This is a genomic window from Micromonospora sp. LZ34 (assembly GCF_052981855.1).
This window is the reverse complement of sequence record NZ_JBRIQN010000023.1, coordinates 1-55,381: the sequence shown is the minus strand read 5'-3', so window position 1 is coordinate 55,381 and position 55,381 is coordinate 1. Positions and strand designations below refer to the sequence as shown.

At 74.6% G+C, this 55,381-nt stretch carries 54 protein-coding genes and 2 pseudogenes (1 of these 56 cut by a window edge); 21 read left to right on the top strand and 35 right to left on the bottom strand.

Annotated features, from left to right (window positions below):
* Positions 1–714, bottom strand: partial view of a LysR family transcriptional regulator gene (locus ACVCAH_RS23120; RefSeq protein WP_447138280.1) — the 5' portion only. 189 nt of this gene lie to the left of the window's left edge; only the first 714 of its 903 coding nucleotides appear in the window; its start codon is at positions 712–714; its stop codon lies off the left edge, out of view.
* Positions 715–795: 81 nt separating this feature from the next.
* Between ACVCAH_RS23120 and ACVCAH_RS23115 the strand changes: the two genes are divergently transcribed.
* The 4 genes from ACVCAH_RS23115 to ACVCAH_RS23100 all read left to right on the top strand — a co-directional run bounded on the left by ACVCAH_RS23115 (position 796) and on the right by ACVCAH_RS23100 (position 3,641).
* Positions 796–1,803, top strand: coding sequence for a DMT family transporter (locus ACVCAH_RS23115; protein ID WP_447138279.1), 1,008 nt, complete (start codon positions 796–798; stop codon positions 1,801–1,803).
* A 214-nt stretch (positions 1,804–2,017) separates the two neighbouring features.
* Positions 2,018–2,446: a hypothetical protein gene (locus ACVCAH_RS23110; protein ID WP_447138278.1), complete on the top strand. Its 429-nt coding sequence runs from the start codon at positions 2,018–2,020 to the stop codon at positions 2,444–2,446.
* Complete coding sequence (locus ACVCAH_RS23105; RefSeq protein WP_447138277.1) at positions 2,440–2,667, top strand: helix-turn-helix transcriptional regulator; 228 nt, start codon at positions 2,440–2,442, stop codon at positions 2,665–2,667. The genes ACVCAH_RS23110 and ACVCAH_RS23105 overlap by 7 nt, the downstream gene beginning before the upstream one ends.
* Positions 2,664–3,641, top strand: a complete 978-nt coding sequence (locus ACVCAH_RS23100; RefSeq protein ID WP_447138276.1) for an NAD(P)-dependent alcohol dehydrogenase — start codon at positions 2,664–2,666, stop codon at positions 3,639–3,641. Before ACVCAH_RS23105 ends, ACVCAH_RS23100 begins: the two co-directional genes overlap by 4 nt.
* 168 nt (positions 3,642–3,809) lie before the next feature.
* On the opposite strand, the gene ACVCAH_RS23095 is transcribed toward ACVCAH_RS23100, so the two are convergent.
* Positions 3,810–3,956 (bottom strand): DUF6210 family protein, encoded by a 147-nt coding sequence (locus tag ACVCAH_RS23095; RefSeq protein WP_447138275.1) that lies wholly within the window; start codon positions 3,954–3,956, stop codon positions 3,810–3,812.
* A pseudogene (locus ACVCAH_RS23090) lies at positions 3,934–4,017 on the bottom strand (hypothetical protein); the annotation flags it as partial. The pseudogene ACVCAH_RS23090 and the gene ACVCAH_RS23095, both read right to left, overlap by 23 nt.
* A 106-nt stretch (positions 4,018–4,123) precedes the next feature.
* Between ACVCAH_RS23090 and ACVCAH_RS23085 the strand changes: the two are divergent.
* Positions 4,124–4,663: a GNAT family N-acetyltransferase gene (locus tag ACVCAH_RS23085; RefSeq protein ID WP_447138274.1), complete on the top strand. Its 540-nt coding sequence runs from the start codon at positions 4,124–4,126 to the stop codon at positions 4,661–4,663.
* 318 nt (positions 4,664–4,981) lie between these two features.
* Here ACVCAH_RS23085 and treZ read toward each other — a convergent pair whose 3' ends face one another.
* From treZ to glgX, 3 genes are read right to left on the bottom strand one after another with little or no spacing between them, the layout of a single operon-like run.
* Positions 4,982–6,715, bottom strand: coding sequence for a malto-oligosyltrehalose trehalohydrolase (gene treZ, locus ACVCAH_RS23080; protein WP_447138273.1), 1,734 nt, complete (start codon positions 6,713–6,715; stop codon positions 4,982–4,984).
* Entirely contained in the window at positions 6,712–9,015 is a 2,304-nt protein-coding gene (gene treY, locus ACVCAH_RS23075; protein WP_447138272.1) for a malto-oligosyltrehalose synthase, read from the bottom strand. The genes treZ and treY overlap by 4 nt, the downstream gene beginning before the upstream one ends.
* 1 nt (position 9,016) lies before the next feature.
* Positions 9,017–11,134: a glycogen debranching protein GlgX gene (gene glgX, locus ACVCAH_RS23070; protein ID WP_447138271.1), complete on the bottom strand. Its 2,118-nt coding sequence runs from the start codon at positions 11,132–11,134 to the stop codon at positions 9,017–9,019.
* Between the two features lie 334 nt (positions 11,135–11,468).
* Here glgX and ACVCAH_RS23065 point away from each other — a divergent pair, with 334 nt between their 5' ends.
* Positions 11,469–12,872 carry a glycosyltransferase family 4 protein gene (locus ACVCAH_RS23065; RefSeq protein ID WP_447138270.1) on the top strand — a complete coding sequence of 468 codons (1,404 nt, stop codon included), beginning with the start codon at positions 11,469–11,471 and terminating at the stop codon, positions 12,870–12,872.
* A gap of 217 nt (positions 12,873–13,089) precedes the next feature.
* Here ACVCAH_RS23065 and ACVCAH_RS23060 read toward each other — a convergent pair whose 3' ends face one another.
* The 4 genes from ACVCAH_RS23060 to ACVCAH_RS23045 all read right to left on the bottom strand — a co-directional run bounded on the left by ACVCAH_RS23060 (position 13,090) and on the right by ACVCAH_RS23045 (position 18,338).
* A complete protein-coding gene (locus ACVCAH_RS23060; RefSeq protein WP_447138269.1) occupies positions 13,090–14,373 on the bottom strand; it encodes a citrate synthase in 1,284 nt (427 codons plus the stop codon).
* A gap of 306 nt (positions 14,374–14,679) precedes the next feature.
* Entirely contained in the window at positions 14,680–16,761 is a 2,082-nt protein-coding gene (locus tag ACVCAH_RS23055) for a sulfatase-like hydrolase/transferase (protein ID WP_447138268.1), read from the bottom strand.
* A complete protein-coding gene (locus ACVCAH_RS23050; RefSeq protein WP_447138267.1) occupies positions 16,754–18,178 on the bottom strand; it encodes a methyltransferase in 1,425 nt (474 codons plus the stop codon). Before ACVCAH_RS23050 ends, ACVCAH_RS23055 begins: the two co-directional genes overlap by 8 nt.
* 10 nt (positions 18,179–18,188) lie before the next feature.
* Positions 18,189–18,338 carry a hypothetical protein gene (locus tag ACVCAH_RS23045; protein WP_167183181.1) on the bottom strand — a complete coding sequence of 50 codons (150 nt, stop codon included), beginning with the start codon at positions 18,336–18,338 and terminating at the stop codon, positions 18,189–18,191.
* 173 nt (positions 18,339–18,511) lie between these two features.
* Between ACVCAH_RS23045 and ACVCAH_RS23040 the strand changes: the two genes are divergently transcribed.
* Positions 18,512–18,913: a VOC family protein gene (locus ACVCAH_RS23040; RefSeq protein WP_447138266.1), complete on the top strand. Its 402-nt coding sequence runs from the start codon at positions 18,512–18,514 to the stop codon at positions 18,911–18,913.
* A gap of 52 nt (positions 18,914–18,965) precedes the next feature.
* Here ACVCAH_RS23040 and ACVCAH_RS23035 read toward each other — a convergent pair whose 3' ends face one another.
* The gene (locus ACVCAH_RS23035) at positions 18,966–19,652 is read right to left on the bottom strand and encodes a helix-turn-helix domain-containing protein (RefSeq protein ID WP_447138265.1); all 687 of its coding nucleotides are present in this window, start codon (positions 19,650–19,652) and stop codon (positions 18,966–18,968) included.
* Between the two features lie 85 nt (positions 19,653–19,737).
* On the opposite strand from ACVCAH_RS23035, the gene ACVCAH_RS23030 reads away from it, so the two are divergent.
* On the top strand, positions 19,738–20,592 hold the full coding sequence (locus ACVCAH_RS23030; protein WP_447138264.1) for an arginase family protein: 855 nt from the start codon (positions 19,738–19,740) through the stop codon (positions 20,590–20,592).
* Positions 20,593–20,607: 15 nt separating this feature from the next.
* Here ACVCAH_RS23030 and ACVCAH_RS23025 read toward each other — a convergent pair whose 3' ends face one another.
* The 5 genes from ACVCAH_RS23025 to ACVCAH_RS23005 all read right to left on the bottom strand — a co-directional run bounded on the left by ACVCAH_RS23025 (position 20,608) and on the right by ACVCAH_RS23005 (position 26,496).
* Positions 20,608–21,837, bottom strand: a complete 1,230-nt coding sequence (locus tag ACVCAH_RS23025; protein ID WP_447138263.1) for a glycosyltransferase — start codon at positions 21,835–21,837, stop codon at positions 20,608–20,610.
* The gene (locus ACVCAH_RS23020; protein ID WP_447138262.1) at positions 21,834–23,945 is read right to left on the bottom strand and encodes an ArnT family glycosyltransferase; all 2,112 of its coding nucleotides are present in this window, start codon (positions 23,943–23,945) and stop codon (positions 21,834–21,836) included. The genes ACVCAH_RS23025 and ACVCAH_RS23020 overlap by 4 nt, the downstream gene beginning before the upstream one ends.
* A gap of 45 nt (positions 23,946–23,990) precedes the next feature.
* Positions 23,991–25,478 carry a sensor histidine kinase gene (locus ACVCAH_RS23015; RefSeq protein ID WP_447138261.1) on the bottom strand — a complete coding sequence of 496 codons (1,488 nt, stop codon included), beginning with the start codon at positions 25,476–25,478 and terminating at the stop codon, positions 23,991–23,993.
* Positions 25,456–26,193 (bottom strand): response regulator transcription factor, encoded by a 738-nt coding sequence (locus tag ACVCAH_RS23010; protein WP_447138260.1) that lies wholly within the window; start codon positions 26,191–26,193, stop codon positions 25,456–25,458. The genes ACVCAH_RS23015 and ACVCAH_RS23010 overlap by 23 nt, the downstream gene beginning before the upstream one ends.
* 69 nt (positions 26,194–26,262) lie before the next feature.
* Positions 26,263–26,496 carry a hypothetical protein gene (locus tag ACVCAH_RS23005; protein ID WP_447138259.1) on the bottom strand — a complete coding sequence of 78 codons (234 nt, stop codon included), beginning with the start codon at positions 26,494–26,496 and terminating at the stop codon, positions 26,263–26,265.
* A gap of 194 nt (positions 26,497–26,690) precedes the next feature.
* Between ACVCAH_RS23005 and ACVCAH_RS23000 the strand changes: the two genes are divergently transcribed.
* The 3 genes from ACVCAH_RS23000 to ACVCAH_RS22990 all read left to right on the top strand — a co-directional run bounded on the left by ACVCAH_RS23000 (position 26,691) and on the right by ACVCAH_RS22990 (position 29,289).
* Positions 26,691–27,623, top strand: a complete 933-nt coding sequence (locus tag ACVCAH_RS23000; protein ID WP_447138258.1) for a serine/threonine-protein kinase — start codon at positions 26,691–26,693, stop codon at positions 27,621–27,623.
* A gap of 100 nt (positions 27,624–27,723) precedes the next feature.
* Positions 27,724–28,152 carry an OsmC family protein gene (locus ACVCAH_RS22995; RefSeq protein WP_447138257.1) on the top strand — a complete coding sequence of 143 codons (429 nt, stop codon included), beginning with the start codon at positions 27,724–27,726 and terminating at the stop codon, positions 28,150–28,152.
* Positions 28,153–28,449: 297 nt separating this feature from the next.
* Entirely contained in the window at positions 28,450–29,289 is an 840-nt protein-coding gene (locus ACVCAH_RS22990; RefSeq protein WP_447138256.1) for a hypothetical protein, read from the top strand.
* 33 nt (positions 29,290–29,322) lie between these two features.
* Here ACVCAH_RS22990 and ACVCAH_RS22985 read toward each other — a convergent pair whose 3' ends face one another.
* From ACVCAH_RS22985 to ACVCAH_RS22965, 5 genes are all read right to left on the bottom strand, one after another.
* Complete coding sequence (locus ACVCAH_RS22985) at positions 29,323–29,850, bottom strand: ATPase (RefSeq protein WP_447138255.1); 528 nt, start codon at positions 29,848–29,850, stop codon at positions 29,323–29,325.
* 182 nt (positions 29,851–30,032) lie between these two features.
* Positions 30,033–30,479, bottom strand: coding sequence for a response regulator (locus ACVCAH_RS22980; RefSeq protein ID WP_447138254.1), 447 nt, complete (start codon positions 30,477–30,479; stop codon positions 30,033–30,035).
* Positions 30,480–30,549: 70 nt separating this feature from the next.
* Complete coding sequence (locus ACVCAH_RS22975; protein ID WP_447138253.1) at positions 30,550–30,894, bottom strand: STAS domain-containing protein; 345 nt, start codon at positions 30,892–30,894, stop codon at positions 30,550–30,552.
* A 104-nt stretch (positions 30,895–30,998) separates the two neighbouring features.
* The gene (locus tag ACVCAH_RS22970) at positions 30,999–32,042 is read right to left on the bottom strand and encodes a cobalamin B12-binding domain-containing protein (RefSeq protein ID WP_447138252.1); all 1,044 of its coding nucleotides are present in this window, start codon (positions 32,040–32,042) and stop codon (positions 30,999–31,001) included.
* Complete coding sequence (locus tag ACVCAH_RS22965; protein WP_447138251.1) at positions 32,039–33,760, bottom strand: PP2C family protein-serine/threonine phosphatase; 1,722 nt, start codon at positions 33,758–33,760, stop codon at positions 32,039–32,041. The genes ACVCAH_RS22970 and ACVCAH_RS22965 overlap by 4 nt, the downstream gene beginning before the upstream one ends.
* 187 nt (positions 33,761–33,947) lie before the next feature.
* Between ACVCAH_RS22965 and ACVCAH_RS22960 the strand changes: the two genes are divergently transcribed.
* On the top strand, positions 33,948–34,292 hold the full coding sequence (locus tag ACVCAH_RS22960; RefSeq protein ID WP_447138250.1) for an STAS domain-containing protein: 345 nt from the start codon (positions 33,948–33,950) through the stop codon (positions 34,290–34,292).
* A 112-nt stretch (positions 34,293–34,404) separates the two neighbouring features.
* Here ACVCAH_RS22960 and ACVCAH_RS22955 read toward each other — a convergent pair whose 3' ends face one another.
* A complete protein-coding gene (locus ACVCAH_RS22955) occupies positions 34,405–34,719 on the bottom strand; it encodes a hypothetical protein (protein WP_447138249.1) in 315 nt (104 codons plus the stop codon).
* A gap of 214 nt (positions 34,720–34,933) precedes the next feature.
* Here ACVCAH_RS22955 and ACVCAH_RS22950 point away from each other — a divergent pair, with 214 nt between their 5' ends.
* Together ACVCAH_RS22950 and ACVCAH_RS22945 are read left to right on the top strand one after the other, a co-directional pair.
* Complete coding sequence (locus ACVCAH_RS22950; protein WP_447138248.1) at positions 34,934–35,914, top strand: DUF2267 domain-containing protein; 981 nt, start codon at positions 34,934–34,936, stop codon at positions 35,912–35,914.
* A gap of 78 nt (positions 35,915–35,992) precedes the next feature.
* Positions 35,993–36,784 (top strand): spermidine synthase, encoded by a 792-nt coding sequence (locus ACVCAH_RS22945; RefSeq protein WP_447138247.1) that lies wholly within the window; start codon positions 35,993–35,995, stop codon positions 36,782–36,784.
* 36 nt (positions 36,785–36,820) lie between these two features.
* Here ACVCAH_RS22945 and ACVCAH_RS22940 read toward each other — a convergent pair whose 3' ends face one another.
* Positions 36,821–38,122, bottom strand: coding sequence for an NAD(P)/FAD-dependent oxidoreductase (locus tag ACVCAH_RS22940; RefSeq protein WP_447138246.1), 1,302 nt, complete (start codon positions 38,120–38,122; stop codon positions 36,821–36,823).
* 319 nt (positions 38,123–38,441) lie between these two features.
* Between ACVCAH_RS22940 and ACVCAH_RS22935 the strand changes: the two genes are divergently transcribed.
* Complete coding sequence (locus tag ACVCAH_RS22935) at positions 38,442–39,887, top strand: M20/M25/M40 family metallo-hydrolase (RefSeq protein WP_447138245.1); 1,446 nt, start codon at positions 38,442–38,444, stop codon at positions 39,885–39,887.
* A gap of 98 nt (positions 39,888–39,985) precedes the next feature.
* Positions 39,986–40,141, top strand: coding sequence for a hypothetical protein (locus ACVCAH_RS22930; protein WP_447138244.1), 156 nt, complete (start codon positions 39,986–39,988; stop codon positions 40,139–40,141).
* 45 nt (positions 40,142–40,186) lie between these two features.
* Here ACVCAH_RS22930 and ACVCAH_RS22925 read toward each other — a convergent pair whose 3' ends face one another.
* From ACVCAH_RS22925 to ACVCAH_RS22890, 8 genes are all read right to left on the bottom strand, one after another.
* The gene (locus tag ACVCAH_RS22925; protein ID WP_447138243.1) at positions 40,187–40,714 is read right to left on the bottom strand and encodes a GNAT family N-acetyltransferase; all 528 of its coding nucleotides are present in this window, start codon (positions 40,712–40,714) and stop codon (positions 40,187–40,189) included.
* Positions 40,715–40,789: 75 nt separating this feature from the next.
* Complete coding sequence (locus tag ACVCAH_RS22920; protein WP_447138242.1) at positions 40,790–41,950, bottom strand: hypothetical protein; 1,161 nt, start codon at positions 41,948–41,950, stop codon at positions 40,790–40,792.
* 80 nt (positions 41,951–42,030) lie between these two features.
* Positions 42,031–42,324 (bottom strand): DUF6510 family protein, encoded by a 294-nt coding sequence (locus ACVCAH_RS22915; protein ID WP_447138241.1) that lies wholly within the window; start codon positions 42,322–42,324, stop codon positions 42,031–42,033.
* Between the two features lie 16 nt (positions 42,325–42,340).
* Entirely contained in the window at positions 42,341–43,087 is a 747-nt protein-coding gene (locus tag ACVCAH_RS22910) for a ferredoxin reductase (protein ID WP_447138240.1), read from the bottom strand.
* Complete coding sequence (locus ACVCAH_RS22905) at positions 43,084–43,674, bottom strand: sulfite oxidase-like oxidoreductase (RefSeq protein WP_447138239.1); 591 nt, start codon at positions 43,672–43,674, stop codon at positions 43,084–43,086. Before ACVCAH_RS22905 ends, ACVCAH_RS22910 begins: the two co-directional genes overlap by 4 nt.
* Before the next feature lie 90 nt (positions 43,675–43,764).
* On the bottom strand, positions 43,765–44,784 hold the full coding sequence (locus tag ACVCAH_RS22900) for a TerC family protein (protein WP_447138238.1): 1,020 nt from the start codon (positions 44,782–44,784) through the stop codon (positions 43,765–43,767).
* 183 nt (positions 44,785–44,967) lie between these two features.
* Positions 44,968–45,957: a glycosyltransferase family 9 protein gene (locus tag ACVCAH_RS22895; RefSeq protein ID WP_447138237.1), complete on the bottom strand. Its 990-nt coding sequence runs from the start codon at positions 45,955–45,957 to the stop codon at positions 44,968–44,970.
* Entirely contained in the window at positions 45,950–47,122 is a 1,173-nt protein-coding gene (locus ACVCAH_RS22890; RefSeq protein WP_447138236.1) for a glycosyltransferase family 4 protein, read from the bottom strand. The genes ACVCAH_RS22895 and ACVCAH_RS22890 overlap by 8 nt, the downstream gene beginning before the upstream one ends.
* A gap of 78 nt (positions 47,123–47,200) precedes the next feature.
* Here ACVCAH_RS22890 and ACVCAH_RS22885 point away from each other — a divergent pair, with 78 nt between their 5' ends.
* Positions 47,201–48,367 (top strand): CaiB/BaiF CoA transferase family protein, encoded by a 1,167-nt coding sequence (locus ACVCAH_RS22885; protein WP_447138235.1) that lies wholly within the window; start codon positions 47,201–47,203, stop codon positions 48,365–48,367.
* 18 nt (positions 48,368–48,385) lie between these two features.
* Here ACVCAH_RS22885 and ACVCAH_RS22880 read toward each other — a convergent pair whose 3' ends face one another.
* Positions 48,386–48,796 carry a DUF2267 domain-containing protein gene (locus ACVCAH_RS22880; RefSeq protein ID WP_447138234.1) on the bottom strand — a complete coding sequence of 137 codons (411 nt, stop codon included), beginning with the start codon at positions 48,794–48,796 and terminating at the stop codon, positions 48,386–48,388.
* Positions 48,797–48,947: 151 nt separating this feature from the next.
* Here ACVCAH_RS22880 and ACVCAH_RS22875 point away from each other — a divergent pair, with 151 nt between their 5' ends.
* On the top strand, positions 48,948–49,217 hold the full coding sequence (locus tag ACVCAH_RS22875) for a DUF2795 domain-containing protein (RefSeq protein ID WP_447138233.1): 270 nt from the start codon (positions 48,948–48,950) through the stop codon (positions 49,215–49,217).
* Positions 49,218–49,327: 110 nt separating this feature from the next.
* Positions 49,328–49,948 (top strand): DUF1345 domain-containing protein, encoded by a 621-nt coding sequence (locus ACVCAH_RS22870; RefSeq protein WP_447138232.1) that lies wholly within the window; start codon positions 49,328–49,330, stop codon positions 49,946–49,948.
* Between the two features lie 250 nt (positions 49,949–50,198).
* On the opposite strand, the gene ACVCAH_RS22865 is transcribed toward ACVCAH_RS22870, so the two are convergent.
* A complete protein-coding gene (locus ACVCAH_RS22865) occupies positions 50,199–50,864 on the bottom strand; it encodes a hypothetical protein (protein WP_447138231.1) in 666 nt (221 codons plus the stop codon).
* Between the two features lie 46 nt (positions 50,865–50,910).
* On the bottom strand, positions 50,911–51,882 hold the full coding sequence (locus ACVCAH_RS22860; RefSeq protein ID WP_447138230.1) for a pirin family protein: 972 nt from the start codon (positions 51,880–51,882) through the stop codon (positions 50,911–50,913).
* Between ACVCAH_RS22860 and ACVCAH_RS22855 the strand changes: the two are divergent.
* Positions 51,796–52,433: pseudogene (locus ACVCAH_RS22855) on the top strand (hypothetical protein). The gene ACVCAH_RS22860 and the pseudogene ACVCAH_RS22855 sit on opposite strands and share 87 nt — an antisense overlap.
* Positions 52,434–52,556: 123 nt before the next feature.
* Entirely contained in the window at positions 52,557–53,924 is a 1,368-nt protein-coding gene (locus ACVCAH_RS22850) for an alpha/beta hydrolase family protein (protein WP_447138229.1), read from the top strand.
* A 9-nt stretch (positions 53,925–53,933) separates the two neighbouring features.
* Here the strand turns inward: ACVCAH_RS22850 and ACVCAH_RS22845 are convergent, their stop codons facing one another.
* Positions 53,934–55,100, bottom strand: a complete 1,167-nt coding sequence (locus ACVCAH_RS22845; protein ID WP_447138228.1) for a CapA family protein — start codon at positions 55,098–55,100, stop codon at positions 53,934–53,936.
* Positions 55,101–55,381: the final 281 nt, after the last annotated feature.

Sequence of the window (55,381 nt, the reverse complement as noted above, 5' to 3'; positions counted from 1 at the left end):
GCCGATACCGGCCGCGACGAAGGCGAGTGCCGTCGGGTAGTCGTGCGCCTCGACCCGGAAGGCCGGGCTGAACCCGGCGGCGGTGCAGGCCTCGATGAGGTTGTCGCGGCACCAGCCGCGGGCGAAGTCGTTGTCGACCCAGCCCTCGTCGGCCAGGTCGGCCAGGTCCACCTCCTCCTGCCCGGCGAGACGGTGCCCGGCGGGCAGCACGGCCACGTAGGGGTCGTCGCGGAGGTGCTGGGCGGTGAAGCCGGAACCGGGGTCGACGCCGGGGCGGGCCACGACCACCTGGACGTCGGCGCGTTCCTCCCGGCTGTCCGGGATCTGTTCGCGCAGTTGCAGGTCGAGCCGGACACCGGGGAGTTCGGTGAGGATGCGCCGCACCACGAACGGCATCCACGCCGCCCCGACCGACGCGAAGTACGCGATGGACAGTGCGCCGGTGCGGCCGGCCCGCAGGTCGGCGATCAACGACTCGGCCGCGCCGAGCCGGGCGAGCACCCGCTCGGCCTCGGCGGCCAGGGCGTGCCCGGCTGCCGTGGGCCGCAGGCCCCGCCCGGCCCGGGCGAGGAGCGTGAGGCCCGTCTCCCGCTGGAGTGCGGTGAGGTGCTGACTGATGGCGGAGGGGGTGTAGCCGAGGTTGGCGGCGGCCGCCTGGACGGACCCGGACGCCACGACGGAACGGAAGACACGGAGACGGTGGACGTCGAGCACGGGACAACCCTAAAGCACGACTAAATCGTTGTGAAGAGAGATTCACTGGTGCTGCACAGTCAGCCGAATCAGAATCACCATATGACCCGTGCGCACAGCGCCAGCCTCGCCGCCCCGAGCAGCTCCGACGCCCAGCCCCCGGCGGTCGGGGACGCACTCACCCGCGCGCCGGCGTACCCACCGCTCGGGTCCTGGCCGATCGTCGCCGCGGCCGGGACCACGGTGTTCCTGTGGGCGTCGGCGTTCGTCGGCATCCGCTTCGCCGGACACGACTACTCCCCCGGCGCCATGGCGCTGGGCCGCATGGCGGCGGCGTCCGCCGCGCTGAGCGCGTTCGTGGCACTCACCGCCGGCGTCCGACGCAGGCGAGCGCCGCACGTCGCGTCGGGGCCGGGCCGCTGGGCCGCCCTTCCCCGGGGCGGAACCCTGGGGCTGATCGCGCTGTGGGGCGTGGCCTGGTTCGGCGGGTACAACGTGGCGCTCAACGCGGCCGAGCGGCTGGTCGACGCCGGCACGGCGGCGCTGCTGGTGGCGACCGCGCCCATCCTCGTCGCGGTGGCCGCGGTCGCCGTCCTGGGCGAGCGGCTCACCGGCCGGCTCGGCGTCGGGGTGGCGATCGCCTTCGCGGGGGTCGCTCTGATCGCGGCCGGTGGCTTCACCGGGCAGGCCGACAAGGTCGGCGTCGCGCTGGCGGTGCTCTCCGCCGTGCTGTACGCCTTCGGCGTACTGCTCCAGAAACGCCTGCTGGCGCGGGTGGACGCCGTGACGATGACCTGGCTCGGCGCGCTGGCCGGGACGGCGGCCCTGCTGCCGTTCGCGCCCGCGCTCCTCGCGGAGCTCGCCACTGCCCCGCCGTCGGCCACCCTGAGCATGCTCTACCTGGGCGTGTTCCCGACCGCGGTCGGCTTCCTCACCTGGGGTTACGTGCTGTCCCGCTGGACCGCCGGTCGCACCACCGCCGCGACCTACCTGGCGCCGCCGGTGACCGTGCTGCTGTCGTGGACGCTGCTGGGCGAGGTACCGGCGCCGCTCGCCCTGCTCGGCGGCGCGCTCTGCCTGGCCGGCGTGGTGCTCGCGACCCGCCGCTGACGCCCATCCCAAGGCGGCACTCCCCCTACAGCGACCCCCGCCGGCCCGCGGTCGACCTGCACCGCTGAGGCACCACCGCGACCCACCGGGCCGGCGGGGCCGCAAGGTGCGTGATCCGCCACCCGCCGCCCACCCGATGTAAAAGTTTCTAGACATGGTGTCAAGAACGCCTTACTCTGGCTGTGTCAAGAATTATTTACATCGGGAGGCGGTCATGACGCACGAGGAGAAACGCGCCTGGATCAGGCTGGTCGTCAGCGCGGTCGGATACGCCGTGTATGCCATCGTCGTCCTGAGCCGGGTCGACGGCGGGCCGTTGTCCGCCACCCCCTACGCCGGCGTTCTGCTGTGGACGATCGGCGGCGCCATCGTCGCGAGCATCGTGGCCGAGATCGGGATGGGCGTGGTGAACCCGCGGGCGTCCCGGGTCAAGGACGTGCGCGACCGGGAGATCGGGCGGCTCGGCGACCACGTCGGCCAGGCGTTCGTCATCATCGGCGCGGTGTCGGCGATGCTCATGGCGTTGGCCGAGTGGGACTGGTTCTGGATCGCCAACGTCATCTACCTGTGCTTCGTCCTGTCGGCGGTGGTCGGCTCCCTGGCGAAGGTGATCGTCTACCGCAGGGGTGTCCCGCAGTGGTGAAGCCGACCCGCGTCACGAACAACATCCGTGCGCTGCGCTTCGCGCACGACGAGATGACCCAGGCCGAGCTCGCCGAGCGGATCGGCGTGACCCGGCAGACCGTCATCGCCATCGAGCAGGGCCGCTACTCGCCCTCGCTGGAGATGGCGTTCCGGATCGCCCACGTGTTCGGCGCGCGGCTCGACGACGTGTTCCAGTACCCCGAGGAGGCGACACCGTGAAGGCCATCGTCCACGACACCTACGGCCCGGCGGACGTACTCCAGCTCCGTGACATCGACCAGCCCGCCATCGGCGACAAAGACGTCCTGGTCCAGGTCCGCGCGGCCGGCGTCGACCCCGGAGTGTGGATCTTCATGACCGGCCGCCCCTACCTGGCGCGGCTGGCGAGCGGGTTGCGCCGGCCCCGGATGCCGGTGCGCGGCCGGGACCTGGCCGGGGTGGTGGCCGCGGTGGGCGCCCGGGTGACCCGGTTCCGGCCGGGCGACGAGGTGTATGGCACCTGCCTGCGCGGCTCGTACGCCGAGTTCGCGAGCACGCCCGAGCGGCGGCTGGCCCGCAAGCCGGCCAACCTGTCGTTCGCGCAGGCCGCCGCGGTGCCGGTCTCCGGGATGACGGCGCTGCGGGCGGTACGCGACAGCGGCGAGGCCCGCGCCGGGCACCGGGTGCTGGTCATCGGCGCGTCCGGCGGGGTCGGGTCCCACGCCGTGCAGATCGCCAAGGCGTACGGGGCGACGGTCACCGCCGTCTGCGCCCCGGCCAGGGCCGATTTCGTCCGCTCCCTCGGCGCCGACGACGTCCTCGACTACACCAGCGAGGAGGTCGACCGCGACGGCCCGGTCTACGACGTGGTCATCGACACCGGCGGTGACCGGCCGTTCTCTCTCCTGCGCCGCGCCCTCACCCCGCGCGGGACGCTGGCGCTGGTCGGCGGCGCGTACACCAAGGGCCCGGTGCTCAGCGGCTACGACCGGCAGATGGTCCGCGCGCCGCTGCTGTCCCTGTTCGTCGGCCAACGGCTGCGCAGCGTCAGCGCCATGGAGCGAGCCGACGATCTGGACGAGCTGGGGACTCTCATCGAGTCTGCCGCGCTCACCCCGGCGGTGGACCGCACCTACCCCCTGGCCGAGGCGGCGGACGCGATCCGGCACCTCCGGGACGGGCACCCCGCCGGAAAGATCGTCGTCACCATCTGACCTGCTGGCCCTACCTGGCGTGTGCAGGGCCATCTGGCCGCCGGATGCCGGCCGCCCGGAACCAGATATCTCCTCGCAGGCGATATGACTGCCAGGCATGAATATTCCTGACAGTCATATCGCTCACCAGCGAATCCCTCCCGCCGGCCGGGATGCGTCCCCGCCTGATCAGTCCGAGTTGAACCACACCAGGACGCCGGACCCGTCAGGGGTGATCACGGGTACCCAGGCCTCGTCGACCTCGCGCATCCGGCTCTCGTCCAGCCGCAGCGGATGCACCTCCTCGCTGTGGCTAGTTCCAGGTACCCGCGCCACGGAAGTCCACCTCGAACAGGTGACGGAGCGCGTCCAGCGCATCGGTGCCGGCCACCGGGACAAGAAACCCTTCGACCTGGCCCTGCCGGCACGCCGTGCCGCCGTACTGCTGCTGGTAGAAAGATAACCCGGTCGATGACGACCGTGCCGGCTGTTAGCGTCGTTCCGTGTTCGCCACCGAACGGGTCCGACTGCGCCCACCCACGCCCGACGACGCGCCGAACCTGTTCCGCCTGAAGAGCGATCCCGAGCTGCACTTGATCACCGACGGGGAGCCGTTCCTGCCGCGCCACGTCGGCCAGCTCCGGGCCTGGCTGGAAAAGCAGGTCAACGAGCCGCCCGATGGCCAGAGCACGGTGTCGCTGCTGGCCGAGACCGTGGCCGACGGCACGTTCCTGGGCAGCGGCGTGCTGTGGGGGATCAACGCGTTCAACCGGTACGCCCACCTCGGCATCACGCTGGTCCCCGAGGCGCGCGGCCAGGGGTACGGGACCGAGGTGATCCGGCTGCTCTGCCGGTACGGCTTCCGCAACCGCAACCTGCGCCGGCTGGAACTGGAGACGCTGGCCAGCAACGTGGCCATGCGGCGGACCGCGGAGGCCTGCGGCTTCACGCACGAGGGCACCCAGCGGGAGCGCGAGTACGACGGCAACGGCTTCGGCGACTTTGTGCTCTACGGCCTGCTCCGGCGCGACTGGAAGCCGTAGCCGGGCGGTCCGCCAGCTTACCTGGCACCGCGACTCCATGATCGACCCGGAGAGGGCGGGTCAGCGGGTGAGGCCGACCAGGCGGCCAGGCGGGCCGCGCCGGCCGGGGCCGGGTGGCCCCGGGCGACCTCGGCGATCACCCGTACGCACCTGAGGCCAGCACCGGACCTCGGCCGGCGCGACGGCGTCGGCCTCGACCAGCGCGCGGGCCGCCCCGCGCAGGTCACCGGCCGCCAGGAGCCGATTTCATCCCGACATTTCAGCCGATCGCTCACTCGGAAGTGGTCCGCCCACGGCTCGACGCTCGATGACGGCAACTCATAGCGCCACGATCGCCGCCGTCTCCGCCGGCAGTTCGATCCGGTCCCGCATCACCGTGACGCCGTCCGCCGTGGCCAGCAGCACCCGCCGCGCCACCCCCGGCAGCGTGATCCCCTGCGGCCTACCGGCGAGGTTCGCAACCACCAGCGTCTCCCCCCGCCGCATCACCAGGAAGTGGTCGCCGTGGCGGACCTGCACCCGGTCCAGCCGCGGATCGGTCAGGTCGGTCCGGCTCTTGCGCAGCGCGATCAGCCGCCGGTAGAAGTCGTACATCTCGCGGTGTTCGGGCTTGTCCAGCTCGGCCCAGTCCAGCCGGGACCGGACGACGGTCTGCGGGTCCTGCGGATCCGGCACCTCCCCCGGCGGCCACCCGTGCGCGGCGAACTCCCGGCGCCGGCCGGTCGCCACCGCGGTCGCCAGCTCCGGCTCGGGGTGGCTGGTGAAGAACTGCCACGGCGTCGATGCCGCCCACTCCTCCCCCATGAACAGCATCGGCGTGAACGGCGCCGTCATCAGCAACGTCGCCCCCACCCGAAGCAGCGAAGGTGACAGCGACGCCGAGATCCGGTCCCCCGCCGCCCGGTTGCCGATCTGGTCGTGGTTCTGCAGGTACGCCACGAACCGGTGCCCCGGCGTGCGCTGCCGGTCGACGGGCCGGCCATGGCTGCGGTTGCGGAAGCTGGACCAGGTGCCGGCGTGGAAGAAGGCGCCGGTCAGCACCTCGCCCAGGCATTCGAGGGAGCCGAAGTCGCCGTAGTAGCCCTGCCGCTCGCCGGTGAGCAGGGTGTGCAGGGCGTGGTGCGCGTCGTCGTTCCACTGGGCGTGCAGGCCGTAGCCACCCGCCTCGCGCGGGATGATCAGCCGGGGGTCGTTCAGGTCGGACTCGGCGATCAGCGACAGCGGCCGGCCGAGGTGGGTGGAGAGCGACTCCACCTCGACCGCCAACTGCTCCAGCAGCGGGGTGGCCCGGGAATCGACCAGCGCGTGCACGGCGTCCAAGCGCAGCCCGTCGACGTGGTAGTCGCGCAGCCACATCAGCACGCTGTCGACGATGTAGCGGCGCACCTCGTCGGAGTGCGGACCGTCCAGATTGACCGCGCGCCCCCAGGGGTTGGTCTGCTCGGCCAGGTAGGGGCCGAACCGCGGCGCGTAGGCCCCGGAGGGCCCGAAATGGTTGTAGACGACGTCGAGGATCACCCCCAGGCCCTTGGCGTGGGCCGCGTCGACCAGCCGTTTCAGGCCGTCCGGCCCGCCGTAGGGCTGGTGCGGGGCATACCAGCAGACCCCGTCGTAGCCCCAGTTGTGCTCGCCGTTGAAGGCGTTCACCGGGAGCAGTTCGACCATGTCGACGCCGAGTTCGACCAGGTGGTCGAGGCGGCCGATCGCCGCGTCGAAGGTGCCCTCCGGGGTGAAGGTGCCGACGTGCAGCTCGTAGAGGATGCTGCCGGGCAGTTGCCGGCCGGTCCACGACGTGTCGGTCCAGTCGAACGCGGCGTGGTCGTAGAGCCGGCTCGGCCCGTGCACCCCGTGCGGCTGCCACGCGGAACGCGGATCGGGCAGCGGCTGGTCGTCGTCGTCGAGGAGGAAGGCGTAGTCGGTGCCGGGGCCGGCGCCGGGCACCTCGACCCGCCACCAGCCGTCCGGCCCGGCACGCATCGCGCGGTCGGCGCCGCCGGTCAGGCGCAGCCGGACCCGGGCGGCGTCCGGCGCCCACACCGCGAATTCGGTCATGACGCAGCCTCCACGGACTCGGGGGTGGGAGCCAGCAGCGCGACGGGATAGGTGCTCAACAGATCATGAAGGAGCAGGTCAGACCCACTGTAGACCCGACCGGTGAACATGTCCGTAACACGATGAACGGAAATCGACAGCGTGGTCTGCCGCCAGCCGCCGGCGCGGGCCAGCGCGAGCGGCAGCCGGGTCGCCACCGCGATCGCGCCGCCCCGGTCGAAGGCGACCGCGTGCCGACCGGCCGGGCCGTGCGCGGGCACCGGCCGGTAGCCGGTGAACAGCTCCGGGCGGTCCCGGCGCAGCCGCAGGGTGCGGGAGACCACCAGCAGCTTGGCCGCCCCGCCGGCGTCGACCGGGGGCCGCCAGCCGCCGTCGAGCCGGTCCAGCAGCTGCCGGCGTACGGCGAAGTCGACCGGCCGGCGGTTGTCCGGGTCGACCAGCGAGTTGTCCCACAGCTCGGTGCCCTGGTAGGTGTCCGGCATCCCGGGCATGGCCAGCTGCACCAGCTTCTGCCCGAGCGAGTTGGACCAGCCGGCCGGAGTGATCTCGGACGCGAACGCGGTCAGCTCGGCGTGCAACTCCGGGTCGTCGTACATCGCGTCGACCATGGCGTGCATCGCCCGCTCGAACGCCGGGTCCGGGTCGGTCCAGCTGGTCGACGCGGCGGCCTCCCGGGCCGCCTTCTCGGCGTACGCGTGCAGCCGCTCGCGCTCGATCGACCAGGCGCCGACGGCGGTCTGCCACAGCAGGTGCGCGAAGGCCGGGTCGGGCAGCGGCGCGCGTTCCATCCAGTCGCTCACCAGCGACGCCCACCGCTCCGGCAGCTCCGACAGGACGGCCAGCCGAGCCCGCACGTCCTCCGACCGCTTGGTGTCGTGGGTGGAGAGCGTGGTCATGCCCGCCGGCCAGCGGACCTGTCGGGCGGTCGCGAAGCGGTGGAACTCGGCGGGCGGCACGCCGAAGTGGGCGGGGCTGCCGCCGACCTCGTTGAGCGCCACAAACCGGCTCCATCGGTAGAACGCGGTGTCCTCCACGCCCTTGGCCATCACCGCCCCGGTGTACTGGGGGAAGCGTCGGGCCAGTTCGTCGTCGGGGTCGCGCAGCCGGCGGGTGACCGCGTCCAGGGCGCCGGTGAGGTCGGGGCGGCGCCGGCCGGCCTCGGCGCGGGCGGTGGCCAGGTGCCGGGCGCCCTCGGGCGGGTAGCCCCGGTAGACCGGGAAGGCGGCGGCGAGTTCGGCCAGCGCCGCCCGGGCCGCGGCCGGCGCCACGTCGGGGACCAGGGCGGCCAGCCGGGTCAGCTCGGCGGTCAGCAGCCGGGTGGCCGCGGCGAGCTTGGTGTCGTGGGTCAGGTTCTGCCAGGAGGTCGGCCGGCCGACCAGCCGGGTGTCGAGGGCGGTGAAATCGGCCTCGGCGTCGGGGTCGACGAAGAGCCCGCAGACGGCGGCGACGGCGTCGTAGCCGGTGGTGCCGTCCACCGGCCAGTCCGGCAGCTCCTCGCCGTACTCCAGGATCTTCTCCACCAGCAGCCAGACCCCCGGCGCGGCCGCCCGCAGCCGGGCCAGGTAGCCGGCCGGGTCGCGCAGCCCGTCCGGGTGGTCGACCCGGATGCCGTCGGCCTCGCCGGCGGCCACCCAGCGCAGGATCTCGGCGTGGGTGGCGGCGAACACCTCCGGGTCCTCCACCCGTAGGCCGGCCAGGTCGGAGACGGCGAAGAACCGGCGGTAGGTCAGCTCGGCGTCGCCGCGGCGCCAGGAGACCAGCTCGTAGTGCTGCCGGTCGTGCACCTGCCGCGGGGTGCCGTCGCCGGTGCCGTCGGCGATCGGAAAGCGGTGCTCGTGGTAGCGCAGCTCGCCGTCGGCCAGCTTGAGGTCGTCCAGCGCGTTCGGCGCTTCGGCCAGCACCGGCAGCAGCAGCCGGCCGCGGTCCCAGTCGATGTCGAACCAGCGGGCGTACGCCGACTCGCGGCCCCGGCGCAGCACGTCCCACCAGGCGGGGTTGGCCGCCGGCACGGCCACCCCGGCGTGGTTGGGGACGATGTCCACGACCAGGCCGAGGCCGACCGCCCGCAGGGCGCGCAGCAGTCGCTGCCGGGCAGCCTCGCCGCCGAGCTCCGGGTTGGCCGCCCGGTGGTCGACCACGTCGTAGCCGTGCGCGGAGCCGGGGGTGGCGGTCAGCAGCGGCGCGCTGTAGAGATCGGTGACGCCGAGGTCGGCGAGGTAGCCGGCGAGACCGGCGGTGGCGTCCAGGTCGAAGCCGGGGCGGACCTGCACCCGGTAGGTCGCGCGAGGGGTCGCGGACATGTCACGCCGTCCTCTCCAGCACCACCATGCAGCGGTCGGGGACGGTCAGCGCGCCGCCGGCCTCGACCACGGTCGGTTTCTCCGGTTCCGGTTCGGCGGTGCTGATCAGCTGCTCCCACCGCTGCCCGAACTCGGCCGGCGGCAGGGTGAAGTCCAACGGCGCGTCGTGGGCGTTGAAGCAGAGCAGGAAGGAGTTGTCCACGTGCCGCTGGCCGTACTGGCCGCGTTCGCGGATGCCCTCGCCGTTGACGAAGAGGGCCACCGAGCGGCCGAAGTCGTTGCCCCAGTCCTCGCCGGTCATCTCCCGGCCGTCCGGGGTGTACCAGGCCAGGTCCGGCAGGGGTGACTCGGCGGCCCGGCCGCCGACCGGCAGGCCGGTGAAGAACCGGCGACGGCGGAACACCTGGTGCCGGCGGCGGAAGGCGACCAGCTTGCGGGTGAACTCCAGCAGGTCTGCGTCGGCGTTGTCCCAGTCCACCCAGGCCAGCTCGCTGTCCTGGCAGTACGCGTTGTTGTTGCCGTGCTGGGTGCGGCCCAGCTCGTCGCCGTGGCCGATCATCGGCACGCCCTGGGAGAGGATCAGGGTGGCCAGGAAATTGCGCCGCTGCCTGGCCCGCAGGGCGAGCACCGCCGGGTCGTCGGTCGGCCCCTCCACGCCGCAGTTCCAGGACCGGTTGTGGCTCTCGCCGTCCCGGTTCTCCTCGCCGTTCGCCTCGTTGTGCTTGTCGTTGTACGACACCAGGTCGGCCAGGGTGAACCCGTCGTGGCAGGTGACGAAGTTGATGCTGTGGAACGGGCGGCGCCCGTCGTCCTGGTAGAGGTCGGCGGAGCCGGAGATGCGGGAGGCGAACTCGGCCAGGGTGGCCGGCTCGCCGCGCCAGAAGTCCCGCACGGTGTCCCGGTACTTGCCGTTCCACTCGGTCCACACCGGCGGGAAGTTGCCCACCTGGTAGCCGCCCGGGCCGACGTCCCACGGCTCGGCGATCAACTTGACCTGGCTGACCACCGGGTCCTGCTGCACCACCTCGAAGAAGGTGGAGAGGCGGTCCACCTCGTAGAACTCGCGGGCCAGGGTGGCGGCGAGGTCGAAGCGGAAGCCGTCGACGTGCATCTCGGTCACCCAGTAGCGCAGCGAATCCATGATCAGCTGGAGCGAGTGCGGGCTGCGCACGTTGAGGCTGTTGCCGGTGCCGGTGTAGTCGACGTAGTGGCGCCGGTCGTCCTCGCTGAGCCGGTAGTAGCTGGCGTTGTCGACGCCCTTGAAGCTCAGCGTCGGGCCGAGGTGGTTGCCCTCGGCGGTGTGGTTGTAGACCACGTCGAGGATCACCTCGATGCCGGCGGCGTGCAGCGCCCGGACCATGCCGCGGAACTCCTGCACCTGCTGGCCGAGCCGGCCGAGCGCGGAGTAGCCGTGGTGCGGGGCGAAGAAGCCGATGGTGTTGTAGCCCCAGTAGTTGCGCAGGCCCAGGTCGGCCAGCCGGTGGTCGTGCACGAACTGGTGCACCGGCATCAGCTCGATGGCGGTCACCCCGAGCGTCGTCAGGTGCTCGATCATCGGCGGGGAGGCGATGCCGGCGTACGTGCCGCGCAGCTCGTCGGGGATGTCGGGGTGGCGCATGGTCAGGCCGCGCACGTGCGCCTCGTAGATCACCGAGTGGTGGTACGGGGTGCGCGGCGGCTTGTCGTTGCCCCAGTCGAAGTACGGGTTGACCACCACCGACTTCGGCATGAACGGCGCCGAGTCGGTGCTGTTCATCCGCTCCGGGTCGCCGTGCTCGTAGTCGTAGAGCGCCGGGTCCCACCGGACGTCGCCGTCGATCGCCTTGGCGTACGGGTCGAGCAGCAGCTTGTGCGGGTTGCAGCGCAGCCCGTTCGCCGGGTCGTACGGCCCGTGCGCCCGGTAGCCGTACCGCTGCCCGGGCTCGACTCCCGGGAGGTAGGCGTGCCAGACGTAGGCGTCCACCTCGCGCAGTTCGATCCGCCGCTCCGCGCCGGTGTCCCACTCGTCGAAGAGGCAGAGCTCGATCCGCTCGGCCACCTCCGAGAAGATCGCGAAGTTGGTGCCCATCCCGTCGTAGGTGGCGCCCAGCGGATAACGCTCGCCCGGCCAGACCTGCATGTCGCTCCTTCGGCACAAGATCATGAGCGCACCCCGCACCATGAGCACACCACGCGGCGGAGCCGGCGGTGTGCACGCCGGGTATTGCCCCGCCCGCTCCACGGCCAATCCACCCGTTCGGCCGATGACCGTAATCCGCCCGACTGATCCGCGTTGAACCCTTCGGGTGGCGTCCGTCACCTTGGCCCTTTTCGAGATGCGGGATCGGTGCCGATGCCTTTTGCTTGTTCGCGGGACGCGCCCACGCGTCACCGCCTCGGCCCTCGGCCACCCTTCCTTCCGCTCCGCCGGCACCGGCGCCGGCGCGTCCCACCCTGCATGGACGGAGATTGATGTGACGACGCTGCGGGTCGGCGAGCCGCTCGCCACCGCCCCGGACCGGACCTGCCGGCCCACCCTCACGTCCCGCCCGGCGATCCCGCAGCCCGCCGCCGGCGGTGTCGCCCCGCCGGCCCGGCGCATCCTGATGCTGTCCTGGGAGTACCCGCCGGTGCTCGTCGGCGGTCTCGGCCGCCACGTCCACGCCCTCTCCGTCGCCCTGGCCGCCGCCGGCCACCAGGTCACCGTCGTCACCCGACACGCCGACGGCGCACCCCTGGAGGAATACGCCGACGGCGTCCGCATCATCCGCGCCGCCGAAGACCCCGTCACCTTCCCCCTCGCCACCAACTCCCTCCTGGCCTGGACCATGGCCTTCAACCACACCCTCACCCGCGCCGCCCTCCGTGCCACCGAAACCGACGACTACGACCTCATCCACGCCCACGACTGGCTCGTCGCCCACACCGCGATGACCCTGCGCGAGCACCTGGACATCCCGCTGGTCAGCACCATCCACGCCACCGAGGCGGGCCGGCACCAGGGCTGGCTGCCCGAGGAGATGAACCGCACCATCCACGGCGTGGAGCAGTGGCTCAGCTCCGAGTCGGGCCGGGTGATCGTCTGCTCTGGCTACATGCGGGACGAGGTGACCGGGCTGTTCGGCGTCCCCGCCGGCCGGGTCGACGTGGTGCCCAACGGCGTCGAGCCGCAGCGCTGGCGGGCGCCGGCCGCCGCGGTCGCCGCCGCCCGGGCCCGGTTCGCCGGGGACGGGCCGCTGGTCACCTTCGCCGGTCGGCTGGTCTACGAGAAGGGCGTGCAGCACCTGATCGCCGGGCTGCCCCGGCTGCGGGAACGGCACCCGGAGCTGCGGGTGGTGATCGCCGGGGACGGCCCGTACCGCGGCAAACTGGAGGCCGACGTGCACCGGCTCGGCCTCGGGTCCGCGGTGAGCATGCCCGGCTTCCTCGGCGGCGCCGAGCTACCCGCGGTGATGGCGGCGTCGGACTGCTTCGCGGTGCCGAGCATCTACGAGCCGTTCGGCATGGTCGCGCTGGAGGGCGCCGCCGCCGGTGCGCCGCTGGCGGTCGCCGCGACCGGCGGGCTGGCCGAGATCGTCGAGCCCGGCGTGACCGGGATGACGTTCCGCCCGCACGACCCGGACGGGCTCACCGACGCGGTGCACGCCCTGCTCTCCGACCGGGAGCGGGCCCGGGCGCTGGCCCGCCGGGCCCGGGCCGTGGTGCACGAGCAGTACGGCTGGGCGGCGATCGCGCAGCGCACCGGGGCGACCTACGCGGCGGCGATCGCCACCGCGCCCGCGTTCACCACCGAGCGCACCGCGCAACGCATGGCCCACGGCCGCGCCCTCCCGCCGATCCCCACCGGCAACCTCCTCGCCGCCGCCGGCCTCCGCTAACCCCGCCCCGCTCCCCGCTCCCCCACCCGTCCCCGCACACGGTTGATCATGGAGTTTGCGTCAGAATCCGCGCGATTCCTGACGCAAACCTCATGACCACCGCCGTGGGCGCGAAGGGGGCGGGCGGGCGGATCGGCGGGGGCGGGTCGGCGGGCGGGAACGGGACCGGCCGCCGACCCCTGGTGGGGGCGGCGGCCGGTGGGTGTCGGAGTGGGTGTCAGCGGTCGGCGAACGGGACGTAGTTCCGCTCGGGGGAGCCGACGTAGACCTGCCGCGGACGGCCGATCTTGGTCTCCGGGTCGTTGATCATCTCGCGCCACTGGGCGATCCAGCCGGGCAGCCGGCCCAGCGCGAAGAGCACCGTGAACATCTTCGTCGGGAAGCCCATGGCCTTGTAGATCAGGCCGGTGTAGAAGTCCACGTTCGGGTAGAGCTTGCGGGAGACGAAGAAGTCGTCCGCCAGAGCGATCTCCTCCAGCTCCATCGCGATGTCCAGCAGCGGGTCCGGCTTGGCCATCCGGCCGAGCACGTCCTGGGCGGCCTTCTTCACGATCGCGGCACGCGGGTCGTAGTTCTTGTAGACCCGGTGGCCGAAGCCCATCAGCTTGACGCCGTCCTGCTTGTCCTTGACCTTGCGGACGAAGGACCGTACGTCGTCGCCCTGGGCCTGGATCTTCTCGAGCATCTCCAGCACGGCCTGGTTGGCGCCGCCGTGCAGCGGGCCGAAGAGGGCGTTCACGCCGGCCGAGACCGAGGCGAAGAGATTGGCGTTGCTGGAACCGACCAGCCGGACGGTCGAGGTGGAGCAGTTCTGCTCGTGGTCGGCGTGCAGCACGAACAGCATGTCCAGCACCCGCGCCATCACCGGGTCGACCTCGTACGGCTCCGCCGGCACGCCGAAGGTCATCCGCAGGAAGTTCTCCACGTAGCCCAGCGAGTTGTCCGGGTACAGCAGCGGCTGGCCGATCGACTTCTTGTAGGCGTACGAGGCGATGGTGGGCACCTTCGCCATCAGCCGGACGGTGGACATCTCCACGTGCGAGGAGTCGAACGGTTCCAGGCTGTCCTGGTAGAAGGTGGAGATCGCGCTGACCGCCGAGGAGAGCACGGCCATCGGGTGGGCGTCGCGGGGGAAGCCGTCGAAGAAGCGGCGCATCTCCTCGTGCAGCAGCGAGTGCCGGCGGATCCGCTCGCTGAACTCGGTCAGCTGCTGCTCGGTCGGCAGCTCACCGTAGATCAGCAGGTAGGAGACCTCCAGGAAGGAGGACTTCGCGGCCAACTGCTCGATCGGGTAGCCCCGGTAGCGCAGGATGCCCGCGTCGCCGTCGATGTAGGTGATCGCGGACGAGCAGGCCGCGGTGTTGACGAAACCGGGGTCGTACGTCGTCAACCCGGTTTCCTTCAGCAGCTTGCCCACCCCGATACCGGCGGGGCCCTCGACCGCGGACTGCACCGGCATCGACAGCTGCCCACCGGGGTGATCGAGCTTGACTTCCGTCATGTGGTTCCTCGCTTCGCCGGCAAGATCTACGTTGAATTGCCTTCGCTTCTACCGTATTCGCGGTTGCCGGGACACCGCCCACCGTGGTTCTGCGGTGAGGCCTGCGTCACCCGATTCCCGACCAGCCGGCGGGGAAACCCGTGCGACCGGGCGCCGGAGCCGGGCCGCACCGGTGCGGACGTGCCGTGGGAGCGCGACCGGGAGCGAGCCTGCTCATCCTGTGGGAGCGCGACCGGATGTGCCTTCCGGGACCGGCCGATTGTGCTGCGGGAGCACGCGCCGAACGGGGCCGGGCGCGGGGCGCGCTCAGGAGAGGGCGAGCCGGTGCAGCGTACCGTCGGCGGCGAGCTGGTAGACCTCCAGCCGGTTCGCGCCGGCGGCGAAGAGCCGGTCGTCGGCGAGCAGGGCGGCGAACCGCCGGCCGCCGGCGTCGCGGGCCACGACCGGGACCACGGCGCCGACCCGGCCGTTCACCGCGACCGCGAGCAGCGTGCCGTCCGGCACCGGGTCGGGCACGTCGCCCCAGACCAGCGCTGGCAGCCGGCCGGTGTCCGGATCGACGTCGCCGAACGCGGCCAGGTCGGCGACCCGGGCCGAGCCGCCGGTCGGCCGGTTCCCCACCGCGGTGCCGACCAGCGGGTGTACGGCCGGCGGCGGAAGCGGGCCCGGCACCCCGCCGGGGAGGGGCACCAGCTGGCCGGGGCGATCGTAGAACGACTTCCCGGCACCGCGCGGCGTCTGTCGGGCGGACCGCCCGTCGACCCGGTGGGGCAGCCGGATGGCGGCCTCGTCGGCGAGCGTGGGCAGCAGGTCGACGTGCTCCCAGTTGCGGTCGTCGACCCGGCCGGCACGCTGGCCGGGCGACTTGACGAACATCGGCACCCAGGCGACCTCGTCCGACGCGGCCCGGATCGCGTCCATGCCCCGCCCCTGGGCGCCCTGGGTGAAGCTCACCCCGTGGTCGGCGGTGACGACCAGCAGGGCCTGGTCGTAGAGGCCGGTGGCGCGCAGCGTGCGCAGCGTCTCGCCGATCAGCCGGTCGGTGTAGCCGAGCTGCGCGAGGTGGCGTTGCCGGGCCAGGTCCACCCAGCCGGCGCCCTCGTTCGGCAGGTCCTCCGGGGCGTCGTAGCGCGCCCCGGAAGGCAGGTAGGTCCACGGCGAGTGCGGCATCAGCAGGTGCAGGAAGTGCAGCGTGGGCCGGGCCGCGGGCTTGAGGCCGGCCAGGAACGCGGTGAACCGCGCCGGCTGGTTGTCGTCCAGGTTGTCCCAGCGGAACTTGGGGTCGGCCGGGACCGGTTCGGCGGCGTCCAGCCCCGCCTCGGCGCGGGTGCGCTCCCGGTAGGAGTCCTCCGGGTCGATCCGGCTCTCCACCGGCGCGGCCACCCGGCCCAGCAGCTTGCCGGTCTCCCGGACCAGCACGCCGAGCCCCTGCTCCGGGGTGACCGGCTGGTCGCAGCGGCTGGGCGGGCAGAGTCGGGTGATGCTCTCCTCTGCGCGGATGTCGTACAGGCCGCCGAAGGCGGTGAAGAGGTTGTCCGGGTACTGCGAGTAGTGCGGGGCCACACCGCGCGCCGGGTACCGGCCGGTGAGCATCGCCGGCAGCGCGTACGGGGTCCAGCCGCTGACCCCGGTGGCGTTGCGGTACCAGGTGGAGCCGGCGGCCAGCTCGGCGAAGTGCGGGAACCGGGCCGCGTCGATCCGCCCGTCCGGGCCGAGCAGGGAGACCAGCGGCAACTCGTCGAGGACCAGCAGGACCACCGGCGGATGCCGTCCCCCCTGGGCCGCGCCGGCCGCGCCGCCCTCGCCGCGGGGCAGCACCACGGCCGACGCGGGTGAGGCGAACAGGAACAGCCCGACGAAGACCAGCGGACCGGCGGCGGCCACCCGCAGCACCCGCCCGGGCGCCCGCCACCGCCGGTGCGCCGCCGCCCCGGCCGCGCCGGCCACCACCGCCACCACCAGCAGCGGTACGCCGCGCAGGCCGGTGGCGTGCCGGCCGGCCTGCACGGCCAGCGCGGCCAGCAGCAGCCCGACCAGCAGCGTGTGCGTGGCGGCGCGGACGGCCCGGCCGGCCAGCCGGGTGAGCGCGCCGAGCAGCCCCACGGCCAGCGTGGGCGCGACCGCGATCAGCACCACCAGGAGCAGGATCTCGCCCCGGTCGGCGCGGTGGAAGAGGAAGAAGTCCGGGCTGCGGCCGAGCACGTCGAGCAGCGGCTGGGTGACCACCAGCCCGACCAGCGCCGCCACCTCCAGCAGCCGGGCGACCTCGGCCCGCCAGCCCGACGACGGTTCGCGGGCCGCCGGCCCGGCCGGGGGCGCGGGCCCGCCCGGGTCCGTACCGCTCGGGCGCGGATCGGTCGGGCCGGGCGCCGTTGCCGGCTCAGCCACCCACGACCACCGCGTACAGGGTCCGGGTGCCCGACGGCAGTTCCAGCCGGCGCTCGATCCGGCCCCGCGCGCCGAGCAGCCGCTCGAACTCGTCGCGCCGGTAGTCGGGGAAGAGTCCGTCGGGCTTGTTGGCCAGCAGCCGGCGGGCCATCGGATCGTCGGGGTGGACGAACTCCACCACGATCCGCGCGCCGGGCGCGCAGAGTTCGGTGAGGAGAGCCACCACCTCGGGCAGCGGCACGTTGCGGCCGATCGCCAGGTGGTGCACCACGGCGAGGGCGAGCACCAGGTCGGCGGCGGCCCGGTCGGCGAAGCCGGCCCGCTCGACGCCCCGCCAGCCGCCGGCCGGTGAGGGGTCGGCGAGGTCCATCACCAGCGGCAGGACGCGCCGCTCGCCCTCGGCGCGCAACGCGCGGTAGAGCTCGTCCACCACGGCCGGGTCCTGTTCCACGGCGACCACGTAGTCGGCGTGCCGGGCGGCGAGCCGGGCGTACCGGCCGTCGTTGGCGCCGAGGTCGAGCACCAGCCGGGCGCGCGGGATGGCGGCCAGCGTTCCGGCGACGAACGCCTCCTTGGCGGCCCGGTCACCCGCCGAGTAGCCACAGGTGCGCTGGTAGGCCGACCAGTGGCTGGCGGCGGCCGGGCGGTCGAGCCGGCGGACCAGCTTCTCGATGCCGCGTACGGTGGCCAGCGCCAGCTCCGCCGAGTAGCCGGCGGCGCGCAGCTGGGCCCGGGCGTCGGCGGTGCTGGTGCCGGCGTGCCGGCTCTGCATCGCCGCGTGCAGGTGCACGTGGGTGAGCACGCCGGGGCGCAGCCGGCGGGCGCCGCCGAAGAGCGGGCGCATCTGGTCGGCGTCGATCCCGTCCACCCGGGCCCGCAACCAGGGCTGGAAGTCCAGCCCGAGGTGGGCGCCGAGCAGCAGCGGATAGAGCAGGGTCTGGCAGAACTGGCGGTAGCCCGCCCAGGGCTCGCCGTCGCGGACCGGGGTGAAGGAGCCGACGTCGATGAAGACCGGCTCGGCGCCGCGCCACTGCAGGTTGTAGGCCGAACCGTCCTTGGTGGTGAACCCGGCCGGCAACGCGGCGCGGAGGATCTCCAGGTGCAGCAGCGCGGCGTCGCGCAGCATGCTGAAGGACCACTCGTACGGGTGGGAGACGAACGGGATGCGCTCGTGCCGGAGCACGGCGGCCCAGCCGGCGCCCGCGGGCAGCAGTGCCGGGTCGGCCGGCTCGGTGCCGCAGACCTTGCCGGCGGCCAGCAGGGCGGGGAAGAAGTCGGTGGCGGCCAGGGCCCGCCACTCCTCGGCCGCCCGCGCGTCGAGCCCGCGCAACACGTCGCCCCCGGCGTGGAAGACCCGGTTGGCCGGGTCGCGGAACGAGGCGGGCTCGGGCCGGACCCCGGTGTCGGAGATCGCCATCGCCGGCGGGTCAGCGCTGGTCGGTGGGCTGCCGGCGGAACCGGTCGACGAGCCGCCGCCAGTAGAGTTTGGCGGCCACCGCCGCGCCGGCCACCCCGCCGACCACCGCCTGCACAATCAGGCTGCCGGACCCCGCGTCCAGGTAGGCCAGATGGTTCACCGACCGCTCCTTCCCCTCGCCGTGTCGACACCGGCGCCCCCGTTATGGCCGGAAATGCCGGACTTCTGACACCGTACGCCGCCTGTCCGCCCCGTGCGGGCCACACCGGCCACTCCGTCCGGCGTCCGTTTCGTTCAAGACACCCGGCCCGGCGCGTCCCTACGGTGGACGCCATGGCACCGACACTCGATCTCATCGGCATGGTCACCAGCGACCTGTCCCGCTCCCTCGCCTTCTACCGGCGGCTCGGCCTGGACATCCCGGCCGAGGCCGACACCGAGTCGCACGTGGAGATCACCCTGCCCGGCGGCCTCCGGCTGGCCTGGGACACCGTGGAGACCATCCGCTCGTTCGACCCGGACTGGAAGCCCGGCCAGGGCGGGGGCGCCAGTCTCGCCTTCCGCTGCGCCGATGCCGCCGAGGTGGACCGCGTCTACGCCGACCTGCTCGCCGCCGGCTACCAGGGGCACCTGCCGCCGTGGGACGCCGAGTGGGGGCAGCGGTACGCGGTGGTGCTCGACCCGGACGGCAACGGCGTGGACCTGTTCGCCTGGGTGGCGGGCGCCGCCGGCTGAGCCGCCCGGCCGGACCGTGCAGCCCACGGGCCGGCGTCGCCGGCTTAGCGCGTCAGCCGGCGGCGAGCAGCACGGTGGGCGGCACCCCGGCCAGGTCGCGCACGTCCCGGGTGAGGTGCGCCTGGTCGGCGTAGCCGCAGCGGGCGGCCACCTCGGCCAGCGGCGTGCCGGCCCGGGCCAGCGCCAGCGCCCGGCGCATCCGCAGGATCCGGGCGAGGGTCTTCGGGCCGTACCCGAACAGCTGCCGGGACCGGCGGTGCAGGGCGCGCGGATCCAGCCCGACCTCGGCGGCGGTCGCGGCCACCGGGGCGCCGGCGGTCAGCGCGGCGGCGACCCGCGCGCCGAGCGGGTCGGGCCCGCCGGTGGCGCGCAGCCGCCGCAGCGCCACCTCGACCAGCACGGCGCCGGGGTCGGCCACGGCCCGCTCGGCCAGGCCGGCGACCTTCCGGTCACCCCAGAGGTCGGCCAGCGGGACCCGCCGGTCCCGCAGCTCGACGGCGGGTACGCCGAACACGGCCGGGCCGGTGCCGGGCGGCAGCCGCAGCCCGACCCAGCGCTGGCCGGGCACGGCCGGGCTCAGGTGGGCGGTGCGGTCCGGCCCGGCCACCAGCAGCCCGGCGTGGCTGGACCAGAGCAGGTCGACGCAGCCGTCCGGCAGCACCCGGTTCGGTGCGGTGCCGGCCGTCGTGGCGGTCCAGAGCACCGCACCGGCGACGCCGGCGGGTCGTTCCCGGTACACGCCGCCCAGCCTGCCACGCCTCCGGTCGGGGCACGACCCCGGCGATCGCCGGTCCGACCGCGGGCCACGCCGCTACCCTGCCGGGGTGCGATGGGTCGTACTGGACGCGCCGCTGGACTCGTCCGGGACGGGCCGGGGCGAGCAGCGGGCGCCCGAGGCGCTGCGCGCCGCCGGCCTGCTCGCCGCGCTCGGCGCGGACGACGGCGGCCGGGTGGACGCGGTGGTGGACGACCCGGAGCGGGACCCGGCCAGCGGGCTGATCGGCGCCGTCCAGGTACGCCGGGCCGGGGCCGCCGTCGCCGCGCGGGTCGGCGAACTGCTCGCCGCCGGTCGCCGCCCCCTGGTGCTGGGCGGTGACTGCGCCATCCTGCCGGGCATCTGCCTGGCCCTGCCGCCGGCGGTGACGCTTTGGTTCGTCGACGGCCACCCGGACTTCTACGACGGGCGCACCTCGGAGACCGGCGAAGGCGCCGACATGGAGCTGTCGGTGGTCACCGGGCACGGCCCGGCCGCCGCCGTGGACCACGACGGCCCGCTCGTCGACCCCGCCCGGGTGCACCTGCTCGGGCACCGCCCGCCCGACGACCCCGCCAGTCAGGTGGAGGCGGACCGGATCGACCCGCGGATCCACCAGCTTCCGGTGCCGGAGCTGCGCCGGCGCGGCGCCGGCGAGGTCGGCGCGGAGCTGGCCGCGGCCGGTGACGGACCGGCCTGGCTGCACCTCGACCTGGACGCGGTCGACCCGCGCGACCTGCCGGCGGTCACCTACCGGGAGCCGGACGGGCTGCGCTGGGCCGAGCTGACCGCGCTGGTCACGCCGCTGGCGCGGGCCGACCGCCTGCTCGGCATGAGCGTGACCGACCTGAACACCGACGAGGACCCCGACGGGCGCCACACGCGGCGTGTCGTCGAGGTCCTCGCCGAACTGCTGAGCCGCTGACCGCGCAGCCGCCGGTCAGCCGCAGTGGTGGTGCATGCCGAGGCGGAGCAGCACGAACCGCAGCACGGTGGCGGCCAGGTTCGCGGCCACCAGCACCGCCAGCTCCACCGGCCGGGACGCGGCGGCCGCCGCCGCGTGCAGCACCGCCAGCGCGCCGCTGGTCAGGGCCAGGCCGAGCCCGAAGGCCAGCAGGCCCTGCAGGTGGTGCCGCCCGGCGTGCCGGCGCCCGGAGATGCCGAAGGTCAGCCGCCGGTTCGCGGCCGTGTTGGCCACGGCGGTGACCAGCAGCGCCAGCAGGTTCGCCGGCTGGGCGCCGAGCGCCGGCCGGATCGCCACGAAGAGCACCAGGTACGCCAGTGTGCTGGCCACCCCGACCGCCGCGAACCGGACCAGCTGCCGGGGCAGCCCGACCGGCACCCGCGCCGGCGGCACGGTCAGCGGGGCGCGGCCCAGTTGCTCGCGCAGCTCGGTCAGCGGTAGCGCGCCGGTCAGCAGCGCGCGCCCCAGCCGGCCGATGCCCCGCAGGTCGGCGTACGCGGTGGCGACGATGTCCACCCGGCTGTCCGGGTCGTCCACCCAGTCCACCGGAACCTCGTGGATGCGCAGGCCGGCCCGCTGGGCGAGCACCAGCAGCTCGGTGTCGAAGAACCAGCCGGTGTCCTGGACCAGCGGGAGCAGGCCCTCGGCGACGTCCGCCCGGATCGCCTTGAACCCGCACTGCGCGTCTGAGAACCGGGCGGCGAGGGTGCTGCGCAACAGCAGGTTGTAGGCCCGGGAGATGGCCTCCCGCTTGGCGCCCCGGACCACCCGTGAGGTACGCGCCAGCCGGGTGCCGATCGCCAGGTCGGAGTGGCCGGAGATGAGCGGCGCGACCAGCGGCAGCAGCGCGGCCAGGTCGGTGGAGAGGTCCACGTCCATGTACGCCAGCACCGGCGCGGACGAGGCCGACCAGGCCGCCCGCAGCGCCCGGCCGCGTCCCTTGTCGGCCAGGTGCAGCACCCCGACCCCAGGCAGCTCGGCGGCGAGCCCCTCGGCCACCGCGTGGGTGCCGTCGACACTGGCGTTGTCGGCGATGGTGATCTGGAACGGGTACGGGAAGTGCTCGGTCAGGTGCGCGTGCAGCCGCCGTACGCGCGGGCCGAGGTCGGTCTCCTCGTTGTAGACGGGAATCACCACGTCCAGCACCGCGGCGGGTGCGACGGGCCGGGCCCGCACGGCCGACCGGGGATCGATGGAGCTGGTCATGCTCTCCCCTCCGCGGCGTCGGTCAGGTCGTAGACGGTGACGCCGTCGACTGTTCGCGCCTCGAACGTCGCGACGACCCAGGTGGCGATCTCCTGGGCGGCCGCGCTGCCGCCGTCGGCCCGGAATCCGGCGCCGCCGATGAACCAGTGGATCCGGCGGTCGGCGACGTACCGCTGGAACTGCGCCAGGGTCGGCGACGGGTCGCTGCCGTTGAAGCCGCCGACCGCCATCACGGGATCGCCGGTGGCCAACTGGTAGCCGGAGGCGTTGTTCGAGCCGACGGTCGCGGCGATCCAGGTGTAGTCGTCGCTGTCGCGGCTCAGCAGGTCGCGCAGCGCGGCGCTGGGCTCGCGCGAGTCGAGCAGTCCGCCCATGCCGTCGCCCCGGGCCAAGGCTTCCGCGCCGGGCGGCAGCTGCCCGCCGCCGGGGACCTGGCCCGGGATCGGCAACTGGCCCCGGTCGGCGCGCTGGCCGTCGGCCGGGAGCTGGCCGGCACCCGGGCCGGCGGGAGGCTGACCGGCCCGGCCAGCCCCGGGCGGCTGACCGCCGGGGCCGCCGCCGGGGCCGAAGCCGCCGCGGACCGCCGGCCCGGCGGACGGGATCGACCCGGTGTGCGGGGTGCCGGCGGTCTGCCCGGCGTACGCCGCCGGCCCGGCCAGCGCCGCGGCGGCGCCCAGCGCGAGCGCCACCGGGGCCAGCCGGCGGAACCGCCGGTCGGCCAGCACCAGCAGCGCCGCGGCGGCCAGCCCGGCGACCAGCACGGCGGTGCGCAGCCACGGGTACCAGTCGGGGCTGCGACCCAGCAGCGTCCAGGACCACCAGGCGGTGACCGCGATCGCCCCGGCCAGGGTCGAGGTGGCCGCCATCGACCGCCACCCGGGCCCGCCGGCGCGCTGCCGCCGGAGCTGGGTGACGCCGATGCCGACCAGCGCGCCGACGGCCGGGGCGAGGGCCACCGTGTAGTACGCGTGGAAGATGCCGGACATGAAACTGAAGATCAGTCCGGTAACCAGCAGCCAACCGCCCCAGAGCAACAGCCCGGCCCGGGCGCGGTCGGTACGGGCCGCCCGGCCGGCCAGCGCCAGGCCGGCGACCAGCAGGATCAGCGCGGCGGGCAGCAGCCAGGAGATCTGGCCGCCGACCTCGGTGCCGAACATCCGCAGCCAGCCCGCCTGCCCGTCGAACGGACCCCCGCCGCCGGTCCGGCCGCCGCCGACGCTGCCCACCTCGTCGCCGGTGATCCGGCCGAGGCCGTTGTAGCCGAGGGTCAGCTCCAGGATGCTGTTGGTCTGCGAGCCGCCGACGTACGGCCGGGCATTCGCCGGGACCAGCTCGACGATCGCCACCCACCAGCCGGCGGCCACCACCATGCCGAGCCCGGCCAGCAGGACCTGGCGCAGCCGCCGCCACCCGCCGGTCGGCGCGGCCAGCAGGTAGACCCCGGCGAAGACCGGCACCACCAGGAACGCCTGGAGCATCTTGGTGAGGAAGCCGAAGCCGACCAGCGCGCCGGCCAGCACGAGCCACCGGGTGCCGGCCGACTCGACCGCCCGCACCGTCGCGTACGCGGCGGTGACCAGCAGCAGCACCAGCAGTGCGTCCGGGTTGTTGAACCGGAACATCAGGGTGGCCACCGGGGTGAGCGCGAGCACCGCACCGGCGATCAGGCCGGCGGCCGGGCCATGCCAACGCCGGACGGTGGCGTACAGGACGCCGACCGAGGCGACCCCGCACAGCACCTGCGGCACCAGCAGCGCCCAGCTGTTGAGGCCGAAGAGGCGTACCGAGAGGGCCATCAGCCACAGTGCCGCTGGGGTCTTGTCGACGGTGATCGAGTTGGCCGCGTCCGACGAGCCGTAGAAGAACGCCTTCCAGCTCACCGAGCCGGCCTGCGCCGCCGCGGCGTAGAACGAGTTGGCCCAGCCGGAGGCGCCCAGCCCCCACAGGTAGAGCAGGCCGGTGGCCAGCAGCAGGGCGACCAGCGCGGGTCGGGTCCAGCGCGGCGGGCGCCGGTCGGGTCGGGGCGGTGGTCGTTCGCCGGCTCCGCGGGCCGCCGGCTCGGACGCCGGCGGGCTGGGCACGGTCAGCACACTCGGGATTCGGTCCATGCCGGCGAGCCTCCGGGGCCCACCTGGCCTGCCCCGATGAGCCGGCTATGCGTCCGCTGTGGGATTCGGCAGCCGCACGGTGAACACGGTCCGGCCGGGCCGGCTGTCCGCCGCGACGGTGCCGTGGTGGGCCTCCACCACGGCGGCCACGATGGCCAGGCCGAGACCGGTGCTGCCGTGCGCCCGGGAGCGCGAACTGTCCGCGCGGGCGAAGCGTTCGAAGACCTCCGGCAGCAGCTCCGGGGGCACCCCGGGGCCGTCGTCGGCGACGCTGAGCACCGCGGCATCCGGCTCGGCGCGCAGCGTCGTGGTGACCGTGCTGCCCGGCGGGGTGTGCACCCGCACGTTGGCCAGCAGGTTCGCCAGCACCTGGTGCAGCCGCGCGGCGTCGCCGGGGACCTGGATCACCACGTCGGGCAAGTCGAGCCGCCAGCAGTGCTCCGGGCCGGCCGCGTGCGCGTCGCTGACCGCGTCCACCACCAGCGCGGTGAGGTCGACCGGTTCGACCGCGAGCGGCCGGCCGGCGTCCAGCCGGGCGAGCAGCAGCAGGTCGTCGACGAGGCGGGTCATCCGGGTGCTCTCCGACTCCACCCGGCGCAGCGCGTGCGCCACGTCGGGCGGCACCCGGGCCCGGCCGCGCCGGGCCACCTCGGCGTAGCCCCGGATGGCGGCCAGCGGGGTGCGCAGCTCGTGGCTGGCGTCGGCGACGAACTGGCGTACCCGGGTCTCGCTGGCCTGCCGGGCGGCGAGCGCGTCGGCGACGTGGCCGAGCATCCGGTTCAGCGCGCCGCCGACCTGGCCGACCTCGGTCCGCGGATCGGTGTCCGCCGCCGGCACCCGCTCGGAGAGCGCCACCTCGCCGCGGTCCAGCGGCAGCTCGCTCACCCGGCCGGCGGTCGCGGCGACCCGACGCAGCGGGCGCAGCGTGGCCCGCACGATCAGCGCCCCGGCGGTGCCGGCCACCAGCAGGCCGGCGGTGGCCACCCCGGCCTGCGCGGCGACCATCCACCAGACGGTCTCCCGCACCCCGGCCAGGGGCAGCGCGACGACCTGGGCCCGTCCGCGGGGCAACTGCCGGGCCACCGCGCGGTAGTCGCCGCGCTCGCCCAGGTCGACCGTGCGCGGCGCCCCGCCCACCGGCAGCCGGGCCAGCGCCGCCACCTCCCCGACCGGCACCGGCTCACCGCCGGGCCGGGTGCCGGCCTGGGTCCGCGCCTCGGTCACCCGGCCGTCGACGACCGTGGCGGCGACGGAGCCGGGCGGCAGCCCCGGCGGGAGGTCCGGCCGGCCCGCCGAGAACGGCGGGAACGGGCGGTCGCCCCGGGACATCGCCCCGGGCACCAGCTGGGCGTCGATCCGCTCGACCAGGAACTGCCGCAGCGCCACCGTGGTCAGGCCGCCGATCGCGACGCTGACCAGCGCCAGCAGCCCGACCAGGGTGACCACCAGCCGGGTACGCAGCGACCAGCCGGCGAGCCAGCGCCGCAGCCGGCCCGGCTGACCGGCGCGGTCACCCGGCCGGCTTGAGGACATACCCCGCCCCGCGCAGCGTGTGGATCATCGGCTCGCGGCCCGCGTCGATCTTCTTCCGCAGGTACGAGATGTAGAGCTCGACGACGTTGGCCTGGCCGCCGAAGTCGTAGTGCCAGACCCGGTCCAGGATCTGCGCCTTGCTCAGCACCCGTCGCGGGTTGCGCATCAGGTAGCGCAGCAGTTCGAACTCGGTGGCGGTCAGGGTGATCGACTCGCCGGCGCGGCGCACCTCGTGGCTGTCCTCGTCGAGGCTGAGGTCACCGACGGTGAGCACCGCCTCCTCCCGCGCGGCGACCGCGAGGCCGGACCGGCGCAGCAGCCCCCGCAGCCGGGCGATCACCTCCTCCAGGCTGAACGGCTTGGTGACGTAGTCGTCGCCGCCCACGGTCAGCCCGGCGACCCGGTCCTGCACCGCGTCCCGGGCGGTCAGGAAGAGGACCGGGACGGTCGGGGCGTGCTCGCGCAGCCGCCGCAGCACCTGGAATCCGTCCTGGTCCGGCAGCATCACGTCGAGGATCACCGCGTCCGGCTGGAGCTGCCGCGCCGCGCTCAGCGCCGCCGTCCCGTCGCCGGCCGTGCGCACCTGCCAGCCCTCGTAGCGCAGCGCCATCGCGAGCAGGTCGGCCAGGGTCGGCTCGTCGTCGACCACCAGCACCCGGACCGGCTCACCGTCCGGGCGCCGCAGCTCCACCCGGGTCTGCCCGTTCCTCTCCATGGCCGCCATGGTGGCCGGGCAGCCTGCGGCGCACGTGTGTGCCGGCTGTGTGCCAGCTGTGCGGGCGGCTCACTCGGTGATGCCGACCGGGTCGGTGCGCACGTAGGTCATCGTCCAGGTGCCCCCACCGTCCGGGTGGCCCCGCTCGTAGAGGTGGTCCGGCCCGCCCGGCATGGCCGCGCCGGCCTCGCCGGGGTGGCTCAGGATCCATCGCGCCGGCGGCGCGCCGTCGGGGTCGGCGGGCAGCTCCCGGACCAGGTCGTGGGCCGGCCCGCCGACGAACCGAACGCTCACCTCGCTCATCGCCCGACCTCCTGCGCGTCGCGGCGGCCGGCCCGCCGGCCCGGACACCGCCCTGGCTCGCAAGCTACCGCAGCGCCGCGCCGGCCAGACCCGGTCGCGTCGGAAGGGCCGGCGGTTTGCCCTGATCGGGGGCCGGGTACCGCGACCGGAGGCACCGCCGCGGTGCCGGAGGTGACGAGCACGAGGAGCGGTCGATGAGGACGCTGGACGGGCGGTACCGGCTCGAACAGCGCATCGGCATCGGCGGCATGTCGGAGGTCTGGCGGGCCCACGACGCGGTGCTGGACCGGCCGGTCGCGGTGAAGTTGATCTCGCCCGGGCAGGAGGAGCAGGACACCTCGGTGGAGCGGATCCGGGCCGAGGCCCGCTCCGCGGCCCGGCTGGTGCACCCGAACGTGGCCAGCGTGCACGACTTCGGCACCTGCGCGACGCTGCCCGGGCGCGAGGTGCCGTACATCGTGATGGAGCTGGCCGAGGGCGAGACGCTGGCCGCGCACCTGCGGGCCGGGCCGCTGGACTGGCGGATCGCGGTGCGGGTCTGCGCCGAGGTGAGCGCCGCGCTGGCCGCGGCGCACGCGCACGGCATCGTGCACCGGGACGTCAAGCCGGCCAACGTGATGCTCACCCCGGCCGGGGTCAAGGTGCTCGACTTCGGCATCGCCACCCCGGCGGGCGCCCCGGACCCGACGCCGGACGGGATGGTCGTCGGCACGCCCGCGTACCTGGCGCCGGAACAGCTGGACCGGGCCCCGGCCACCCCGGCCGCCGACATGTACGCCCTCGGCGTGCTGCTCTACTACTGCCTGTCCGGGCGGCTGCCGTACCCGGCCGGCACGATGACCCAGCTGCTCGGCGCGCGCCGCCGGCAACCCCCGCGGCCGCTACCGGAGGTCGACGGGCTGCCGGCGGAGGTGGCCGAGCTGTGCGCGCGCTGCCTGGCCGACGATCCGGCCGCGCGGCCGAGCAGCCTGGTGGCGGCGCTGGTGCTGGCCGAGGCGGTGGACGCCCGGGTGTACGTGCCGATGCGGCTGCCGACTCCCCCGCGGCCGCGGCGGCCGGCGGTGTCCCCGTGGACCGAGCGGGCGGCCGCCGAGGCGACCGAGGTCGCCCCGGTCGCGGACGGGTAGCGGGCGCCGGCTCACCCCCGGAGCCGGCCGATGCGCCCTGCCCTGCGGTTTCACCGGGCAGGGGCCGGGTAGCCGGGCGGGGAGTGACGGGAGGAACGCGATGCCGGATCCGAGTTCCTGGCTCAACGAGACAGCCACCGCGACCGCCGAGGGCGGCCACGTACGCACCGACGACGAGGTGCTCGACAGCGCGCTGGCGTCCCCGCTGGCGCCGCACTGCACCGGGTTGACCCCGTCGCAGCTGCTCGCCGCCGCCTTCGCGTCCTGCCTGCACCATGCGGCGGTGGAGGCGGCCGGGGGGATCACCGACGAGGCGCACACCGTGCAGGTCCGCGCGGAGGCGAAGCTGGGCCGCGACGACGACGGCCGGTACCGGGCCGACGTGCACGCCTCCATCGCCTCGGCCGGGCTGAGCCGGCAGCAGCTGGCGCAGCTGGTCGAGCACGCCGACCAGCTCTGGCCGTTCTCCAGCGGCGACGGCAGCCGCCACCGGCTCACGGTCAGCCCGGCCGAGAACGGTCGCCACTGACCCACCGGCCCGGCCGGCCCGCGGTGGACCGCGTGGCCCAGTCCGGCCGGGCCCGGACGACCGAAGGCGGCCTCCTCCGTTCGGGGGAGGTCGGCACCACCCGCGAACCGTCGTCCCAAGATCGATGATCTGCCGGTTTCCTCCAGGAATATCCGGCATGTAGGGAAAGACGGACACCAGTGTGATGCCGGTTAACTGATCAACTGCCCACGATCGTCCTTCGGATCGGGCCAAATTGTGACGCATGCCACCAACCAGACCGGTGGCAACGGCGGAAGGGCTTTCTAGCCTCGGCGGGTGCACCACGACGACCCCTCCGCCCAGAAGCTGACCGAGGAGCGGCCGGATACCCATCCGACCGACGCCGCATCAACCGAACAGACGATCGGCCGTCACCGCGCCCCCGAACCGCCCCGGCGCCGCGTCCGTGCCCTGCTGACCTCGGCGCCCGCCCGGGTCGCGCTCGCCACCGGCGTCTCCTGCTGCCTCGGCGTGGCCGCGTTCGGTGTCATCCGTAACGACGCCCCGCCGCGTGAGACGGTGGCCGAGGCGGTGGCCGAGCGGGCCGCGGCGGCCGACGAGCCGGCCTCCCGGTCGCTGGACCGGACCGCGTCCCCCGCGCCGGCCAGCCCCAGCCCGACGCCGAAGCCCACCCCCTCGGCCACCCGCAAGCCGCCGAAGAAGCCCGCCAAGCCCCGCCGTCCCCGTCCGGTCGCCGGGCTGACCCAGGCGCAGATGGACAACGCGAAGGTCATCGTGGACGTCGGGCTGGACATGAAGATGCCCCGCCGGGGGCTGGTGGTCGCGATCGCCACCGCCATGCAGGAGAGCAACCTCTACAACTACGCCAGCGGCGTGCTCCCCGAGTCGCAGGACTACCCGCACCAGGCCATCGGCTGGGACCACGACTCCGTCGGGCTGTTCCAGCAGCGCCCCAGCAGCGGCTGGGGCACCGTGCGGGACCTGATGCGCCCGGCGTACGCGGCGCGGGCGTTCTACGCGGCGCTGCGCGAGATCCCCGGCTGGCAGGAGATGAGCGTCACCGGGGCCGCCCAGGCCGTGCAGATCTCCGCCTTCCCCTACGCGTACGCCCAGCACGAGGAGCGGGCCACCACCGTGGTGGCCGCCCTGGTCTGAGCCCGGCCGCCACCCGGTGGTCGTCCGAGCCGCTCAGCGCACCCGCGCGTCGCGTCCGGCGGCGTCCGGCTCGCCACCGGCCGCGGCCCGGGTCGCCGGCACGCCGGAGCCGGTGACCGCCGCGGCCGCGGTCGGGGTGTCCGGGGGCACCGGCTCGACCCGCAGGCCGCCGAGGACCTCGTCGGCCCGGGCCTCCCGGCGCCGCCGGGCCTGCAACGCCGCCTCGAATTCGCGGCGGGCGCGCAGCGCGTCGGCGTACGCCTGCTCGCGCAGCTGCCGGGCCTCCTCGCGGGCCGCGTCGAGCTCGAACCGCGCCCGGGCGAGGATCTCGGCCGCCTCCCGCTCCAGCTCGCCGGGGCCGCGCCGGCCCTCGCCGGCCTCCAGCCGCCGTAGCAGACCCAGGAGCCCGGTCGCCTCCTGCCGGATCAGGTCCCACTCCCGATCGGCTCCCCCGGCGCGCTCCGCCCGCGCCGCGAGCCGGGTCAACCGGACCCCCAGGTCGTCCAGGCAGGAATCGACCTGCCGCGGGTCGTAGCCGGTGTCAACCACGGAGAATCTCATACTGTCGCCCCCCAGGCAGCTGGTGTGTCTTCCCCATCTGGATCCTCTGCGCTGGCGGCGACGGCCGAGCGGGTTCGGGAAAAATGTTCAGCATCCGAGCGCCGGACGGAGCGGGGGTGTCGCGCGGCGGCCCGGCGTGGACGATACGGCCGCGCGGGCGGCGAACCGGACGTCGCGCCGCGTCAGGGACGCTTGGGCAGCACCACGACCCGGCCGAAGAACTCGTCGATCCGGCGCACCACGTCGTTGAAGTCGTCCAGGTCGATCGGCTTGGTGACGTACGCGTTGGCCTGCAGGGTATAGCTGCTGACGATGTCCGTGTCCGCGTTCGAGGTGGTCAGCACGACGATCGGGATGGTCCGCAGGTCCTCGTCACCCTTGACCTCGCCGAGCACCTGCCGTCCGTCCATCCGGGGCATGTTGAGGTCGAGCAGGATGACGTCGGGCCGCCGGGCGTCGATGTGCCGGCCCTCGCGGCGCAGGAACTCCATCGCCTCCTGGCCGTCGCCGACCACGTCGATGACCTTGTCGACGTCGGAGTCCGCGAGCGCCTCCTCGATCATGAGCACGTCGCCCGGGTCGTCGTCCACCACCAGGATGCGGACCGGACCGGGGGTGTCTGCACGCATCACTACCTGCCTCGGGTCGGCGAAGGACGGAGACCGGGCGATCACCGTGCTGGCGGGGAAATCTAGCCCATCACGAGGCGGTCTGTGACGCCGGGTCGGTCATGTCGGACTCGTGGCCCAGGACCTCGCCCAGCCCGGTGACCTGGAGCACCCGCCGCACCCGGCCGGTGGCCCCGGTGATCCGCAGCCATCCCCCGGCGGCCGCGGCGCGGTTGTCCCCTCGCACGAAGGCGGCGATGCCGGTGGAGTCGCAGAAGGTCAACCCACTGAGGTCGACCAGCAACCGGTGCGTCCCGGCGTCGGCCAGCCGGTCGAGCACGGCGGCCAGTTCCCCGGCGGTGCTCAGGTCGAGCTCCCCGGCGAGCCACAGGCGTGCCCCACCGTCGCGCTCGGTGTACGTGACCGTGAACGTCACCGTGTCTCCCTCGCTCCGCCGCAGGCGAACGCTTGCAGTGGGGCAAGTATAGGCGGGGAGCGCCGGGGCGCCGCGGCACGCGGTCACGCCGGCCGCCCGCGCGGTCAGGCGGCGCCGGCCGCCGGAGCCACCGAGGCCCGGGCGAGCGCGAGGAACCGCGCCGCGCGGGGGAAGTCGCGCAGGAGCCCGGCGTAGTGCCCGAGGGTCATGGCCAGCGCGGCGGCCGGCACGCCCCGGCTGGTGAGGATGCCGGCCATCCAGTCGACGAAGTCGGTGAAGAGCGTGCCGTCGTCCACGTAGAGCGCGGCGGTCAGGAAGTCCAGGATGTAGCCGAGGTCGCTGATCGTCGAATCCAGCTGGGCGGGGGTGTAGTCGCGGGTGGCCGGCATCCGCTCCCGGAGATCGGCCAGGGCGTCGTCGATCAGCTCGCCCCGCCGCTTGACCAGGCTGGCGTACTCGTCGTCGGCCAGGTGGGACAGCGCCGCCGGTGGCGTACGACGCAACGACCGCTCGTCGGCGACCAGGTCGGCCGCCGCGGGCGCGTCCGGCGCCCAGGCCACCCCGAGCCGGCGGGCCCACCGGCCGTCCACCCCGAACCCGCGCCCGCCCACCACGACGGGCACGTCCGAGCGACGGCACGCCTCGATCATGCGGTGCGCGTGCGGCAGCCGCATCGGCAGCGCGCAGGCCAGGGCGACCGCGTGCGCGTCGTGGCGGTGCAGATAGGACACCAGGTGCGCGGCGGGCACGCTGGCCCCGAGGAAGGTGACCTGCCAGCCGCGCAGCCGCAGCACCTCGGCGACCAGCCGCGGCGGCAGGGCGTGCCACTCGCCGTCCATGCACGCCACCACGACCCGCCCCCGGGTCGGCCGGGGATCGGCGTGCGCCGCGACCGCGGCCACCACCCGCTCGCTGATGTGCGTGGCCGCGTGCTCCTGCGCCACGCTCCACTCGTTGCGCGCCCAGCGCTCCCCCACCTCGGCCTGCGCCGGGGCGACCAGGTCGAGCAGCACCCGCTCGGCCGGCACCCCCGCGTCGAGCAGGCCCCGCGCGACCTCGATCGCCGCGTACTCGTCGGCCTCCTGGAGGCAGTGCAGGTATGACGGGAAGGCCGCCGCCGGGTCGGCCTCGGTGGTCGCGGCGGTCACGGTCGGGTCTCCCTCGGCTCGGGTACGGAATGCAAGTGCCGGGTCGGCCGGGCGCCCGGGCCGACCGCGCGCAGGGCCAGCACCGCGATGTCGTCGTGGTCGCCCTGGGCGAGCCAGTCGCAGGTGATCTGTTCGACCCGTTCGGCGAGCGCCGGCGCGGGCATCCGGTGGCAGCCGGTGAGCGCGGTGACCAACCGCTCGGTGCCGAACTGCTCGTCGCCGCGCCGGCCGCCGCGCGCCTCGGTCACCCCGTCGCTGTAGAGCAGGCAGGTCTCCCCCGGCGCCAGCCGGACGGTGACCTCGCCGATGCGCGGGTCGGGCACCACCCCGATCAGCATCCCGGAGAGCGCCACCGGCTCCACCGTGCCGGCGGCGCGCAGCACCAGCGGCGGCAGGTGCCCGCCGCCGGCCATGGTCAGGGTGAGACCGCCGTCGCGGTGCGGGCGGACCACGCCGAGCACGATGGTGGCGAAGCGGCCCTGGCCGTGCGCCTGGGTGGTCTCCAGCAGGGCGTCGTTGAGCAGCTTGAGCAGCCGGGCGGGCTGCGACTCCACCCGGTGCAGCGCCTGCAGGCACTGGCGCAGCTGACCGGTGAACACCGCCGCTTCCACGCCCTTGCCGGAGACGTCGCCGAGGAAGAAGACCGAACCGCCGTCGGTCAACCGGTGCGAGCCGTAGAAGTCGCCGCCGATGCGCAGCCCCGCCTGGGCCGGCCGGTAGGCGGTGCCCCACTGCACACCGGCCGCCTCGGCCGGCTCCACCGGCAGCAGGCTGGCCTGCAGGGTGTCGGCCACCTCGGCCTGGTCGCGGTAGAGCAGCGCGGTGGTCAGCGCCGCCCCGGCCCGGGCCGCGAACGCGCGCACGAGGTCGAGGTCGTCCTCCGCGTACCACCGGGTGGCCCGGCGGGCGACCAGCAGCACCCCGGCCGGAGCCTCCCGGCCGGGCAGCGGCACCACCCGGGCGGTGGTCTCGGCGGCGGCCAGGCCGGGCAGCCAGCCGGCCCCGGCGGCCTGCTCGACCAGCCAGTCGACGGCGTGCGGTTCGGCGCCGTCGAGCCCGTCGGCGATCGCCGCCGGCAGGTCGGCGGCGGCCAGCACCCCGCTGTCGACGGTGTGCCCCTCGTCGTCGGCCCGGGTCGCCCGCCACCAGCGGGCCCGGCCGGAGCGGGGCGCGAGCACCAGCACCGCGACCTCGGCGAGGGTGGGCACGGCGAGCCGGACCACCGCCGCGGCGGCCCGGTCCGGGTGCAGCGGGTTGCCGAGCTTGTCGCCGACGACGGCGAGGAAGGCCGAGCGGGCCCGCTCGGCGAGCAGCGCGTCGGCGCGGACGACGCTCTCGGTGACGTCCTCGACGTACCAGCAGCGGCGGGCGCCGGAGAGCGGCACCAGGCGGGTGCGCAGCCGGCGGCCGTGGTGGGTGAACTCGCCGGCGGCGGTCAGCCCCGGCAGGCCGGCGGCGGACAGCGGCTCGTCCGGCGTCACCTCGGGCAGCAGCCGCTCGGCCACCGGGCTGACGTGCCGGACCACGCCGCGGGCGTCGCAGACGACGAACCCTTCCCGGACATGCGCGACGACCTCGGACCAGTCGACCGGGCCCGGCGCGCGGTCCCGGGCCGGTATCGGCGGTGTGCCGGCGGGCCGCACCGGCGCCCGTGCGGTGCCCGGCGTAGAGATCCGACCGTCGCCCGGGTCCGAGCCCCTGACGTCGGTGGAAGTCACCAGTTGAGCCCCACTCTCGTCATCGGCACGCCGCGCCGCGCCGCGGACCGGCGTCCCTGGTCAGGTCCGTGCACCCCACCCTACGCCGGTCCGCCGGCAGCGCCACCCCACGCGTCTCCGGGGCCTGCCCGCGCGCCCGCACGGCCCCCCGGCTTGCCATCGGACGGGCGGCTGGGAACATGGGGGGATGGCCGCCCAGCTGTTGACCATCGAGGTGGACCGGCTCGACGCCGGGCGGGCCCGGCTGCGGCTGGCCGGCGAACTCGACTTCGACACCGCCCCGGAGCTGCTCGCCACGGCGGCCGAGCTGCGCCGGGACGGCTACCAGGATTTCGTGATCGACCTGGGTGGGGTGGCGCTCTGCGACTCGTCGGGGCTGAGCGCGCTCGTGGTGGTGCACCGCAGCGGCACCGGGCCGGTCCGGCTGACCGGGCTCGGGCCCCAGCTCCGGCAGCTGCTGGACCGCACCGGCCTGACCGAGCTGCTGGGCGTGGAGCGCCCGTCCGACGGCGGGATGCGCGCCGCCGGCTGAGGGCTCATGCCCGCTCCCCGGTCACCCACACGGGACCGCGGGTCAACCGGCACGAAACGGACGGGGGGTGGCCCCCGACCCTGGGACCAGGGGTCGGGGGCCGGAGGATGGCTCAGGGCGCCGCGACCGGCTGCAACCGTGGCCCGGTCGTGCCGCGGCGGGGCGCCGCGGGCGGCTCGGCGTCGTCCGGTGGGCCGGAATCGGGCGTCTGGAAGAGATAGCGGACGAACTCCCCACCCGCCTCGTTGTCGTCCGCTCCGGGCCACTGCCCGATGCAGTCCACCCCGACCACCTCACGGCCGGTGCCGTCGGCCTCCTCGAGCAACGCCCAGAGGCTCACCGGGTAGCAACGGGTGTCCTCGGGCGAGAGCCGCCAGCGGGCGTACCAGCCGGGTCGGGCGGGCACGATCTCGACGATCCTCTTCATGACGACCTTCCCTTCCGCGTACCTCGGAAGTTTCCCGGTCCGCCCCGATCGTCGGCGGCGCCCGGGTGACCGTCCCTCACCCCGGCGGGATGAAGCTGCCACCGGCCGGCTCCGGCGGCGCCGGCCCGACCCGGGGCGTCCGTTTCGGTCGCGGCGACGGCGGGAAGGCGGCCGGACGGAAGCGAGGGAACACCAGCGGAAGCGAGGTGTCACCATGCGCAAGCAGATGGAGGGCGACAACCAGCGCCGCCGGGCCCTGGCCCGACAGGCCCGCGAGCGCGGGCTGCGGGCCGGCGACGTCGGCGCGAGCCTCAGCGGCTCCAAGCAGCTCACCAAGCTGGACCGGGGTAAGCGTGCCGGCCCGCCGCCGGCCGGCAGCCGGCACAAGCCGGACGCGACGAGGGGCGGCCCGGCGCCGCCGCCGGCGGGCATTCCGGAGAACCCGCGGCCGCGCGCGGAACCGGGCATGGGCACGCCGGCCGAGGCCACGATCGGCTACCACCAGCTGGTCGAGGACGTCGCTCGCCGCACCGGGGCGGACTTCCGGACCGCGAAGGTCGGCGCCGAGGCGACCGTGCTGGTCCTGGCCTGGGCGTTGGGCGAGGCGGACCGACGGCGGCTGCTCACGACGGTGCCGGCCAAGCTGCACGACGTCGTCCCGGTGGACGGCATCGAGCGCCACCAGGACCTGTCCGGGTTCCTGGCCGAGGTGGGCCGGATCAGCGGGAGCACCCCGGAACAGGCGCGCTACCAGGCGGAGGCGACCGTGGCGGCGCTGGCCGACCAGGACGGCGACCTGGTCGAGTCGCTGCACGTACCGGAGGGGCTGCGTGCCCTGCTGACGCCGGGGGCGCCCGGCGGCGGCCTGGTGGGCTCGGTCACCAGCACGCCCACGCTCGGCGACGCCGAGGTGCGTGCGGCGCTGGACGACCTGCCGTACTGGTCGGGTGACACCACCTCGCTGTCGCGCACCATCGCCCTGCCGGCGGACAACCTGAAGCGGGTGCTCGACCGGCTGGACCAGCTCCGGGACGAGACCGGACGCGGGCCGCAGATCGGCCGGGTGGACCCGACCACGGCGGTGGTGACCGTTCGGTCCCGGCAGGCCCGCGCGGTGACGGCGCTGGACGTCGACCTCGCCCACGCCGTCGACGCCGCGATCGACGAGGTGGGCGCCGGGATGAACTTCGGCTGACCACCCGCCGGGCCGGCGGGAGCACCCCGCCGGCCCGTCCGCGACGCCGTCCGCGGGCGTCGACTAGCGTTGCCCGCCATGGACCGCGCCGCCGACCGGTTGGAACTGGTCGCCGACCCGGCCCGCCCCGGCGGGCGGATGCTGCTCGCCGCCGGCGTCGAGCAGTCGTACGTGGACGTCGCCGACTCGCGCCACCTGCACTTCGAGTACGTGCGGCGGATGGCCGCCGGGGCGGACCTGGCGGCGCCGGCCGGCCGGCCGCTGGACGTGCTGCACCTCGGGGGCGGGGCGCTGACCCTCCCCCGCTACCTGGCCGCGACCCGGCCCGGCTCGGCGCAACTGGTCGTCGAGCGGGACCGCGCGGTGGTCGAGCTGGTGACCCGGGAGCTGCCGGCGCCACCGCCGGAGGTGGAGATCCGGGTCGCCGACGCCCGCGAGGCGGTGGCCGACGCGCCGTCCGGGCGGTACGACCTGGTGCTGGCCGACATCTACCGGGCGGCCCGGATGCCCGGGCACGTCACCACCGTGGAGTTCGCCGCCGAGGTGGCCCGCACCCTGCGCCCGGAGGGCATCTACCTGGTCAACGTGACCGACCTGCCGCCGCTGGTCTTCGCCCGGGTCCAGGTGGCCACCCTGCGGGCCGCGTTCGCCGACGTCTGTCTGGTCGCCGACCGGCGGATGCTGCGCGGCCGGCGTTACGGCAACCTGGTGCTCGCCGCCGCCCGGCGGCCGGGGCGGCTGCCGGTGGGCCGGCTGGCGGCTGTCACCGCCCCTGATCCGGTGCCCGGCGGCGTGCTGCACGGCGCGGCCCTGGACGCGTTCGTGGCCGGTGCCCGCCCGGTCACCGACGCCTCTCTCGCCGCCCGCTGACCGTGCCCGCCTCCGTGGCGGCGAACCGGAAGGCCCTCAGCGGGCGCGCACCGCAACCTCGGGCGAGGTGCTCTCCAGCGGCACGGCGTTCGCCGGTACCAGGCCGAGTTGGACCGCCGGGCGGGGCAGCGTCGCGTCGAGCACCCAGTCGGCGCCGACGCGGGTCCGGTTACCGGGCATGGCCAGCAGGTGGTAGCCGCGGGTGACCACCTTGCCGGGCAGACCGCCCAGGTGGACCTTCAGCGGGTTCGCCGCCGCGTCCTTGCCGCCCAGGTCGACCACCCAGCCCAGCTCGTAGTGCTTGTACGGCTTGCGGCGCCCCTGCCCGTACGAGGCGGCGATGTTGTGCGCGACCAGCTTGCCCTGCCGCTGGGCGTGCTGTGCCGTCATGGTGCAGATCTGCCCGGGGTGGGTCAGGTCGGGCACCGCGGCGGCGTCGCCGCAGGCGTACACCTCGGGGAAGCCGGGGACGGTGAGGTACTCGTCGGTCACCAGCCGGCCCTTCTCGGTGCGCAGGCCGAGTTCGGCCACGAACGGGTCGGGGCGTACCCCGACGCACCAGACCAGCGTGCAGGTCGGCACGTAGTCGCCGTCGGTCAGCCTGACCCCGTCCGCGGTGGCCTCGGCGACCGAGGTGCCCATCCGCACGTCGACGCCGCGCCGGTCGAGCACCCGCTGCGCGGTGTCCGACATCCGCTTGTCCAGCTCCGGCAGCACCCGGGAAGCGATGTCGAGCAGCAGCCACCTGGGGCGGATCTTGAGCCGGGGACGCTGGGCGACCAGCGCGTCGGTGAAGAGCTGGCCGTGCGCGGCCACCTCGGTGCCGGTGTAGCCGGCGCCGACCACCACGAAGGTGGCGCGGGCCCGCTGCTCGGCCGGGTCCTCGGCCTGCTCGGCCAGTTCGATCTGGCGGACCACGTGGTCGTGCAGGTACACCGCCTCGGGCAGGCCGCGGAAGCCGTGCGCGTACTCGGTCACCCCGGGGATCGGCAGCAGCTTGTTGACGCTGCCCACGGCGAGCACCAGCCGGTCGTACGCAAGCCGGTTGCGGTCCCCTTCCGCCTGGGTGAAGCCGACCCAGCGGTTCTGCAGGTCGACGTGGTCAGCCTCGCCGATGACCACCCGCACCCCGTCGAGCGTGCCGGTGAGCGGCACCGCGATCCGGGTCGGCTCCACCACGCCGGCGGCCACCTCGGGCAGCAGCGGCAGGTAGAGGAAGTAGTCCGTGGAGTTCAGCACCACGATCTCGGCCCGGTTCTTGGCCAGCTTGCTCAACGTCTTCGCCGCGTGGTAACCGGCGAACCCGGCCCCCACGATCACCACACGAGGTTTCGTCATTCCGGCCCCGTTCCCGTCGTAGGCGCGGACAAACGTGGCGCTTCGGACACTCAGCCGGGGATCAACCGGACAGGTCGGCCCGCTCAGCACGGCGAAGAAGTTCGGGCCGGGTTCGGGCGGCATGGCACGCTGGTCGCCGCTCTCCGGGAGGACGGCCAGGCCGGCGTGGGATCGGCGGACGTCGGACGCCCGGCAGCCATGCGTCTCACCGTAGGAGCGGCGGTCACCGCCCGTCATCACCCGCTCCGAGTGATGACGGGCGAAACATCCACGGGCAGCGATATGGACAAACACCGCCGTCGATGGCGAGGATGCGGTGATGGGATCCCACGACACCGCCGGCGACCGACCCACGAGGTCCACCCGGCGCACCTTCCTGTCCGCCTCCGCCGCCGCCACCGCCGCCACCGTCGCCGTACCCCTGCTCGCCGAGCCGGCCGCCGCGCACGACGCGCCGCCGGCGGGGCCCGGCCGACCGGTCCGGCCGCAGTCTCCCGACCGGGAGCTGCGCGACCTGCTCCGCCAGGTGGACCAGCGGCGGATCGAGGACATCGTCCGCCGGCTGGCGGCGTTCGGCACCCGGCACACCCTCTCCAGCCAGGACGACCCGGCGCGCGGCATCGGCGCCGCCCGCGACTGGATCTACGACCGGATGCGCGAGTACGCCGCCGCCTCCGGCGGCCGGATGACCGTCGAACTCCAGTCGTACGTCCAGGAACCGGCCTCCCGGATCCCGGTGCCCACCCGGATCACCAACGTGGTGGCGACGCTGCGCGGGGAGACGTCGCCGAACCGGACGTACGTGGTCACCGGCCACTACGACTCCCGGGCGACCGACGTGATGGACGCGGTCAGCGACGCACCGGGCGCCGACGACGACGCCTCCGGGGTGGCCGTGGTGATGGAACTGGCCCGGCTGATGGCCACCCGGCGTACCGGCGCGACCATCGTCTTCGCCGCGGTCGCCGGCGAGGAGCAGGGGCTGTACGGCTCGGCGTACCTGGCCCGGCAGCTGAAGGCGGCCGGCGCCGACATACAGGGGATGTTCAGCAACGACATCATCGGCAGCAGCACGGCCGACGACGGCACCCGCGACCCGCACAGCGTGCGGCTCTTCGCCGAGGGGGTGCCGACGGCGGAGACGCCGGCCGAGGCGGCCACCCGGCAGTCGGTCGGCGGCGAGAACGACTCGCCCTCGCGGCAGCTGGCCCGGTTCGTCGCCGACACCGCCGAGAACGCCGCCACCAGCATGCGGGTCCGGGTGATCTACCGGCGCGACCGCTACCTGCGCGGCAGCGACCACATCTCGTTCCTGCGCGAGGGGTGGCCGGCCGGCCGGTTCACCGAGCCGAACGAGGACTTCGCCCACCAGCACCAGGACGTCCGGGTGGTCGACGGCCGGCAGTTCGGCGACCTGCCCGAGTTCTGCGACTTCGCGTACATCACCCGGGTGGGCCGGGTCAACGGCGCCGCGCTCTGGTCGCTGGCCCGCGCCCCGGGTACGCCGAAGAACGTGGTGATCGTGACGACGAACCTGACCAACGACACCACCCTGCGCTGGACCCGCGGCACCGAACCGGACCTGGCCGGCTACGAGGTGGTGTGGCGGGAGACCACCGCCGCCGAGTGGCAGCGGGTGATCCCGGTCGGCGACGTCACCGAGGTGACCATCGACCTGTCCAAGGACAACGTCTTCTTCGGCGTCCGGGCGGTGGGCCGCGACGGTCACCGCAGCCGGGTGGCGTTCCCCCGCCCGGGCAGCTGAGCCGGTTCACCCGGATCGGGTGGGGTGACCTCGCCCGGTGACGGCGGACCATGGTCGCTGGTCCCATCCGAGCTGATGACGGAGGCACCGTGATGAGCATGCCGATGTCCAACGACCAGCGGCAGCCGATCTACCTGCGGCAGAGCGGGCGCACGCACCTCACGCCGCGACAGCGGCGGCGGGTCGAGCACAAGCAGGGACGGTTCGAACGGCTGACCATGCAACGCACCGACGCGCGTGGCCCCGGGCGCTGAGCCGTCCGCCGGTGCCGGTCGCCTTCGTGGGCGGCCGGCATCGGCCTATCCGGCCGCCGGCGCGGTGATCGCCCAGCGCTCGTGGTCGCGCCAGGCCCCGTCAATGAACAGGTAGTCCGGTGAGTAGCCCTCCAGCCGGAAGCCGAGCTTGCGGGCCAGCCGCCGGGACGGCTCGTTCCCCGGCTGGATGTTCGCCTCCAGCCGGTGCAGGCGCAGCACGGTGAAGGCGTGCTCGATCACCAGCCCGACGCCGGCCGAGGCGTGCCCGGTGCCGCTGTACGGCAGGAAGGCCGCGTAGCCGAGGTAGCCGCCGCGCAGCGCGCCGAGCAGGATCCCGCTGATGTTCACGTAGCCGGCGATCTCCCCGCTGGAACGGTCGCAGATCAGGTAGCCGGAGTGGTCCCGCCGGCGGATCTTGGCGAGGTACCCGGCGTACGCGGCCGGGTCGTCGGGCGCGGCGAGCCAGGGGTGGTGCAGTTCCCGGCTGCGCCGCGCGCCCGCGATGAACTCGGCCTCGTCGGCGGGGCGCGGCCGGCGGATGCCGGCCGGGCCGGCGGTGCGCAGATATCTCACGGCCGACAACTGTGGCCGCCGCGGCGGGCGGCGTCCAGCGGGTTACCCGGCTCGCGTGCCGGTTTGTGCCGGGCGTCACCGTGGCAGGTAGGCCGGGTAGCACGGCTGGGCCGGTGGCAGGTGCGGCCAGCGGCGGCGCAGGCTCCTGCCGGCCTCGTCCAGCCACCCGGTCAGGGCCGGCAACGACCCGGCGGCGGCACCCGCGTCGACGGCCACCCCGAGGGTGTCGAGCAGTTGACCGAGACGGGAGAAGCCCATCGGGTGTGGCGGGTCGGCGGCGAGCAGCTTCGGCAGCCGGGCCAGCCGGACGACCGCCCAGGCCGCGGTCGCGGCGGCCATCCCTGCCGCCCAGGTCGGGTCGTCGGGCGGACCGCCCGACGCGTCCCGGTAGGCGCGCTCGACGCGGCGGCCCACCTCGGCCGGCACCCGCGACCAGCACGGTGCGCCGTAGAACGGCAGCCGCAGGTGCGCCGCCTCGACGAAGGGCGACTGGAAACGGGCCGCCTCGAAGTCCAGCAGGCGGGCGCCGCGCGGGCCCAGCCGGCAGTTCTGCGGAGCGAGGTCACCGGTGGCGAGCACCGCCGGCGAGTCCGGTTCGGTCAGCGAGGTGGCGAGCCGCGCAACGTCGCCGTCGGCGGCGCCCGCCGGGGGCAACGGGCCGTCCGCGCCGGCCAGCGCGGTCACCGCCGACCACCAGCCGGCGAACGGCGTCCCGGCCAGGACGCTCCGGTCGTGGTCGGCCGGCGCCGACCGGCCCGCGCCGGCGAGCCGGTCCCGGAAGGCCTCCGCGCGCTCGCGGGTGGCCGCATGCAGCCGGCCGGCGGCCTGGGCCAGCGCGACGAAACCCCGGGTCGCCGCGTCCGGGTCCGTGCCGACCAGGAGGTCCTCCAGCCCCGGGCCGGCACCGAGGTCCTCCAGCACCAGCAAGCCGAGCCGGTCGTCGTGGGCGATCAGCCGGGGCCCGACGGCGCAACCGACCTCGGCCAAGAACTGCAGGGCGACCCGTTCCCGCACCGGGTCCCCGGGCCGGGCCCGGTCCGGGCGCCCGGTCTTCACCACCACCGAACGCACGTCCCACCCCGGTGGGCCGTGCACCGGCAGCCGCAGCAGCCAGGGGTACGCCGCCCGGTCGGCCGACCAGCCGGCGGCCGCCGGGGTGGCCGCCCCGACCCGCACCGGGCCGCCGGCGACCCGGCCGAGCAGGTCACCGACCACCGTGGTGAGCTGCACGGGCATTCGCCGAACCTACCGGCCGCGCCGGTGCTCGGGTGGCCCGGACGCCGGACGTCGCGGGCAGCGGCGGAGCGGCCGGGCGGTCAGAGCGGGCCGGGGTGCGGCTGGTCCAACGGCATCGGCACCTGGAGGTAGGTGCTGCCGCGCAGGTCCAGCCAGGCCCGGTCGGGCGAGCGGACCATGCGCAGCATCACCGCGGAGCAGTTGGGGCACCGCCCGACCAGGCCGGGGGCGTGCGAGTAGACCTGCAGCCCGGCGATCGGGCCGACCAGCCCGCAGTGCTCGCATCGGCCGGTGGCGGTGCTCAGGTCGACGGCGAACAGCTCGCGCAGCGGGCCGTCGAGCATGTTGCCATCCAGGTAGGACATCTCGGTCATGGTGCCTCCTCGACGCTCAGCCGGTGGGGCCGAATCGTTCGGTCTTCACCCGCCGGCTCTGGTGCCCCAGCCCGACCAGCAGGTCCGCCACGGTCTCCACGAACCCGGTGGGACCGCAGACGTAGCAGAGCGGTTCCAGGTCCGGCGGCCAGCCGTGGCTGTTCACGTCGGCCAGCCCGATCCGGTGCGGCTCGCCCCGCCACCCCTCGGGAGCCTGCCGGGTGTAGACGTACGCCACGTCGAGGCCGAAGTCGTCGCGGGTCCGGCGGCGCAACTCGTCGGCGTAGATCACGTCGGCGGGGGTGCGCACCGAGTAGAGCAGCCGGAACGGCGCCCGGTTGCCGGCCGCCCGGCGAGCCCGGATCATCGCCATCAACGGCACCACGCCGGACCCGCCGCCGACCAGCAGCACCGGCGCGGTCTGCGCCGGCCGCCAGACGAACCAGCCGCCGACCGGGCCGCGCACCTCGACCGGGTCACCCTCGGCGTACGTGTCGATCAGGTACGGCGACACCTCACCGTCGGGCACCCGCTGCACGGTGACCTCGATCCGCGGCCCACCGGGGCCGTCCACCGTCGGCCCGGCCACCGAGTACGACCGCGCCGTCTGGTAGCCGTCCTCGGCGGTGAGCCGCAGGTCGAGGTGTTGCCCGGGCACGTGCCCCGGCCAGTCGGGCACCTCCAGCACCAGGGTGTGCGCGGTCGGCGTCTCCACCCGGCGCTCGACGAGCCGGGCCACCCGCCAGCGCAGCGGCCCGGTCAATCGCCCTGGTACCGCTGCTCACGCCACGGGTCCCCGTAGTCGTGGTAGCCGGCGGTCTCCCAGAATCCGGGCTCGTCGGTGTGGGTCAGCCGGATGCCGTGCACCCACTTGGCCGACTTCCAGAAGTACAGGTGCGGCACCAGCAGCCGGGCCGGCCCGCCGTGCTCGGCGGGCAGCGGGTCGTCCTCGAAGGTGTGCGCCACCCAGGCCCGCCCGTCGAGCAGGTCCTCGAGCGGCATGTTGGTGGTGTAGCCGCCGTACGAGTGGGCCTGCACGTAGTCCGCGGCGGTGTCGACGCCGTCGAGCAGCGTGTCCAGCGAGACGCCCCGCCAGGTGGTGTCCCGCTTGGACCAGCGGGTGACGCAGTGGATGTCCACCGTCGGCGTCTCCTGGGGCAGCGCCATCAGCTCGTCCCAGGTCCAGCGGAACTCCGCCCCCGTCTCGGTGGTGATGACGAACTCCCAGGTGTCCAGCGGCACCCGCGGCGTCGGCCCGGCGGAGAGCACCGGAAAGTCCTGCGTCAGGTATTGACCCGGCGGCAGGGCCGGCTCCGCCGAGCGGGGCCGACCCTGAAAGCCTGGTGACACGATTCCCACCCGTCATTCGTACCACCCCTGCTGCGGCGGTGGGTGCGGTCGGCCGCGGCGGACCGGGCTGGGTGATCCCCGGCGCGGCGGTCAGCGCCGGTCGGCGAGGACCTCCTTCCGCCCCGGGGTCGTGGCGCGGGTGGCGCGCAGGCTGGTGATGGTGACCACCACCAGCACGGCGATGATCACGCCCAGCGAGGCCAGGGTGGGGATCTCCGGCACGCCCTTCCAGATGCCGTGCGCCCAGTGCAGGCCGAGCTTGACGCCGATGAAGGCCAGGATGACGGCCAGGCCGTAGCTGAGGTGGACCAGCCGGCTCAGCGCGGCGTGCAGCACGAAGTAGAGCGCCCGCAGGCCGAGCAGGGCGAACGCGTTGGTGGCGAAGACCAGGTACGGATCCTCGGTGATGCCGTAGACGGCCGGCACCGAGTCGACCGCGAAGACCACGTCGGTGGCGAGCACCGCGACCACCACGAGCGCGAGCGGGGTGAGCGTCCGCCGGCCCTGCTCGCGCACGGTCATCCGGGTGCCGTGGTACTCGTCGGTCACCGGCATGAACTTCCGCAGCAGCCGCACCGACCGCATCTTGTTGATGTCCACCTCCTGCTCGTGCCCGGAGAGGGCGTCGCGCAGGAGCTTGACCGCGGTGACGATCAGGATGACCGCGAAGAGCAGGAAGGCGAAGTCGAGCGTCTGCAGGGCTGCCGCGCCGAGGGCGATGAAGACCGCCCGGAGCACCAGCGCGCCGGCGATGCCGTAGAGCAGGACCCGCTGGGCGAGCACCGCGGGCACCGCGAACGCGGCCAGCAGCAGCATGAAGACGAAGAGGTTGTCGACCGAGAGCGACTTCTCCACCAGGTAACCGGTGAGATACTCGACGCCCTGCTGGGAGCCGTAGCGGGACCAGATCCAGGCGCCGAAGGCCAGCGGGAGGGCGATGTAGAAGGCCGACCAGCCCAGCGCCTCGCGCAGCGACACCTCGTGCGGGCGGCGGGTGACCAGGAAGTCGAGCACCAGCAGCGCGAGCACGCCGGCGATCGTGACGCCCCAGAGGGTGGGAGTGCCGACCGACTGGATCTCGGTGGCAGCAAGGTATGACAATTCGGTCATGGAGCCTCCTCGAACACCGTGACATGTTCGAGGTCTCCTTCACCCACCGTTCGCGGGCAACCACCCGAGGCGCGCTCCGGGGCGCGCCGTACTGACCGGAATGGTTCTGGGAAGTACTCCCCTCGTGGCGACAAGGTTAGGCCAGGCTCAATCCGCCCGCCAAACGACACCCCCGCGCGCCGGTCAGCGGGCGGTGACCGCGGCGAGGACGCGGCCGACGTCCAGGTCGGCCATGCAGGCCGGCCCGGCGGCGTCGAGCGGGCAGCGTGCCTGCCACCAGCAGGGCTGTTCGGTGATCGCGGTGGGCCGCCGGTACGGGCACCCCGGCAGGCCCTGCAGGTCGGCGCCGCCGATGCCGTACCGCCGGGCGTCGGTGGGGCCGAAGAGGGCGACCGTGGCGGCGCCGGCGGCCGCCGCGAGCCGCACCGGGCCGGTGTCCGGGCCGACCACCACCCCGCCGCGCCGGGCGACGGCGGCGAGCTGCCCGGCCAGGGTGGGCAGGTCGGTGGGGGGCAGCGGGACGCCGGGCGGATCGTCGGCGTCCACCGGGCCGACGGTCAGCACCGGGTGCCCGCGCCGGGTCAGCTCGCCGGCCAGCCTCCGCCAGTGCCGGTCCGGCCAGCGCTTCACCGCCATGCCGGCGTCGGTGACCAGCACCACCGGTGGCGCGGGCGGATCACCGACCAGCCTGCCGACGACCCGCTCCCCGGCGGCCCGGGCGCGGGCGGGGACGTGCACCCGGGGCCGGGCGGCGCGGTCGGCGGCGTCCAGCAGCCCTTCGGCGTGCAGGATCTCCAGGTAGCGGTCGCCGACCGGCTGGTCCGGCGGGGGCTGGCGCCACAGGTTCGTCACCACCCGGGTCGCGGCCGCCGCGAGCAGTTCCGGGATGCCGTCGTAGCGGGTGGTGCTGACCGCAAGGTCCGGCCGGCGTTCGGCGAGCGCCTCGACCACCGCGTCGCGCTCCGCTCCCGGCCGGCCGTGCCGCGGGGTGCGCACCTCGGCCACCGCCGGGTCGGCGCGGACCAGGTCCGCCCCCGGGTAGTGCGTAAGCACCCGCACCCGGGCGCCCGGGTGGCGGCGGGCCAGGCCGTGCACCGCCGGCAGCAGCATCAGCAGGTCGCCGATCCCGCCGAGCAGGTCGACCACCAGGATGTCCGCGTACCGGTCAGGCACCGGCCCGCTCCAGCGTGCGCCGGTAGAGGTCGCGGTGCGCGGCGGCCACCCGGGGCCAGGAGTACGCGGCGGCGAAGGCCCGCCCGCGTTCGGCGAGCCGCCGGCGCAGCACCGGGTCGGCGAGCAGCTTGCCGACGGTACGGGCGACGGCGGCGGCGTCCCGGCGCTCCCGGATGACCGCCACCGCCCCGCTGCGGGCCAGTTCGTCGTCGCCGGCCTCGGGCAGCGTCACCGCGGTCGGCAGCCCGTGGGCGAGCGCGGCGAGCAGCGCCCCGCTCTTCGTACCCACCCCCGCGGTGAACGGCAGCACCGCCACGTCGCCGGCGTGCAGCGCGGCGGATACCCGCTCGGCGGGCAGGGGGCCGGTGAAGGTCACCGCGTCGGCGACCCCGTGCCGGCGGGCCAGGGCGGTCAGCTCCGCGTGGAACGCGCGCGCCTCGGCCTCCGGCAGCGCCTGGGAGGTGAACCCGCCCACCACCAGCAGCCGCAGGTCCGAGTGCGCCCGGCGCAGCTCCGGCAGCGCCTCGATCAGGTACCGCACCCCCTTGACCGGGTGCACGAAGCCGAAGAACACCAGCACCGGCGCGCCCTCGGGCAGGCCCAGCTCGGCGCGCAGCCGGTGCCCGGCGGTGGACGCGCCCAGCTGGTCGGTGACGTTCGGGGCGATCGGGATGTGCACGGCGTCCCGCCCGGTGCGGGACCGCAGCACCGCCGCGTGGCCGGGGTTGGTGACGATCACCGCCGCGCTGGCCGGCACCAGCCGGCCGGACTCCCGGTCCCAGCGCCGGGTGCGCTCCACCGCCGACCAGAGCCGTCCCGGCAGCCAGCCGGGGCAGGCCCACGAGCCGTATTCGTGCAGGGTGGTGACCAGCGGGACGGTCCGCCGCAGCCGCAGCGGCAACAGGCCCGGGTGCCCGGAGAACCGGTACGCCGAGGGGGCGAACTGCACGTGCACGAGGTTCGGCGCCAGCCGGCGCGCCTCGCGGGCGGCCCGGGCGGTGGCGCCCGCCCAGCCGTCGCCGTCCGGCCGGACCGGCACGGCGGTGACCTCGACCCCGACCCGGTCCAGCGCCGCCAGCAGGTGGCGCACGTAGTCGCTCACCCCGTCGCGCTCCGGCGGTCCCGGGCCGTGCAGCATGGCCACCCTGATCCGGTCCTCGACCACGCCACCTCCCCGCCTAGGACCGCCGGGCGGATTCCCGGCCCCTTACGGCGCAAACCCGTCAGCGCCTATCGTGGCCCGATGACCGAGGACGTCCCGGCCGGCCCGCTGGCCGGCGTACGGGTGGTGGAGCTGGCCGGCATCGGTCCTGGCCCGTTCGCCGCGATGATGCTCGCCGACCTGGGTGCCGACGTGGTCCGGGTGGACCGGGTCTCCGACGTGGACCCGGCCGCCTTCGGCACCCCGCACCCGGATCTGCTCAACCGGGGCCGCCGCTCGATCGCTGTCGACCTGAAGTCGGCGGGCGGCCGGGAGGTGGTGCTCGCCCTGGTGGCCGGCGCGGACGCGCTGATCGAGGGCTTCCGGCCGGGGGTGACCGAGCGGCTTGGCGTCGGGCCGGCGCACTGCCTCGCGGCCAACCCGCGACTGGTCTACGGGCGGATGACCGGTTGGGGGCAGGACGGGCCGATCGCCCCGTACGCCGGGCACGACATCGGCTACCTGGCGCTGACCGGGGCGCTGCACGGCATCGGGCGGGCCGGCGAGCGCCCGGTGCCGCCGATGAACCTGCTCGGCGACTTCGGCGGCGGCGGGATGATGCTGGCCCTCGGCCTGGTCGCCGCCCTGTACGCGGTGCGTGGCGGCGCCACCGGCCAGGTGGTCGACGCGGCCATCGTGGACGGTGTGGCGGTGCTCAGCACGCAGATCCACGCGCTGCGGCAGCTCGGCATGTGGCAGGACCCGCGCGGGGTCAACCTGCTCGACGGTGGCGCGCCCTTCTACGACACGTACGAGTGCGCCGACGGCAGGCACCTGGCCGTCGGCGCGCTGGAGCCGCGCTTCTACGACGAGCTGGTCCGGCGCACCGGCTTCCCGCTGTACCCGGACGAGGCGCTGGACCGTACCGACCCGGCGAACTGGCCGGCGCTGCGGGCGGCCTGGGCGCGGCTGTTCCGCACCCGTACCCGGGACGAGTGGACGGCGCTGCTCAGCGCCTCCGACGCCTGCGTGGCGCCGGTGCTGGACTGGCGGGAGGCGCCGGAGCACCCGCACCTGGCCGCCCGGCGCACCTTCGTCGAGCGGGACGGGGTGACCCAGCCCGCGCCGGCGCCCCGGTTCTCCGGCACCCCGACGGCACTGCGCCGACCCCCGCCGCAGCCCGGTGAACACACCGACGAACTGCTGGCCGAGGCGGGCTTCGACGCGCTCCGGATCGCCGACCTCCGGGCGGCCGGCGCGATCGCCTGACCGGCGGCGCGGGGGCGGTCAGGAGCGGCGCAGCGTCGCGCCGGGGGCCATCGCCGGCTCGACGATGTCCCGGAAGTCGCGCGGCAGTTGGGTGGCCACGTCGTCGAACTCGCCGCCGGTGATGGCCTCGCGCAGGGTGACGAAGACCGCCCGCGCGCCGCTCCGGGCGGCCGGTTCGTCCACCCCGGCGCGCAGCGCGACCCGGGCGACGAACTCCGCGGCGCCGAACCGGTCCGCCGACTCGGTCCGCGGGCTGGGCTTGAGCACCACCTGCAGCGGCTTGGGCAGCTGGGCGGCCAGGTCCAGCACCTCCCCGCCGGTCAGCCGCTCGGCCAGCGTCTCCAGGGTGGCCCGGGTCAGCTCGACGGCCTGCTCCGACGAGGTCCGGGTGCGCTGGGCGACCTGGTCGACGAAGGTGTCGTAGTTCATGGCGTGCTCCCTCGGTACGTCGGCGCTGCGGGTACCCGTGGGTCCGGCCGGGAAACGGCGCCCGGATTTCCGGCCGCTCGGCGCGTGAGGGCCGCCCGGGCGGGTAACCGCCGCCGGTCGTGACCGGATCGATGCCCGAGGAGCCGACACCATGGCGAGTTACGCCGACGTCCTGCAGTACCTCTCGAGCCTGGACTATCCGGCCGAGAAGGACGACGTGGTACGCGAGGCCGAACGGGAGGGCGCCCCGCCGGAGGTGTTGAAGGCCCTGCGCGCCCTTCCGCCGGTGGATTACGCCAACGGCAACGAGGTGGCCCGCTCCGCCGGCATCGACGCCGCCCCCGAGTTGAGCCCGTCCCAGCGGGCGGCGCAGGCACGCGAGCGGCACACGCGGGTCTCGCAGCACCTGCGCGGCATCTGACCCGCGGTGCGCGCGCCCGGGCCGGCGCCGGCCGCGCACCCGGTCCCGCGACCGGGTGACCGGTAGCGGTGTCCCGGCCGCCGTCCCACCCGCCGGCGGGGCACACCCCGGTGGCGGTCCAGCTTGCCGTGATGGGCGTGGTCGGGCTGGTGGCCGGCGGGCTCACCGCGGCGCTGGCCCCACCGAAGGTGGCTGCGCTGGTCGGCTGGGACGCCGCCGCGCTCAGCTGGCTGGTCCTGGTCTGGCACAAGGTCTGGCTGCTGAACGCCGAAGAAACGGCCCGGATGGCCTTACGCGAGGACCCGAACCGGGCGGTCCGCGACGCGCTGCTCCTCGTCGCCTGCGTGATCAGCCTGTTCGCGATCGGTTTCGTGGTGACCACCGCGCACGGCGCGCCGACTCCGGCCGCCCGAAACCTCTACAGCGCACTGGGCGTGCTCAGCGTGCTGCTGTCCTGGCTGATGGTGCACACCGTCTTCGCCGCCCGGTACGCCCGGCTCTACTACACAAGCCCGCACGGCGGGGTGAACTTCAACCAGCCCGATCCGCCCTGCTACTCGGACTTCGCCTACCTGGCGTTCACCATCGGAGCCACCTTCCAGGTCTCCGACACCAACCTGACCAGCATGGACATGCGCCGCGCGGTGCTGCGGCACTCCATGCTGTCCTACCTGTTCGGGGCGTTCATCTTCGCGGTGACGGTGAACCTGGTGGCCGGCCTCGCGCCCTGAGAGGGGCGCAGGCCACGAACGGCACTCTCGGAGGACCGCGCACAGGCGGGCGCCCCGTGTCACGAACCGCGACCGGGGCGCCCCACAAAACACCACACCTGGCGGCGAGCCGGACCCGAACCGGGTCGCGACCGCCAGGCGGTGACGTACGCCCGAACCGGGCGGGCATCACTGCCGCGATCATCATACGATAGGGATCATCCAAACGGTCAGAAAACGCGGAACTGTGGGCCAGTCCACTCCCGCCAGATCAGCCGGTCAGCTCCGCGTACCGGTGCTCCAGGTCGACCCGGGCCAGCGCGCCGACCAGCCAGGCGAGCCGTTCCGACTCGCCACTGCCGGCGAGCCCGGCCAGGTCGTCGGCGGAGCGCCCGAGTCCGAGTTTGCGGGCCGCGACGAGCGCCCGCCGGTCGGCCACCGGCGCCACCTCCCGCCACAGCGCCTGGGCCTCCCGCAGGAACAGGTCGACCACCTGGTCGTCCACTCCGGGCAGGTCGGTGAGGAGCTTCCGCTCGCGGGCCGGGTCGTGGTGGGCCACCGCGCGCAGCCGGCGCAGGTCGCCCCGGTAACGGTCCACCACGGTCTGGGCGAGGTCGCCGAGGACGGTGGCCAGCGCGTCCACGTCGCCCCGCTGGCCGGTCTCGCGTAGCACCCGGACCCGGTCGGCGTGCAGCGAGCGGGCCAGCCGGGCGGCGCTGTCCCAACCACTCTCGGGCAGCGCGCGGGCGCTGTCCAGGGCCCGCCGGAAGTCGCCCCGGCGGGCCAGCAGGACGGACAGACAGAGCAGCTGGAACAGGTTCGACGGGTTGTTGATGACCCGGAAGCCGTACTGCTCGGCGAACCCGCGCCCACTGCCGGCGAGCCGGCGTACCAGGCGCTTCTTGTCCTCGATGCTGGAAATGGCACTGGTCGGCATGCCCGCGACTACCCGCGCCGCCGCCGGCCACGCCTGCCGGACCGGATCAGCCGCGGACCCCGCCACTGCGGTCGCGGGCCTTGAGCCGGGTGGTGGGCAGCGCGGGCGCGGGCAGCGGCGGCGCCGGGTCGTCGGCGACGACGCCGAAGCGGCGCCCGGCCATCCAGTCCTCCCGGGCCGCGGCGACCTCCTCGTGCGAGCGGCCGACGAAGTTCCACCACATCACCAGCGGCTCCTCGAAGGGCGTACCGCCGAGCAGCAGCAGCTGGCTGCCCGGCTCGCCGCGCAGGGTGAGCCGGTCCCGGCCGGTGCCGAGGTAGAGCAGCGCGCCGGGAGCGACCGACACCCCGTCCACCTCGGCGGAGCCGGACATGGCCAGCAGGCCGTACTCGAAGTCGGGCCGCAGCGGCAGCGCGGCCGGCGCCGGACCGCGCGGCTCGAGCTGCGCGCCGAGCAGCGGGGTGTGCACCACGGCCGGGGAGCGCTCCCCGGCCAGCTCGCCGACCAGCAGGGTGACGTCCAGCTCGCCCTCCGGCCAGCGGGGCAGCTCGGCGTGGTGGGCGAAGTCGGGGTCGCCGGCCCGGGCCGGGTCGGGCAGCGCCACCCAGAGCTGCACGCCGTGCATGAGCGGCGGGTGCGCCGCGGGCGAGCGCTCGGAGTGCGCGATGCCGTGCCCGGAGGTCATCACGTTCAGCTGGCCGGGCCGGATCGGCTGGACGCTGCCCAGGCTGTCCCGGTGCAGGATCTCCCCGTCCAGCAGCCAGGTGACCGTCTGCAGCCCGGTGTGCGGGTGCGGCGGGACCTCCATGCCCGGCCGCTCGGCGACGTCGTCCGGCCCGAAGTGGTCGACGAAGCACCACGCTCCGACCATCCGCCGCTGCCGCTGCGGCAGCAGGCGACGGACCGTGGTGTAGCGGCCCAGCGGGACGTCGTGGCCGGGCAGCAGCACACTGCCGGGATCCACCGTGGCCACGCCCGGAGGTCGGGTCTGCGCCGGCATCGATTCGGTACGTTCCACCGCCCCGACTGTACGCGCACGCCCCCCGGCGCGGGCCTGGACCTCGAGGCGCACCCGGCCGCCATCCGCCGCGGCCGCCTCGACGACTACGTACGGCACGTGCCGCACGCGGTCGCGGTCTCCGGTCGTACCGTCCGGGAGGTGCCGTGCGACCTGGCCCTGCCGTGCGCCACCCAGAACGAGATCGGCGGCGCGGAGGCCGCGGCGCTGGTCGCCGGCGGGTGCGTCGCGGTGGTGGAGGGGGCGAACATGCCGACCACGCCGGAGGCGGTGCGCATCCTCGGCCGGGCCGGGGTGCGGTTCGCGCCCGGCAAGGCGGCCAACGCCGGCGGAGTGGCGGTGAGCGCCCTGGAGATGCAGCAGAACGCCAGCCGGGACTCGTGGACGTTCGCCCGGTCGGACAGCGGCTGCGGGAGACCATACGGGACATCCACGCCCGCTGCTGGGCCACCGCCGAGGAGTACGGGCTGCCCGGCGACTACGTGGCCGGCGCGAACATCAACGGCTTCCGCCGGGTGGCGGAGACGATGCTGGCACACGGCGTGGTCTGACCGAGCGGTCAGGCAGCCATTGACGTCGGTGGAACGACGGGCCTAGGTTCAGGGCACTACCGGCCGGTAGGCACCCGCCCCGCCGCCACCGTCCCGGGCGGCACCGTCCGAGGGGGAGCAACGATGCCGCCCGCACCCGCCCGTCTCGCCTGCCGCCTGCTGGCCGCCGGCGTCGCCCTGATCCTCGCGGCCGGGGTCGTCGGCGCCGCGCCGGCCACCGCCGCCGACCGCCACTCCGACGGCAGCCAGCCGCTGCCCGGCTACACGATCAGCAACCCGCCGCTGGAGCCGCTGGTGGTGGGCGGCGAGCCGACCACCGTCCGGCGGGGGGTGCACCGGCACGCCGGCTACATCATCGAGGTGCCCGCGCGCTGGAACGGCGACCTGGTGCTGTGGGCGCACGGCTACCGCGGCCAGCAGAACGTGCTCTCCCCCGAGCCGCCCGGCTTCGGCCTGCGGCAACGCCTGCTCGAGCAGGGGTACGCCTGGGCGTCCTCGTCGTACGACCGCAACGGTTTCGACATCCGCTCCGGAGTGCTCGGCACCAAGGACCTGGCCACCCACTTCGGCCGGCTGGTGAAGCGTCCGCACCGGACCTACCTGGCCGGGGTGTCGATGGGCGGCTACGTCATCGCCCGCTCGCTGGAGCAGTACCCGGGCTTCTACGACGGGGCGCTGCCGATGTGCGGGGTGCTCGGCGACCAGACGCTGCTCGACTTCTTCCTCGACTACAACCTGGTCGCCCAGGCCCTCGCGGGGGTGCGCGCGTACCCGACCCCGGCCGACTACCTGACCAACGCGGTGCCCCGGATCCAGCTGACGCTCGGCCTGGCCGGGCTCACCCCGACCGGCCCGGACACCACCAACGAGCTCGGCAAGCAGCTACGGGCCATCACGGTCAACCGCTCCGGCGGCCCGCGGCCGGGCGCCGATGCGTCGTTCGCGGTCTGGAAGGACTTCCTCTTCGCCATCAGCACCACCAGCGGCGGCGACTCCCCCGCCCAGCGGCCCGGGCAGCTCGCCACCAACCTGTTCACCCGCTACACGCCGAACTCGCCGGTGGACGTGAACGCCGCGGTGCAGCGCGTCGCGCCGGAGAACCTGCGGCAGCGGCTCTCCCCGACCCTCACCGAGGTGCCGCGGATCACCGGCCGCCCCACCGCGCCGGTGGTCAGCCTGCACGACCTCGGCGACCTGTTCGTGCCCTTCTCGATGGAGCAGGCGTACGCGCGGGACGTGGCGAAGCACGGCCGCGGCAGGCTGGTCGTGCAGCGCGCCATCCGGGCCGCGCAGCACTGCGAGTTCACCCCGGCCGAGGCCGGCGCCGCCTGGGACGACCTGGTGTCCTGGGTACGCCACGGCAAGCGGCCCGCCGGCGACAACGTGACCGATCCGGCGGTGGTCGCCGCGGCCGACTACGGCTGCCGGTTCAGCGACCGGGCCGCGTACGCCGCCGGCGTCGGCACCCGTCGCCTCTACCCGGCCTGCTGACCGGTCCGGTCAGTGCGGCGTCCGAAGCCCCGCCTCGAGCGCGCCCCGCATCCCCAGGTAGCCGAGGATCCGCTGGTGGATCCGGGCGTAGTGGGTCCGCTGCCAGGCGGGCAGGCGCGGATCCGCCATGCCCGCGGCCAGGTCGACCACCCGGGCCGCGGGCCGGTACTCCATCCAGGTCGGCAGCACGGTCACGTCGGTCACCGTCCACCGGCCGCCGGAGGTGCGGCGGAAGGTGAACTCGGGCACCACCGCGTCCTGCGTGTTCTCCGGCGAGCCGTCGCCGAACCGGGTCGTCAGGTTGCCCATCCCGTACGCGACCCACTTCGTACCGATCTTCTCGAAGGGCTGCACCACGTGCGCGTGGTGGCCGATGATCAGGTCGATCGCGGCCGAGGCCAGCAGCTCCCGGGCGAGGTCGAGCTGGTCGCCGTTCGGCTCGTTCTGGTACTCGGTGCCCCAGTGCATGGACAGGATGACGATCTCGGCACCGGCAGCGCGGGCCCGCCGGGCCTCGTCGAGGATCGCGTCCGGGTCTATCCGGTTGGCCGCCCACGGCCGGCCCGCCGGCAACTCGATGTCGTTGAAACTCAGGGTGTACGACAGCTGACCGACCTTCACCCCGGCCACGTCGAGGACGAGCGGTCGGGTGGCCTCCGCGGCGCTGCGGGCCGTGCCCGTGTGCCGGATACCGACCCGGTCCAGGTTGTCCAGCGTACGGGCGATGCCCGCCACCCCGGTGTCCAGCGAGTGGTTCGAGGCGGTGGAGCAGGTGTCGAAGCCCGCCCAGGCGGCGGCGTCGGCCAACTGCGGCGGCACGCTGAAGGCCGGCCAGCCGGTGAACGGCCCCTCCGGCTCCGCCAGCGGGGTCTCCAGGTGGCAGATGGCGAGGTCGGCGGCGCTGACCCGGGGGCGGACCGCCGCGAGCACCTGGGTGAAGTCGTGGCCGTCCCGCCCGCTGCGCCGCGCGTCGGCGGCGGCCTGGGCGGTGAGCGGCGGATGGACCAGCAGGTCACCGGCGGCCACCACGGTGAGCTCGCTCCGCGGCGTGGGGGCGGCGCTCGCGGTCGCCGGCCCGCTGCTCCCCGGCGCCAGCTGGTCGGCCTCCCGCTCGGGCGCGTCGCAGCCGACGACGAGCAGGGCAGCGAGCACAATGATCCTGACCTTTGCCTTCATGGTGGACATATTGCTGTCGGGGCGCGGCTCGGGCCGGGCAAACGCCAAAGGCTCCCTCCCCGGAGTGGGGAGGGAGCCTTTGACAGTCGTTCACGTTGTCCGCGGTGCGGTTGTCAGCTGTTCCAGTACTTGGCGACCAGGTCGGCGGCCTGCTGCTCCCACTGGGCGTAGTGGAACGGGTAGGCCGAGACCTGCACGGTCTGGGCGGCCTTGGTCAGCGGCATGTCCTGCCACCCGTCGACCTGCTTGAGACCCTTCAGGAACGCCTTGGTCGAGTACTC

What these genes read in the sequence shown, in the direction of transcription:
- ACVCAH_RS23050 (WP_447138267.1), bottom strand. Translation starts at nt 18,178, where the DNA reads ATGGCGATCTCCGACACCGGGGTCCGGCCCGAGCCCGCCTCGTTCCGC.
- ACVCAH_RS23040 (WP_447138266.1), top strand. Translation starts at nt 18,512, where the DNA reads ATGGCACCGACACTCGATCTCATCGGCATGGTCACCAGCGACCTGTCC.
- glgX (WP_447138271.1), bottom strand. Translation starts at nt 11,134, where the DNA reads ATGCAGGTCTGGCCGGGCGAGCGTTATCCGCTGGGCGCCACCTACGAC.
- ACVCAH_RS22850 (WP_447138229.1), top strand. Translation starts at nt 52,557, where the DNA reads ATGCCGCCCGCACCCGCCCGTCTCGCCTGCCGCCTGCTGGCCGCCGGC.
- ACVCAH_RS23025 (WP_447138263.1), bottom strand. Translation starts at nt 21,837, where the DNA reads ATGACCAGCTCCATCGATCCCCGGTCGGCCGTGCGGGCCCGGCCCGTC.
- ACVCAH_RS23110 (WP_447138278.1), top strand. Translation starts at nt 2,018, where the DNA reads ATGACGCACGAGGAGAAACGCGCCTGGATCAGGCTGGTCGTCAGCGCG.
- ACVCAH_RS22955 (WP_447138249.1), bottom strand. Translation starts at nt 34,719, where the DNA reads ATGAAGAGGATCGTCGAGATCGTGCCCGCCCGACCCGGCTGGTACGCC.
- ACVCAH_RS23015 (WP_447138261.1), bottom strand. Translation starts at nt 25,478, where the DNA reads ATGTCCTCAAGCCGGCCGGGTGACCGCGCCGGTCAGCCGGGCCGGCTG.
- ACVCAH_RS22980 (WP_447138254.1), bottom strand. Translation starts at nt 30,479, where the DNA reads ATGCGTGCAGACACCCCCGGTCCGGTCCGCATCCTGGTGGTGGACGAC.
- ACVCAH_RS22995 (WP_447138257.1), top strand. Translation starts at nt 27,724, where the DNA reads ATGCCGGATCCGAGTTCCTGGCTCAACGAGACAGCCACCGCGACCGCC.
- ACVCAH_RS23060 (WP_447138269.1), bottom strand. Translation starts at nt 14,373, where the DNA reads ATGACGGAAGTCAAGCTCGATCACCCCGGTGGGCAGCTGTCGATGCCG.
- treY (WP_447138272.1), bottom strand. Translation starts at nt 9,015, where the DNA reads ATGTCCGCGACCCCTCGCGCGACCTACCGGGTGCAGGTCCGCCCCGGC.
- ACVCAH_RS22950 (WP_447138248.1), top strand. Translation starts at nt 34,934, where the DNA reads ATGCGCAAGCAGATGGAGGGCGACAACCAGCGCCGCCGGGCCCTGGCC.
- ACVCAH_RS22935 (WP_447138245.1), top strand. Translation starts at nt 38,442, where the DNA reads ATGGGATCCCACGACACCGCCGGCGACCGACCCACGAGGTCCACCCGG.
- ACVCAH_RS23005 (WP_447138259.1), bottom strand. Translation starts at nt 26,496, where the DNA reads ATGAGCGAGGTGAGCGTTCGGTTCGTCGGCGGGCCGGCCCACGACCTG.
- ACVCAH_RS22900 (WP_447138238.1), bottom strand. Translation starts at nt 44,784, where the DNA reads ATGACCGAATTGTCATACCTTGCTGCCACCGAGATCCAGTCGGTCGGC.
- ACVCAH_RS22885 (WP_447138235.1), top strand. Translation starts at nt 47,201, where the DNA reads ATGACCGAGGACGTCCCGGCCGGCCCGCTGGCCGGCGTACGGGTGGTG.
- ACVCAH_RS22845 (WP_447138228.1), bottom strand. Translation starts at nt 55,100, where the DNA reads ATGAAGGCAAAGGTCAGGATCATTGTGCTCGCTGCCCTGCTCGTCGTC.
- ACVCAH_RS22875 (WP_447138233.1), top strand. Translation starts at nt 48,948, where the DNA reads ATGGCGAGTTACGCCGACGTCCTGCAGTACCTCTCGAGCCTGGACTAT.
- ACVCAH_RS22915 (WP_447138241.1), bottom strand. Translation starts at nt 42,324, where the DNA reads ATGACCGAGATGTCCTACCTGGATGGCAACATGCTCGACGGCCCGCTG.
- ACVCAH_RS22940 (WP_447138246.1), bottom strand. Translation starts at nt 38,122, where the DNA reads ATGACGAAACCTCGTGTGGTGATCGTGGGGGCCGGGTTCGCCGGTTAC.
- ACVCAH_RS22880 (WP_447138234.1), bottom strand. Translation starts at nt 48,796, where the DNA reads ATGAACTACGACACCTTCGTCGACCAGGTCGCCCAGCGCACCCGGACC.
- ACVCAH_RS22865 (WP_447138231.1), bottom strand. Translation starts at nt 50,864, where the DNA reads ATGCCGACCAGTGCCATTTCCAGCATCGAGGACAAGAAGCGCCTGGTA.
- treZ (WP_447138273.1), bottom strand. Translation starts at nt 6,715, where the DNA reads ATGACCGAATTCGCGGTGTGGGCGCCGGACGCCGCCCGGGTCCGGCTG.
- ACVCAH_RS22920 (WP_447138242.1), bottom strand. Translation starts at nt 41,950, where the DNA reads ATGCCCGTGCAGCTCACCACGGTGGTCGGTGACCTGCTCGGCCGGGTC.
- ACVCAH_RS23020 (WP_447138262.1), bottom strand. Translation starts at nt 23,945, where the DNA reads ATGGACCGAATCCCGAGTGTGCTGACCGTGCCCAGCCCGCCGGCGTCC.
- ACVCAH_RS23000 (WP_447138258.1), top strand. Translation starts at nt 26,691, where the DNA reads ATGAGGACGCTGGACGGGCGGTACCGGCTCGAACAGCGCATCGGCATC.
- ACVCAH_RS23115 (WP_447138279.1), top strand. Translation starts at nt 796, where the DNA reads ATGACCCGTGCGCACAGCGCCAGCCTCGCCGCCCCGAGCAGCTCCGAC.
- ACVCAH_RS22930 (WP_447138244.1), top strand. Translation starts at nt 39,986, where the DNA reads ATGCCGATGTCCAACGACCAGCGGCAGCCGATCTACCTGCGGCAGAGC.
- ACVCAH_RS22985 (WP_447138255.1), bottom strand. Translation starts at nt 29,850, where the DNA reads ATGAGATTCTCCGTGGTTGACACCGGCTACGACCCGCGGCAGGTCGAT.
- ACVCAH_RS22960 (WP_447138250.1), top strand. Translation starts at nt 33,948, where the DNA reads ATGGCCGCCCAGCTGTTGACCATCGAGGTGGACCGGCTCGACGCCGGG.
- ACVCAH_RS22945 (WP_447138247.1), top strand. Translation starts at nt 35,993, where the DNA reads ATGGACCGCGCCGCCGACCGGTTGGAACTGGTCGCCGACCCGGCCCGC.
- ACVCAH_RS23010 (WP_447138260.1), bottom strand. Translation starts at nt 26,193, where the DNA reads ATGGAGAGGAACGGGCAGACCCGGGTGGAGCTGCGGCGCCCGGACGGT.